At 57.9% G+C, this 55,944-nt stretch carries 59 protein-coding genes, 1 tRNA gene and 1 pseudogene (1 of these 61 running past the window's edge); 39 read left to right on the forward strand and 22 right to left on the reverse strand.

Features of this window, described 5'->3' with window-relative positions; genetic code table 11:
- The 14 genes from ACIPL2_RS16940 to ACIPL2_RS17005 form a co-directional block, all read left to right on the forward strand.
- On the forward strand, positions 1–153 hold the 3' portion of the coding sequence (locus ACIPL2_RS16940) for a DUF4145 domain-containing protein (RefSeq protein WP_401358047.1). Its footprint begins 567 nt before the window's first position; only the last 153 of its 720 coding nucleotides appear in the window; the start codon falls outside the window, past its left edge; the stop codon is at positions 151–153.
- A gap of 72 nt (positions 154–225) precedes the next feature.
- Positions 226–798 carry a phage baseplate assembly protein V gene (locus ACIPL2_RS16945; protein ID WP_401358049.1) on the forward strand — a complete coding sequence of 191 codons (573 nt, stop codon included), beginning with the start codon at positions 226–228 and terminating at the stop codon, positions 796–798.
- Positions 795–1,139, forward strand: coding sequence for a GPW/gp25 family protein (locus ACIPL2_RS16950; protein WP_401358051.1), 345 nt, complete (start codon positions 795–797; stop codon positions 1,137–1,139). Before ACIPL2_RS16945 ends, ACIPL2_RS16950 begins: the two co-directional genes overlap by 4 nt.
- Entirely contained in the window at positions 1,136–2,053 is a 918-nt protein-coding gene (locus ACIPL2_RS16955) for a baseplate J/gp47 family protein (RefSeq protein WP_401358052.1), read from the forward strand. Before ACIPL2_RS16950 ends, ACIPL2_RS16955 begins: the two co-directional genes overlap by 4 nt.
- Positions 2,050–2,682, forward strand: coding sequence for a phage tail protein I (locus ACIPL2_RS16960; protein ID WP_401358053.1), 633 nt, complete (start codon positions 2,050–2,052; stop codon positions 2,680–2,682). Before ACIPL2_RS16955 ends, ACIPL2_RS16960 begins: the two co-directional genes overlap by 4 nt.
- Complete coding sequence (locus ACIPL2_RS16965; RefSeq protein ID WP_401358054.1) at positions 2,675–6,124, forward strand: hypothetical protein; 3,450 nt, start codon at positions 2,675–2,677, stop codon at positions 6,122–6,124. Before ACIPL2_RS16960 ends, ACIPL2_RS16965 begins: the two co-directional genes overlap by 8 nt.
- An 80-nt stretch (positions 6,125–6,204) precedes the next feature.
- Entirely contained in the window at positions 6,205–7,473 is a 1,269-nt protein-coding gene (locus ACIPL2_RS16970) for a phage tail protein (RefSeq protein WP_401358056.1), read from the forward strand.
- Between the two features lie 119 nt (positions 7,474–7,592).
- Positions 7,593–8,762: a phage tail sheath protein gene (locus ACIPL2_RS16975; RefSeq protein ID WP_401358057.1), complete on the forward strand. Its 1,170-nt coding sequence runs from the start codon at positions 7,593–7,595 to the stop codon at positions 8,760–8,762.
- A gap of 57 nt (positions 8,763–8,819) precedes the next feature.
- Positions 8,820–9,335, forward strand: a complete 516-nt coding sequence (locus ACIPL2_RS16980; protein WP_401358059.1) for a phage major tail tube protein — start codon at positions 8,820–8,822, stop codon at positions 9,333–9,335.
- A gap of 54 nt (positions 9,336–9,389) precedes the next feature.
- Positions 9,390–9,719, forward strand: a complete 330-nt coding sequence (locus ACIPL2_RS16985; protein WP_401358060.1) for a phage tail assembly protein — start codon at positions 9,390–9,392, stop codon at positions 9,717–9,719.
- A gap of 8 nt (positions 9,720–9,727) precedes the next feature.
- Positions 9,728–9,847, forward strand: coding sequence for a GpE family phage tail protein (locus tag ACIPL2_RS16990; RefSeq protein WP_041752072.1), 120 nt, complete (start codon positions 9,728–9,730; stop codon positions 9,845–9,847).
- Entirely contained in the window at positions 9,837–12,509 is a 2,673-nt protein-coding gene (locus ACIPL2_RS16995) for a phage tail tape measure protein (RefSeq protein ID WP_401358061.1), read from the forward strand. Before ACIPL2_RS16990 ends, ACIPL2_RS16995 begins: the two co-directional genes overlap by 11 nt.
- Before the next feature lie 5 nt (positions 12,510–12,514).
- On the forward strand, positions 12,515–12,955 hold the full coding sequence (locus ACIPL2_RS17000) for a phage tail protein (protein ID WP_401358063.1): 441 nt from the start codon (positions 12,515–12,517) through the stop codon (positions 12,953–12,955).
- The gene (locus ACIPL2_RS17005; RefSeq protein ID WP_401358065.1) at positions 12,952–14,220 is read left to right on the forward strand and encodes a phage late control D family protein; all 1,269 of its coding nucleotides are present in this window, start codon (positions 12,952–12,954) and stop codon (positions 14,218–14,220) included. The genes ACIPL2_RS17000 and ACIPL2_RS17005 overlap by 4 nt, the downstream gene beginning before the upstream one ends.
- 36 nt (positions 14,221–14,256) lie before the next feature.
- Here ACIPL2_RS17005 and ACIPL2_RS17010 read toward each other — a convergent pair whose 3' ends face one another.
- The 3 genes from ACIPL2_RS17010 to ACIPL2_RS17020 form a co-directional block, all read right to left on the reverse strand.
- The gene (locus ACIPL2_RS17010; protein WP_401358066.1) at positions 14,257–15,432 is read right to left on the reverse strand and encodes a hypothetical protein; all 1,176 of its coding nucleotides are present in this window, start codon (positions 15,430–15,432) and stop codon (positions 14,257–14,259) included.
- Positions 15,422–16,501, reverse strand: a complete 1,080-nt coding sequence (locus ACIPL2_RS17015; protein ID WP_401358067.1) for a nucleoid-associated protein — start codon at positions 16,499–16,501, stop codon at positions 15,422–15,424. The genes ACIPL2_RS17010 and ACIPL2_RS17015 overlap by 11 nt, the downstream gene beginning before the upstream one ends.
- Positions 16,502–16,841: 340 nt before the next feature.
- The gene (locus tag ACIPL2_RS17020) at positions 16,842–17,249 is read right to left on the reverse strand and encodes a helix-turn-helix domain-containing protein (RefSeq protein ID WP_401358068.1); all 408 of its coding nucleotides are present in this window, start codon (positions 17,247–17,249) and stop codon (positions 16,842–16,844) included.
- A gap of 101 nt (positions 17,250–17,350) precedes the next feature.
- Here ACIPL2_RS17020 and ACIPL2_RS17025 point away from each other — a divergent pair, with 101 nt between their 5' ends.
- The 10 genes from ACIPL2_RS17025 (at position 17,351) to ACIPL2_RS17070 (ending at position 25,809) form a co-directional block, all read left to right on the forward strand.
- Positions 17,351–17,602, forward strand: coding sequence for a hypothetical protein (locus ACIPL2_RS17025; RefSeq protein ID WP_401358228.1), 252 nt, complete (start codon positions 17,351–17,353; stop codon positions 17,600–17,602).
- 40 nt (positions 17,603–17,642) lie between these two features.
- The gene (locus ACIPL2_RS17030) at positions 17,643–18,116 is read left to right on the forward strand and encodes a YmfL family putative regulatory protein (RefSeq protein WP_401358070.1); all 474 of its coding nucleotides are present in this window, start codon (positions 17,643–17,645) and stop codon (positions 18,114–18,116) included.
- Entirely contained in the window at positions 18,113–18,403 is a 291-nt protein-coding gene (locus ACIPL2_RS17035) for an ogr/Delta-like zinc finger family protein (RefSeq protein ID WP_401358072.1), read from the forward strand. The genes ACIPL2_RS17030 and ACIPL2_RS17035 overlap by 4 nt, the downstream gene beginning before the upstream one ends.
- Complete coding sequence (locus ACIPL2_RS17040; protein ID WP_401358073.1) at positions 18,400–18,771, forward strand: hypothetical protein; 372 nt, start codon at positions 18,400–18,402, stop codon at positions 18,769–18,771. Before ACIPL2_RS17035 ends, ACIPL2_RS17040 begins: the two co-directional genes overlap by 4 nt.
- Positions 18,772–18,846: 75 nt before the next feature.
- Entirely contained in the window at positions 18,847–19,080 is a 234-nt protein-coding gene (locus tag ACIPL2_RS17045) for a hypothetical protein (RefSeq protein WP_401358074.1), read from the forward strand.
- Positions 19,081–19,086: 6 nt separating this feature from the next.
- Positions 19,087–21,801: a toprim domain-containing protein gene (locus tag ACIPL2_RS17050; RefSeq protein WP_401358076.1), complete on the forward strand. Its 2,715-nt coding sequence runs from the start codon at positions 19,087–19,089 to the stop codon at positions 21,799–21,801.
- A 26-nt stretch (positions 21,802–21,827) separates the two neighbouring features.
- Entirely contained in the window at positions 21,828–22,124 is a 297-nt protein-coding gene (locus tag ACIPL2_RS17055; protein ID WP_401358077.1) for a hypothetical protein, read from the forward strand.
- Positions 22,125–22,203: 79 nt separating this feature from the next.
- Positions 22,204–22,470, forward strand: a complete 267-nt coding sequence (locus ACIPL2_RS17060; RefSeq protein ID WP_401358078.1) for a hypothetical protein — start codon at positions 22,204–22,206, stop codon at positions 22,468–22,470.
- Between the two features lie 295 nt (positions 22,471–22,765).
- Positions 22,766–23,932, forward strand: coding sequence for an Arm DNA-binding domain-containing protein (locus ACIPL2_RS17065; RefSeq protein ID WP_401358079.1), 1,167 nt, complete (start codon positions 22,766–22,768; stop codon positions 23,930–23,932).
- 581 nt (positions 23,933–24,513) lie between these two features.
- Positions 24,514–25,809: a hypothetical protein gene (locus tag ACIPL2_RS17070; protein WP_401358081.1), complete on the forward strand. Its 1,296-nt coding sequence runs from the start codon at positions 24,514–24,516 to the stop codon at positions 25,807–25,809.
- 322 nt (positions 25,810–26,131) lie between these two features.
- Here ACIPL2_RS17070 and ACIPL2_RS17075 read toward each other — a convergent pair whose 3' ends face one another.
- Both ACIPL2_RS17075 and ACIPL2_RS17080 read right to left on the reverse strand, forming a co-directional pair.
- Complete coding sequence (locus ACIPL2_RS17075; protein WP_401358083.1) at positions 26,132–26,341, reverse strand: hypothetical protein; 210 nt, start codon at positions 26,339–26,341, stop codon at positions 26,132–26,134.
- A gap of 179 nt (positions 26,342–26,520) precedes the next feature.
- Positions 26,521–26,610, reverse strand: a tRNA-Ser gene (locus ACIPL2_RS17080).
- Positions 26,611–26,918: 308 nt separating this feature from the next.
- Here ACIPL2_RS17080 and ACIPL2_RS17085 point away from each other — a divergent pair.
- The 3 genes from ACIPL2_RS17085 (at position 26,919) to ACIPL2_RS17095 (ending at position 29,646) form a co-directional block, all read left to right on the forward strand.
- Positions 26,919–27,608, forward strand: a complete 690-nt coding sequence (locus ACIPL2_RS17085; protein WP_401358084.1) for a crotonase/enoyl-CoA hydratase family protein — start codon at positions 26,919–26,921, stop codon at positions 27,606–27,608.
- Positions 27,609–27,823: 215 nt separating this feature from the next.
- Positions 27,824–28,546 (forward strand): lysophospholipid acyltransferase family protein, encoded by a 723-nt coding sequence (locus tag ACIPL2_RS17090; RefSeq protein WP_401358086.1) that lies wholly within the window; start codon positions 27,824–27,826, stop codon positions 28,544–28,546.
- Positions 28,547–28,674: 128 nt separating this feature from the next.
- Positions 28,675–29,646 carry a magnesium and cobalt transport protein CorA gene (locus ACIPL2_RS17095; protein WP_401358087.1) on the forward strand — a complete coding sequence of 324 codons (972 nt, stop codon included), beginning with the start codon at positions 28,675–28,677 and terminating at the stop codon, positions 29,644–29,646.
- Positions 29,647–29,759: 113 nt separating this feature from the next.
- On the opposite strand, the gene ACIPL2_RS17100 is transcribed toward ACIPL2_RS17095, so the two are convergent.
- The 3 genes from ACIPL2_RS17100 to ACIPL2_RS17110 form a co-directional block, all read right to left on the reverse strand.
- Positions 29,760–30,482 carry an amidotransferase gene (locus tag ACIPL2_RS17100; protein WP_401358088.1) on the reverse strand — a complete coding sequence of 241 codons (723 nt, stop codon included), beginning with the start codon at positions 30,480–30,482 and terminating at the stop codon, positions 29,760–29,762.
- 95 nt (positions 30,483–30,577) lie between these two features.
- On the reverse strand, positions 30,578–32,722 hold the full coding sequence (locus tag ACIPL2_RS17105; protein ID WP_401358089.1) for a 3-hydroxyacyl-CoA dehydrogenase NAD-binding domain-containing protein: 2,145 nt from the start codon (positions 32,720–32,722) through the stop codon (positions 30,578–30,580).
- 25 nt (positions 32,723–32,747) lie between these two features.
- Positions 32,748–33,953: an acetyl-CoA C-acetyltransferase gene (locus ACIPL2_RS17110; RefSeq protein ID WP_401358090.1), complete on the reverse strand. Its 1,206-nt coding sequence runs from the start codon at positions 33,951–33,953 to the stop codon at positions 32,748–32,750.
- Positions 33,954–34,247: 294 nt separating this feature from the next.
- Here ACIPL2_RS17110 and ACIPL2_RS17115 point away from each other — a divergent pair, with 294 nt between their 5' ends.
- Complete coding sequence (locus ACIPL2_RS17115) at positions 34,248–34,466, forward strand: hypothetical protein (RefSeq protein WP_401358234.1); 219 nt, start codon at positions 34,248–34,250, stop codon at positions 34,464–34,466.
- A gap of 113 nt (positions 34,467–34,579) precedes the next feature.
- Positions 34,580–35,401 (forward strand): c-type cytochrome, encoded by an 822-nt coding sequence (locus ACIPL2_RS17120; RefSeq protein WP_401358230.1) that lies wholly within the window; start codon positions 34,580–34,582, stop codon positions 35,399–35,401.
- A gap of 133 nt (positions 35,402–35,534) precedes the next feature.
- Here ACIPL2_RS17120 and ACIPL2_RS17125 read toward each other — a convergent pair whose 3' ends face one another.
- The 9 genes from ACIPL2_RS17125 to ACIPL2_RS17165 all read right to left on the reverse strand — a co-directional run bounded on the left by ACIPL2_RS17125 (position 35,535) and on the right by ACIPL2_RS17165 (position 43,572).
- Entirely contained in the window at positions 35,535–36,350 is an 816-nt protein-coding gene (locus ACIPL2_RS17125; RefSeq protein WP_401358092.1) for a transglutaminase domain-containing protein, read from the reverse strand.
- Positions 36,347–37,297, reverse strand: coding sequence for an alpha-E domain-containing protein (locus tag ACIPL2_RS17130; protein WP_059404668.1), 951 nt, complete (start codon positions 37,295–37,297; stop codon positions 36,347–36,349). The genes ACIPL2_RS17125 and ACIPL2_RS17130 overlap by 4 nt, the downstream gene beginning before the upstream one ends.
- A 12-nt stretch (positions 37,298–37,309) precedes the next feature.
- On the reverse strand, positions 37,310–38,719 hold the full coding sequence (locus ACIPL2_RS17135) for a circularly permuted type 2 ATP-grasp protein (protein WP_059404669.1): 1,410 nt from the start codon (positions 38,717–38,719) through the stop codon (positions 37,310–37,312).
- Between the two features lie 470 nt (positions 38,720–39,189).
- A complete protein-coding gene (locus tag ACIPL2_RS17140) occupies positions 39,190–39,531 on the reverse strand; it encodes a ribonuclease E inhibitor RraB (RefSeq protein WP_059404670.1) in 342 nt (113 codons plus the stop codon).
- A gap of 213 nt (positions 39,532–39,744) precedes the next feature.
- The gene (locus ACIPL2_RS17145) at positions 39,745–39,978 is read right to left on the reverse strand and encodes a hypothetical protein (protein ID WP_401358094.1); all 234 of its coding nucleotides are present in this window, start codon (positions 39,976–39,978) and stop codon (positions 39,745–39,747) included.
- 194 nt (positions 39,979–40,172) lie between these two features.
- The gene (locus ACIPL2_RS17150; RefSeq protein ID WP_253438614.1) at positions 40,173–40,364 is read right to left on the reverse strand and encodes a PLDc N-terminal domain-containing protein; all 192 of its coding nucleotides are present in this window, start codon (positions 40,362–40,364) and stop codon (positions 40,173–40,175) included.
- Positions 40,365–40,434: 70 nt separating this feature from the next.
- Positions 40,435–40,965, reverse strand: a complete 531-nt coding sequence (locus tag ACIPL2_RS17155) for a hypothetical protein (protein WP_401358095.1) — start codon at positions 40,963–40,965, stop codon at positions 40,435–40,437.
- A 152-nt stretch (positions 40,966–41,117) separates the two neighbouring features.
- The gene (locus ACIPL2_RS17160; RefSeq protein ID WP_401358097.1) at positions 41,118–41,636 is read right to left on the reverse strand and encodes an ankyrin repeat domain-containing protein; all 519 of its coding nucleotides are present in this window, start codon (positions 41,634–41,636) and stop codon (positions 41,118–41,120) included.
- Between the two features lie 97 nt (positions 41,637–41,733).
- Positions 41,734–43,572 (reverse strand): long-chain-acyl-CoA synthetase, encoded by a 1,839-nt coding sequence (locus tag ACIPL2_RS17165; protein ID WP_401358099.1) that lies wholly within the window; start codon positions 43,570–43,572, stop codon positions 41,734–41,736.
- A gap of 343 nt (positions 43,573–43,915) precedes the next feature.
- On the opposite strand from ACIPL2_RS17165, the gene ACIPL2_RS17170 reads away from it, so the two are divergent.
- On the forward strand, positions 43,916–44,194 hold the full coding sequence (locus ACIPL2_RS17170) for a DUF3509 domain-containing protein (protein WP_401358101.1): 279 nt from the start codon (positions 43,916–43,918) through the stop codon (positions 44,192–44,194).
- Between the two features lie 200 nt (positions 44,195–44,394).
- On the opposite strand, the gene ACIPL2_RS17175 is transcribed toward ACIPL2_RS17170, so the two are convergent.
- The 4 genes and pseudogenes from ACIPL2_RS17175 to aroC form a co-directional block, all read right to left on the reverse strand.
- Positions 44,395–44,940, reverse strand: a complete 546-nt coding sequence (locus ACIPL2_RS17175) for a 1,2-dihydroxy-3-keto-5-methylthiopentene dioxygenase (RefSeq protein WP_401358102.1) — start codon at positions 44,938–44,940, stop codon at positions 44,395–44,397.
- Between the two features lie 12 nt (positions 44,941–44,952).
- Positions 44,953–45,057 (reverse strand): annotated as a pseudogene (locus tag ACIPL2_RS17180) (methylthioribulose-1-phosphate dehydratase); the annotation flags it as partial.
- Positions 45,033–46,178 (reverse strand): MFS transporter, encoded by a 1,146-nt coding sequence (locus ACIPL2_RS17185; RefSeq protein WP_401358104.1) that lies wholly within the window; start codon positions 46,176–46,178, stop codon positions 45,033–45,035. The gene ACIPL2_RS17185 and the pseudogene ACIPL2_RS17180, both read right to left, overlap by 25 nt.
- A gap of 33 nt (positions 46,179–46,211) precedes the next feature.
- A complete protein-coding gene (aroC, locus tag ACIPL2_RS17190; protein ID WP_401358106.1) occupies positions 46,212–47,303 on the reverse strand; it encodes a chorismate synthase in 1,092 nt (363 codons plus the stop codon).
- An 83-nt stretch (positions 47,304–47,386) separates the two neighbouring features.
- Between aroC and ACIPL2_RS17195 the strand changes: the two genes are divergently transcribed.
- Positions 47,387–48,385: an alpha/beta hydrolase gene (locus ACIPL2_RS17195; protein ID WP_401358108.1), complete on the forward strand. Its 999-nt coding sequence runs from the start codon at positions 47,387–47,389 to the stop codon at positions 48,383–48,385.
- A 99-nt stretch (positions 48,386–48,484) separates the two neighbouring features.
- Complete coding sequence (locus ACIPL2_RS17200; protein WP_401358109.1) at positions 48,485–49,276, forward strand: hypothetical protein; 792 nt, start codon at positions 48,485–48,487, stop codon at positions 49,274–49,276.
- 110 nt (positions 49,277–49,386) lie between these two features.
- Here the strand turns inward: ACIPL2_RS17200 and prmB are convergent, their stop codons facing one another.
- Complete coding sequence (gene prmB, locus ACIPL2_RS17205; RefSeq protein ID WP_401358110.1) at positions 49,387–50,295, reverse strand: 50S ribosomal protein L3 N(5)-glutamine methyltransferase; 909 nt, start codon at positions 50,293–50,295, stop codon at positions 49,387–49,389.
- Positions 50,296–50,535: 240 nt separating this feature from the next.
- Here prmB and ACIPL2_RS17210 point away from each other — a divergent pair, with 240 nt between their 5' ends.
- The 7 genes from ACIPL2_RS17210 (at position 50,536) to ACIPL2_RS17240 (ending at position 55,840) form a co-directional block, all read left to right on the forward strand.
- Positions 50,536–51,126: a cysteine hydrolase family protein gene (locus ACIPL2_RS17210; RefSeq protein WP_401358111.1), complete on the forward strand. Its 591-nt coding sequence runs from the start codon at positions 50,536–50,538 to the stop codon at positions 51,124–51,126.
- Positions 51,127–51,257: 131 nt separating this feature from the next.
- On the forward strand, positions 51,258–51,578 hold the full coding sequence (locus ACIPL2_RS17215) for a hypothetical protein (RefSeq protein WP_401358112.1): 321 nt from the start codon (positions 51,258–51,260) through the stop codon (positions 51,576–51,578).
- Positions 51,579–51,653: 75 nt separating this feature from the next.
- Positions 51,654–52,211, forward strand: a complete 558-nt coding sequence (locus ACIPL2_RS17220; protein ID WP_401358113.1) for a Smr/MutS family protein — start codon at positions 51,654–51,656, stop codon at positions 52,209–52,211.
- Positions 52,212–52,288: 77 nt separating this feature from the next.
- Complete coding sequence (folE, locus tag ACIPL2_RS17225) at positions 52,289–52,834, forward strand: GTP cyclohydrolase I FolE (RefSeq protein ID WP_003204506.1); 546 nt, start codon at positions 52,289–52,291, stop codon at positions 52,832–52,834.
- A 100-nt stretch (positions 52,835–52,934) separates the two neighbouring features.
- Positions 52,935–53,306 carry a glutathione S-transferase N-terminal domain-containing protein gene (locus ACIPL2_RS17230; RefSeq protein ID WP_401358115.1) on the forward strand — a complete coding sequence of 124 codons (372 nt, stop codon included), beginning with the start codon at positions 52,935–52,937 and terminating at the stop codon, positions 53,304–53,306.
- A 491-nt stretch (positions 53,307–53,797) separates the two neighbouring features.
- Positions 53,798–55,147 (forward strand): NCS2 family permease, encoded by a 1,350-nt coding sequence (locus tag ACIPL2_RS17235; RefSeq protein WP_401358116.1) that lies wholly within the window; start codon positions 53,798–53,800, stop codon positions 55,145–55,147.
- A gap of 66 nt (positions 55,148–55,213) precedes the next feature.
- Positions 55,214–55,840: a LysE family translocator gene (locus ACIPL2_RS17240; protein ID WP_401358118.1), complete on the forward strand. Its 627-nt coding sequence runs from the start codon at positions 55,214–55,216 to the stop codon at positions 55,838–55,840.
- The last annotated feature ends 104 nt before the right edge of the window (positions 55,841–55,944 follow it).

A 55,944-nucleotide genomic window follows, 5' to 3' on the forward strand; every position in this document is an offset into this window, starting at 1 on the left:
GCACCTGATCGAGAAACGTTTAAAACTCTAATTACGACCCTTGAGCATTTTATATATCGAGTGGTCGTAACGGGCAAAGCAGCGCTTAAGCTTACTAAAAGTATTCCGGCTCGCCAGCCTAGGCCCAAAAAGCAGCCCATCCAACCTACGTAGCAAAGTTGTATAGCCCCGTTTTACAACCCTTCTAAGCTGCACTCGCGTGCGCGTGGCGCCACCATCGGCGCCATGAACGACTTAGCCACCCTTGCCCGCCTAATCGAAAACCTCATCCGCTTCGGTGTAATCGCCGCCGTGCAGATGAAGCCACCGCGCGTGCAGGTCAAAACCGGAAAACTTACCACTGCCTGGTTGCCGTGGATCGCCTTGCGCGCCGGTGCCGATCAGGAATGGAATCCGCCGACCGTTGATGAACAGGTGATTCTGTTCAGCCCATCCGGGCAACTCGCCAACGGTGTAGTGCTGACTGGCATCTTCAGTGACCACATCCCCGCCAATGGCGACCGCGCTGGCCTGCACCGTCGCACTTACCGAGACGGTGCGGTCATCGAGTACGACAGCATTGCACATCGTTTGAGCGCCGTTCTGCCCGAAGCCGGCATCACAAACCTGGTCAGCCAGGGCGGCATCAAGATCGTCGGGCCGATCACCCATGAGGGCGACTACATCCAGACCGGCAACCAAAACGTCACCGGCATGGTCACGGTCAGTGAAGACGTGGTCGCCGCAGGCATCAGCCTCGTCACACACCCACACGGTGATGTGAAGTCTGGTCCCGACTTGTCAGGCCCGCCGCAATGAACAAAGAAACCGGCGGCACCATCAGCTTGCTCGATCACATCCGCCAATCCGTGGACGATATTCTCACCACCCCTATCGGCTCGCGCACCATGCGCCGCGAGTACGGCAGCCAACTGCCCGATCTTATCGATCAGCCTTTCAACAACACCACCCGCCTGCTGGCCTACGCCGCCATTACCGTGGCGCTGATGCGCTGGGAAGTGCGTATTCGCCTTAGCCGTGTGCAGTTGTCCGGCGCGACCTTCTCGGGGCAGGTCGAGCTGACCATTGAAGGCACTCTGGTCGACGACAACGAGCCGTTCAACTTGCAGGTGCCGATCACTATGGGAGCCAGCATATGAGCACCTGGACACCAATCGACCTTTCACAACTGCCAGAACCCTCTGTCGTCGAAACCCTGGACTACGAAATCATCCTGGCCGAGCGCAAGGCATATCTCGTCAGCCTGTGGCCCGCCGAAGAACAGGCCGACATTGCGCGACGCGTCGAACTGGAGTCGGAGCCGCTGGCCAAGCTGGTGCAAGAGAACGCTTACCGCGAACTCATCTGGCGGCAGCGAGTCAATCAGGCAGCTCTGGCCAACCTGCTGGCCTACGCAACCGGCAGCGATCTGGAACAACTGGCAGCCAACTTCAACGTCAAGCGCCTGCTCGTCACTCCAGCCAACCCAACCAGCTCGCCGCCCACTGCCGCAGTCTGGGAAAAAGATGACGCCCTGCGTGAGCGCACCCAGATGGCCATGGAAGGTCTCAGCACCGCCGGCCCGCGCAATGCGTACATTCTCCACGCACGCAGTGCCTCCGGCCGCGTCGCCGATGCCAGCGCGATCAGTCCGTCACCCGCATGCGTCACCATCAGCGTGCTGGCAGTGGACGGCGATGGCACTCCGGACCAGGCCCTGCTGGATGTGGTGAGCGCAGCCTTAAATGACGAGGACGTGCGGCCACTTGCCGACCGTCTCACTGTCCAGCCTGCTCAGATACTGCCCTTCAGTATTACCGGCACCATTCACTTGGGCAGCCTCACCGCCGAAGCCGAATTGATCGAGGCTCAAGCTCTCCAGCGGCTCACCAAGCTGGTGACGCAGCGTCACCGCCTGGGTTTGGACGTACGCCGCTCCGCACTCGACGCAGCAATGCACGTCGATGGTGTGCGTTTTGTCGAGCTGCCGGGCTGGGTAGACATCGTGCCGAACGAAACGCAGGCGCCGTGGTGCACCGCAATCAACCTCACCGTAGTTGAGGTCGGCGTATGACCAGCTATCAGTCGCTGCTGCCTAACAATGCCAGCAAGCTGGAGCAACGTGCCGCCGAGGCCTTGGCCGAGATCCGCCGCGTACCGATCCCGCTGCGCGACCTGCTCAGCCCCGAACGCTGCCCTGAGCCACTGCTGCCCTACCTGGCCTGGGCTTTCAGTGTCGACCGATGGCACGCGAATTGGCCCGTCGAGACTAAACGTAAGGCTATCAAGGACGCCTACTTCGTCCATGCCCACAAGGGCACCATCGGTGCACTGCGTCGTGTTGTTGAGCCGTTGGGGTATGCCCTGGAAGTACATGAATGGTGGCAACAGGAACCCGCCGGCACACCGGGCACATTCTCCGTTGGAATCGATCAGGGCGATCTGCCCATGCCGAATGAGACCCAGAACGAGCTGGTGCGCCTCATCGATGACGCCAAACCCGTAAGCCGTCAGTTCGACCACATCACAATCAATGGCCGCCTGTTCGGCCCATACAGCGTCGCCGCGGGTATCACTAGCAGCGATACAGCCGACCTGATTTATCCAAAGCGTTTTGTTACGGGCTTGGTACCGCGTGAGCGCCAGATCGGTCGATTGAACGCTTTCGTGAACCAAACATTACCTGAGGTATTCAATGGCTAATAACGAGACTATTGCCGAACGAGAGGAGGCCATGGTCTCCATGGCAGAAGCGGCCACTGAGAAGCTGCATCAGGTAATTCATGGTGATGATCTAACCGATGTGACCATGGAATCCGGGCTGGTGCCTACGCTGGCTAAGCAAGCGCGCCTATTTGCGGAGGCGATCCCTGACGCGGTGAGCGAGCTGAGCGCACAAATGGCCGATGGTCGCGTCCATGCCACGGTTGAGGCAGGCCTGTCGGTTGCCGCCAACGGCCAGTCGTTCTACGTAGAAAACACCGACCCTCTGGTCAGCCGCAGCCTGTATGTGCGGGTCGATGCGGCCAACGCCCGACATGTGTCGGATGATCCCAATCTTGAAGCGTTCAAAGCTCTGATCGCGGCGTCTGCGGGCTTCCCCGAGATGTTCGACGCACCAAACCAGTGGCCCGACCATGACTACACGCTATCGGCTGCAGCGGCCAACGTGCCAACCCCGGATGGCCGCTTTGCCAAGCTCGCAAATACCACGCTGACCAAAGGCATCACCAGCGCGGGGCGGCCGCAACTGATCGTGGGCAACACCGATGGTCAAGAAGGCGCCTTCACCTGGAACCAGACCCTGACCTTGCTGGGACTGTCGGTGGGCGACGCATTCTCGGTGGCCGTTCGTGCCTTCAGCCGCATCGGCGCTCAGCAGGCGCGTGTGCTGGTTCGCCAGATGGACGGAGCCGGGGCCGAAATCACAGCAGTGCGCCAGTCGTATGTCTTCCCCGGCACTCTGACGACCGAGGTAGTGGCCAAGTTCGGCGGTATTGTCGTGGCGGCAGGGACGGCCTCGATCAGCGTTTTGGTCGGTGTCGCGGGGGCTGGAGGTCGATTGGCGGTTGGCGATCTGCTGATTGCCAAAGGCAGTCTGGCGGAATACCGCCCCAACGTGTACAAGCCGCTCAATGCTGCAATCGCAGCGGCCGTATCGGGTTTTCAAACCCAGATCAGCAGCAACACGCAGAACCTCAACCTGCTTAATGACCGCGTTGAGGGGATTACCGAGGTCTTCGACAATCCCAATCTGTTCACCGATAAGGACTTCACCAAGTCGGTGGCGGCGGCTGGGCTGGACACTGGCGGCAGCGGCTCATACTCCAAGTCGGCCAGCGCGGTCCTCAACCAAATCACCACCAACGACGGCCGCAAGGGTTTTGCTTTTACCACCACGGTGGCCAGCACCCAAAACTTCCGCTGGATGCAAACGCTGGCCTTGCTGGGGCTGGTGGCCGGCGACAAGTTCTCGGCATCTCTGCGGGTGCTGGGCGGCACAGCGGCGGGCCTGACGCGGGTGTTGATCCGCCAGTTCGATGCATCCTCAGCGGAAATCACCGCGTCGCGCCAGCAGTTCATCTTCACCAACGGCGTGCTGGCAGAATCGGTCATTAAGTTCTCCGGCGTGACGGTGGCTGCCCTGGCGGTATCGATCGACATCTACATCGATACCAACAACACCTCAGCCGTTTTACAGCTGACCGACTACATGCTGGCCAAGGGTTCGGTTGCGGAATACCGCCCGGCCACCAAGGGCCGGCTGGCGACCAGCGAGGATCTGTCATCGATCGCGTCCATCGATGCCAATCGGGAAAAGTGGCGTTGGACTCCAAACGTGTTTCCCGATCCGCGCTTCAGCAACAGCGGCACCAGTTACTCCTGGGCGACCGGGGCGGCGACGCCGATCGTGGTCAAGAACGGGCAGGGTTGCATTGAGACGCCATCGAGCGTCACGGCGACCAACCGCCGTACCGCCAAGATCAGCGTCGCGAACTTCAAAAGCGGCAAACTCTCGGCGTCTCTGGTGATGCAGGAGAAGGTGGGTGATCAGGGTGCTAACGGCCTGCAGCTGCGCCTGGTCGCCTACAACGCGGCGGGCGCTCAGCTGACTTGGACCTCGGTGGGCAGCGATGGCACGGACACCGGCTATTACACCCGCTACTTGCCCCAGGCTGATGTCACTGCGGCCACCACCCTGCTGATCGCCGATAACGTCTCATTGCCAGCGGGCACGACCGATATCGCCTTCGATATCCGTATCCAAACAACGGTGCAGGCATACCTCAGTATGGTCTGCCTCCGCGAGGGTGCGGACTCCAGCTTCAAGGACGCACTGGCCATCGGTTCGACCACTAAGCCTGCGATCGTGACGCCGGCCGGTAGCGATGTTACGGGCAATGTGGCTGGGGGACTGGCCTTCGCTTCCCTGGGCGCAGCGATCACCGCCTTGGGCGGCAATGGAATTGTCCTGGTGCGTGGAGCCGAGTTTGGCAAGGGGTTGCAGTTCTCTCCGGCGTTGGTGACCGGACAGGTGGTGATCATCGGCGAATGGACAGGGACCGCCAACCCGATCGTGCGTATGAGCGACAAGCTGACCGGGATCAGCAAGACCGCTGGCCAGATCAAGGTCTACCAGGTGACCACGGCCGCTGTCAGTGCGACGCCGAACTGGATCTATCAAGACGGTGTTGCCGACGCCAGGACGCTGATCGAGGCGGGGCGGCATCAGCCGGAACACAATGGTCGAGCTAACCGTCTGCCGTTCACCAAAATCGTCAAGGCGACGGCTACCACCCTGGCAGCGGCATTGACCGAGTTGGACGTGGCCAGCGACCCGCGCTGCTTCTATGACGCGGGTGTCCTGTACTTCACCGTCGATTCCGGCGCCGATGCCACAACAGCCAACATCTACATCGACGCCCCGACCGGGCTGATCGCAGCCGGCACGCTGGAGGCGAATGGTCAACTCACCCTACAGAACCTGGAGGTGCGTTATGGCGGGATCAACACCCGGCCCTTCAAGCGGACGCACCTGGACGGGGTAGTCATTCATGGGTCACGGAATAACTGCTGGGACTATGCCGGTAGTTCGACGCTGAACCTGATCGAAGCGTCTTGTGCCGGCTCAACTACGACAGACGGCACCGGCGATGGGGTCAGCGGCCATAACCATGCCCACCTGTCGGGGATGGGTCTGTATGCCCATGACTGCATGGATGACGGCGAGTCGTGTCACGAATGGGGTCGCGTGCGGCTTCGCGACTTTTATTGCGAGTACAACGGCGGCACTGCCGTGGCGCCAGCGTATGGCTGTGATGCGATCTACACCAACGGTCGCAGCTTCCGCAATCAGCGGATCACGGGGCGTAAGCCGTCGGCGTTTTGCGTTGTGGGTGCGCCACAGGATGGAGGTGATCGGACGTTGGCGATCTTCCGCAGCTGCCGCTCGGAAGAGGACATCGTGAGCTTCTCGGACAGCTCCACCGGCACGGCCTCTTACGCTCTATGCGAAGACTGCGAGTCGATCAACCCGACCACCGTCGGCTATGACGTCTACAAAATCCGCAACAGCCGTCACTCCGGAACCGGCGCGCCGAAGACGGCGAAAGTCATCGTCGAGAATACAACCCTGGTGACCTGAGCCCTACCCGTTTCGGCGCGCTTTTTTAAGCATGGAAAAAGCCATGGCCAGTAACAAGACCTGATTCCGAGAGAATAAATATGCCCGATTATTACTGCACCTTGACCATGGTAGGGGCCGGAAAACTGGCCCAAGCTGGGTTGCTTGGCCAGCCGCTAACGATCACTCATGCTGCGGTCGGCGATGGAAACCCTACCAGTGCTGAGCCCAGCCCAGAAACTGTTCTGGTTTCTGAGAAGTACCGGAGCGCGGTCAATACGGTTTACTCGCCAGAGGAGGATCCGAGCGTGGTCATCGTAGAAATGGCAGTGCCGGTAGAAGATGGAGATTGGGAGGTAAACGAGGTCGGGCTGTTCGACAGCGTTGGCGACTTGGTGGCGATCGCTAATTATCCCAAAACATGGAAGCCAAAAGTCTCAAGCGGGACAGGTCGGGTTCTGCTGATCCGCATTATGGTTGATGTTGGGAACGTAGAGCATGTGACGCTGCTAGTAGACCCGGCCATGGTCATGGCTACGCGGCAATATGTCGACACGCTTGCCGCCGGCATGATTCGGCATTACGACACCATCCCGGCGCAGAACCGTGGCACGATTATTTATGTCTGGCCGCTGGGCATCATGCGCTGGTTTGGCGATTGGTATCGGTCAGTGGAATGCGGCCAGATTCGCCTGATTGGTCGGCCGACGCCGGAGCCTGGAACGATCAAGGCAAATGGCGCCATTCTGAACAAGCTCGCCGCAGCGGGTCTGTGGTCATGGGCACAAGAGGCCGGCGTAGTGGTGCCTTTGGTTTCCTGGCAGCCCGGTACGCCATTTTATGCCGAGATCTCGGCAACCGAATTTATGGTCCCTGATCTGCGCGCCGAGCATTTGCGCGCCTGGGATGACACGCGCGGCGCGGACAGTGGTCGAGGGTTTGGTAGCTGGCAGGATTCGGCAAACAAGCAGCACGCGCACGCCGCAAGCAGTGACGCTAAAGGTGGTCACGCGCACGCGGCTTCCTCTGTCCCAGCAGGTATGCACGCGCACGCGGCGTCGTCTGATTCTGGCGGCGCGCACACACACAACGTCCATTTTGGTGACGTTACCCCGGAAGGTTCTGACCTTGGCACACCGAACGAACCGCGGAACCCAATAAACGGGGTCGACAACCCTACTGTTGCAGTCTCCACCACTACGGCAGGAGCGCACGCGCACAACATCACCGTCAACGGTACGCCCGATCACAGCCACGCAATTACGGTCGATGCCGTCGCCAATCACAGTCACGCAATTACTGTCGACGCGAACGGTGGTGCCGAGAGTCGAGGTCGTAACGTCGCCCTGCTGGCCGTCATTCACCTGTAAGACTTGCTCCGCTCGTGGTCTCTTGTAGCAGGCGGATCTACACGCCCGGCTGCTCGCCGGAACCACGCGCGCGCGGCAGCCTGTGCACTGTCATCCCATACACTGCGCAGGCAAATCCCATGGCCGATTATCTTCATGGTGTGCGGGTGCTCGAACTCAACGACGGCACCCGCCCCATTCGTACCATTCCCACCGCTGTCATCGGCCTGGTCTGCACTGCCGACGACGCCGATGCCACCGTTTTCCCTCTGGATACACCGGTTCTTCTGACCAACGTACAGACTGCAGTTGGCAAGGCTGGTACCGAAGGTACCCTTGCCTCATCGCTGCAGGCCATTGCCGACCAGACCAAGCCCTATGTCATCGTCGTTCGCGTCAAGAAAGGCGAAACCGAGGCCGCAACGACTACTGCTCTGATCGGCACCACTACAGCCGACGGCAAATACACCGGCATGAAAGCCCTGCTGGCCGCGAAGGCTCGCGTCGGTATGGTGCCGCGTATTCTGGGTGTGCCAGGTCTGGACACTTTGCCAGTGGCCACTGCCCTGGTCGCAATTTCCCAACAGCTGCGCGCGTTCTCCTATGTCAGCGCCTGGGACTGCAAAACCAAGGAAGAGGCTATCGCGTACCGGGACAATTTCGGTGCCCGTGAAGCGATGGTGATCTGGCCGGACTTCCAGAACTGGGACACCGTCACCAGCGCGACCGTCAAAGCGTCCGCCGTAGCCCGCGCTTTGGGTCTGCGTGCCAAAATCGACCAGGAAGTGGGCTGGCACAAGACGCTGTCCAACGTTGCAGTCAACGGCGTCACCGGCATCAGCGCCGACGTGTTCTGGGATCTACAAAACCCTGCCACCGACGCCAACCTCCTCAACAGCAACGAAGTAACCACCCTCATCAACCAGAACGGTTTCCGCTTCTGGGGCAGTCGCACAACCAGCGATGACCCTTTGTTTGCTTTCGAAAACTACGCGCGCACCGCGCAGATTCTCGCCGACACCATGGCCGAGGCTCAGATGTGGGCTATGGACCTGCCTATGCACGCGTCACTGGTGCGGGACATCATCGAAAGCATCAACGCCAAGTTCCGCGAGCTGGTTACAGCGGGCTACCTGATCGGCGCTAGCTGCTGGTACGAGGAAGACGCCAACGACAAAGACACCCTCAAAGCCGGCAAGCTGTTCATCGACTACGACTACACGCCGGTACCACCGCTGGAAGACCTCACGCTGCGGCAGCGAATCACTGACCGCTACCTGATCGAATTCGCCAGCAAGATCAACAGCTAAACCGGGCCTCCCTGAAAGGGGATCTGACCCCGAGTCACAGCAACGGAGAACACTGCTATGGCAATGCCTCGCAAACTCAAAAACCTCAACCTCTTCAACGAAGGCAACAGCTATGTGGGGGTGGTGAAGTCGGTCACCTTGCCCGCCCTCGGTCGCAAGATGGAAGCCTATCGCGGCGGCGGTATGAATGGTCCGGTCAAGGCTGACCTCGGATTCTCCGACGACGGTATTCAGTTCGAATGGAAGACTGGCGGCCTGGATCTGATTTCCTTGAAACAGTTCGGGGCAGTCAACGCGGCCGGCGTCTTGCTGCGTTTTTCCGGCGCATTCCAGCAAGACGACACAGGTGAAATCAGTACCGTTGAGGTCGTGTTACGCGGTCGTCACGAAACCATTGAAATGGGTGATGCGCAGCCTGGTGAAGACACCGAGCACAGCATCACGACCACCTGCAGCTACTACAAGTTGGTCGTCGATAACGAAGAAATTATCGAAATCGACCTGCTCAACTTTATCGAAAAGGTCAACGGCGTAGACATGCTGGAAAAACAGCGCGCTGCCCTGGGCATCTAACCCTTTTGCTGCCCTTCCCCGAGGGCGGCAATTCCCCGCAACTTGGAGCCACACATGAAACTTGAAGACACCGTCGAAGCATTGCCACCTATCGATGACAACACCGTCACCCTCGACACGCCGATCCAACGCGGAAGGTCGACCATCGACACCCTCACCCTTCGCAAACCAGCGTCAGGCGAGCTGCGCGGCGTCCAACTGGTTGAACTGCTGAACATGGACGTGGCAACCCTGATCAAGATCCTGCCACGCATCACCAACCCAGGGATTACCGCCCCAGAAGCGGCCGGCATGGACCCGGCCGACCTGCTCGCCTGTGGCAGCAAGATTTCCGGTTTTTTGTTGCAGAGGTCGGTGAAGACGGACGCATCCCTCGTTGCGTAGAGGACGCCATGGCCGACCTGGCCGTGGTCTTTCACTGGGCGCCGGCTGATATGGATCAGTTGGGCCTGCAAGAACTGATGGACTGGCGCGAGCGCGCCAGGGTGCGGAGTTCCACCGATGGCGAATGATCTAAAACTTCAGGTATTGCTCAACGCCATCGACCGTGCGAGCGGTCCACTGAAGGCCATCAACAACGGCAGCATCGGCGCCGCTCGGGCTCTGAAAGAAGCCCACGATCGCCTCAAGGAACTCAACGCACAGCAGAAAGACGTCAGCTCCTGGCGCACCCAGCGCGCGGCGGCTGAACAGACCGAGCAAGCCCTCGGCGCCGCCCGTGACAAGGTTCGGGCACTCAGTCAGCAATTCGCCGCCATCGGTGTGCCGACCAAGGCCATGGCCAAGGACTTCCGCACCGCCGTGCGTGAGGCGCAGAAACTTAAGGAGCAGCACCAGCAGCAGAGTGAACAGCTCCAGACCCTACGCACGAAGCTCTACGGGGCCGGTATCAGCACCAAAGACCTCAGCAGTCACGAGCGCCAGCTGCGCGAGCAGATCGGAGCCACCAACGCTAGTATCAGCGAACAGGGCAAGCGCCTGGTCGCCCTGAACGCGCAACAGAAACGCCTGGCAATCGAACGCAGCAAAATGGAAAAGACCCAGAACCTGGCCGGCAATCTGGCCGTCAATGGCGCCGCCGGTCTGGGTTCTGGTTATGCGGCAAGCCGCCCGATTGCCAAAGCCATTGGTGCATTTGCGCCGAACGAAGACTCCGCCACACAACTGAAAGTGTCGATGATGGACGGCACGGGCAAGGTCGCTGAGGACTTCCAGAAAATCACTGACCTTGCCACCAAACTGGGCGACCGATTGCCCGGTACCACGGCCGATTTTCAGGAAATGATGACCATGCTGCGGCGCCAAGGTCTCAGCGCCCAGAGCATTCTCGGCGGTACCGGTGAAGCAGCGGCGTACCTGGGCGTGCAATTGCAAATGCCAGTGGCCGAAGCCGCCGAATTCGCGGCCAAGATGCAAGATGCCACCCGCACTTCCGAGAAGGACATGATGGCGTTGATGGATACCATCCAGCGCGGTTTTTACTCGGGCGTTGACCCGACCAACATGCTCCAGGGCTTCAGCAAAATTTCACCGGTATTGGACACCATCAAAAAATCAGGCATCGATGCGGCCAACGAGCTGGCACCGCTGCTGGTCATGATGGATCAAACAAGTATGGAAGGCGGCGCCGCCGGCAACGCCTTCCGGAAAATCTTCCAGGCTGGGTTGGATAAGGATGGTGTAAAGGACGTCAACAAAATCCTGGAGATCGAAGGCAAAAAAATCCGCTTCAAGTTCACCGACGACAAGGGCAACTTCGCCGGCCTGGAAAACCTGTTTGCCCAGGTCGAAAAGCTTAATACGCTGAACGATGAAGACCGGACCGCGACCATGAAATCGCTGTTCGGCGATGACTCTGAAACAATTACCACCCTGAACACCATGATGAACAAGGGGCTGGCAGGATACAGGGAGATTCAGCAGAAGCTTCAGAACCAGGCCGACCTGCGCAAGCGCGTCAACGAACAGCTCAGCACCCTCACCAATGTCATGGAAGCCGCCGAAGGTAGCTTTACCAATGCCATGGCCGAATTCGGCGCCGCCGTTGCGCCCGATCTGAAAGAGCTGATCAACACCCTGGGCGAAATCGCCAACAAGGTCGGCGCCTGGGCTCGAGAGAATCCGCAATTGGCCGGCGGCTTGGTCAAAGTCGTGGCGTTGGTGGCCGGTCTGTCGATTGTGTTCGGTGGTCTGGCATTGACCTTGGCGAGCCTGCTCGGTCCTTTCGCCGTGGTTCGCTACGGCATGGCCATGTTCGGTGTGCAGGGTGGTGGCACGCTGAAGATCATGCAGAAGCTGGCCCCCACCTTGACTGGCCTGGCGCGCAACGCTTTCCCCATGCTTGCGCAAGGGATTCGGGTGGTCGCCAGTACCCTGGGCGGCGTCCTGCTGACCGCTTTGCGCACTGTGAGCATCGCGCTTTGGGGGCTCGCCGCGAACCCGGTGGTGCTCGCCATCGCCGCAGTTGTTGCAACTCTCGCAGGTGCGGCTTACCTGATCTACAAAAACTGGGACGCGGTGAAGCTCTATTTCACTAACGCCTGGACCGAGATCAAGGCTGGCTTCAGCGGTGGCATCGGCAGCATTCTCAACACCCTGGCCAACTTCAGCCCGGTCGGCTTGATCTACCAGGCGTTTGCCGGCGTGCTGAGCTACCTGGGCGTGGATTTGCCAAGTCGCTTCACCGAGTTCGGCAACATGATCGTCAACGGCCTGGTCAACGGCTTGTTTGCCGGTATGGGCCAAATCAAAGGTGCCATTACCTCGATCGGCGATTCGACCATTGGCTGGTTCAAGGAGAGGCTCGGCATCCACAGCCCATCGCGAGTGTTTGCGGAATTGGGTGGCTTCACCATGGCCGGACTCACCCAAGGCCTGGAAGGCGGTCAGAACGGCCCGCTGGGTGCGATGGTCGACATGAGCAAGCAACTCACCACTGCGGGCTCCATGGCGTTGGGCACAGCCTCACTGCCTGGGTTAACGATCGATACCCGTGCCCCTATCAGCAACGCGGGCAGCTCCGTTTACGACAGCCACGACACCTACGAAATCCACATCCCGGCAACGCCTGGCATGGACCCGCAAGCAATCGCCCGTGCTGTGCGCGCGGAGCTGGCCCGCATCGAAAGTGAAAAAGGCGCTCGCAAGCGCAGCAAACTATCCGATCTGGAGTAATTCTCATGATGCTTGCCTTGGGCATGTTCGTGTTCAGCTTGTCGACAGCGGCCTATCAAGAGCTGCAACGCCAGACCGAATGGCGCCACGCCAGCAACAACCGCTTCGGCGCTGCTCCAGCACGGCAGTTTGTCGGGCGCGGTGACGACTCGATCACCCTCCCAGGTGTCATCCTCCCCGAGTTGGCCGGTAGCACCCTCAGCCTCGACGCCGTGCGCCTGATGGCCAACACCGGCAAGGCATGGCCCGTTGTTGAAGGCAGCGGTCGTATCTACGGGTTGTGGATCATCGAGAGCCTGAGCGAAACCAAGACCATTTTCTTTCGTGACGGTACACCACGGCGTATCGAATTCTCCATCAGCCTCAAACGCATCGACGATGACCGGATAGACCTGCTCGGTGCCGGTACCAGCGTTGGTGTCAACATCATGAGGTCGTTGCTGTGACTAACTCCGCCCTCTCCAGTGTCACTGGCTTTCTGGATGATGCCGCCGAACGCTACCGTCGTGAGGCCGCATACCCGGTGCCGGCGTTTCGCATCACGGTGGACGGTAACGATATCGCCAAGCTGATCAGCCCGCGGTTGATGAGCCTGGACCTGACCGACAATCGCGGCATCGAGGCAGATCAGTTGAGCATCACACTCAGCGATCACGACGGGCTGCTGGCGATCCCGCCGAAGGGGGCAGTGATCCGCCTTTGGCTCGGCTGGAGTGACACCGGCCTGGTCGATAAGGGCACCTATACCGTCGATGAAATCGAACACAGCGGCGCCCCGGACGTGCTGAGCATCCGCGCTCGCTCGGCGGACTTACGCAAAGGCCTGAAGACCAAACGCGAACGCAGCTGGAGCAACACCACACTTGGCGACGTTCTGGGTGATATTGCTCTGGGCAACGGCCTGACTTCGACCATTGCCGGGGCACTGGATGGATTGCCCATCCTGCAACTCGACCAGGCGAATGAATCCGACGCCAACCTGATCAGTCGTATAGGGGAAGAATTTGACGCGGTGGTCACTGTAAAAGCAGGCTGCCTGCTGTGCATACCGGCCGGCGGCGGTAAGACCGCCAGTGGCATGGATTTGCCTCACATCAACCTCACCCGCGCTGACGGCGACCAGCATCGCTATTTACAAGCAGACCGCGACAGCTACGACGGCGTGCGGGCCTATTTCTACGACGTGAACAGCGCCAAGAAACAGGAAGCCATTGCCGGCGGTGGCGAAAATCTCAAAGACTTGCGCCACACCTACAGCGACCGCCAGTCTGCCCTGCGTGCCGCCCGTGCCGAGTTCAACCGGCTACAACGCGGCAGCGCCACCCTCAGTTATACCCTGGCCATGGGCCGGCCGGATCTGATCCCAGAATTGACCTACACGCTCCAGGGCGTGAAACAGGAGATCGACGAGATCATTTGGTACGGCGGCAACGTTCAGCACACCCTCAGTGCTGACAGTGGCTATACCGTGAGTCTTGAGCTGGAGAGCAAACTACCCGAAGACACGGTCGAGGATCTGGCGGAAGAGAGCAAGGGTGACTTCACGGGGATCATCGCGTACTACCGCGACAAGAAAACAGGGAAGGAAAAAACCATTACGGCTGGGGATCAGAGCAATCCCAGGCGACTGCGGTGGTTGTACGCCACCGAGAAGACGGCAAAACGGGCGGTAGACAGGGAGTGGGAACGGATGAAATCAGAAAACAGATAAAGGGTAAAGAATTCATAACGAAGGGCCATATTACATTTATGAGAAAAAAGCATCAAACACAGGACGCGTATGTACAACATAAAAAACAAACGACACTGCAACAACTAATACAGTCAATACAGAGATCAAAAAAATCGCACCAAACTGAAAGGTTAGCCGAGAAAAAATTCCTTTGAATACTCCATCGTAAGCATCTGGGGTCGTCTCAAAACGCTTTTTGAAAATATCACGCTGCCGCTTTACATCAGCCTCGATGGTATTTAACGTAAGCTTTTGATTTACTAACAAGCCACCCAACAAAAGGCAAAAAATTATAGCACCACACAAAATAACTGTATTAATAGCAAATTGTGCGTCCAAACCATTGGTTCTCTTTATTTGACTCAAAGCCACAAACGTAGCTATGGGAATACCGAGCAGCTGCGTTTGAATTTCAGAAATAACCTTGTGAAGCCTTGAGGTTGTCTCCAGTTTAAATGTGTGGACTTCTTCCTTAGCTTTTTCGTAGGTAAAGTCAGTTGAAAACAAGTTATACCCAACTTGAGCCTTCTGATAAAGCTCATCAGCATTTTTGACTAAGTATGCAAACCTTTCACTTGGTGGCAAAGGTTGAGTAAGCTCAATAACTGTCTCCGCTAAAAGCGATTTTTTCTGATCTTCATGGAGCTTCCCACTCATTAAGACATGCAACTTCTCTAAAGCCAAACTATCAAAGTCGACGACATCTTGACATGTATACTTAACAGGAACCTCAAATCTTCCGTCCTTATAAAAAATCAACGCCTCTGCTTTTTCGTCAAGATAATAAGCACTTCCCTCCAATACACCAATGAAGCGCAACACGGCTCTATAACTCTCAACAACAGGAGGAACCACCTTGTCCTTGGAATAAAAAGATGTGTCTTTTAGAAAAAAATGATTTTTCTCTTTTAATGCAACGCCTGTTTTCGATAAATAATCAGAAAAAGTGTTGGCCAATACTCCCAGACCCAGCCTGGGAGAGTTGACTCGCATTTCAATAGTGCCCCCCTCAACTATCGTATTACAATCGCCAGCATATGAAAAACCAGAGTCAGGGAGTGCGTCATCATCGTCAAGTATCAGAATTAAATTCTGCTTGATTTCTTGAGTTACGCACACAGAATATATTGAGCCTTGCAGCGGCTGCATAGCTTTATATATTGGCAACAAGTGTGCAAAATCAAGCCTCATCTTCTTCGTCGTCTCTGTGCTCTTTCATCATGCGTTCAAGCAGTTCAGCAGGCAACTGCGTAATCGTCAAGGTACCATTATCTTTGTCAAACTGTATTTCTTTTGATTCCAATGCCAGTCTATCAAAGTCCAGCCGCCAATGCTTCGACTTACCACTGAACTTTACTAATCTATTTAATGATCGCTTATCGGGAACAAAGCCGTCTGAAATATTCGCATCAGAATCCGATATAGCAGAAATCAACTCCTCCGGCGCCTCGGGCCACAGCTCATTTGAAAATGGCTCGAGCTCGAATGGACGGTCGGTATCAGCGTACCCCTTACAAATAGTATACGCCTTACGAAGAAACTCACTCTTAACTTCATCTGGCATTTCTTTGGATTCGGCAAACTGCTCTAAAACCTGAGTAAGATTTTTCGTCTCAGCAGCGGCGGCAACAGAATTATTACACCCTAAAAACGCTTTAAAAAATCCAGAAATCTTGTCCTGACCTTTCCCTTTGAGAAAGCTAAGATACGTTTCAGATTTCGCCTGCCACTTCGTCAAATTTATACGGCCAGCCAGACGAAACCCTTTAATATCCAAATGCGTCGCATCTACTACCTCTTTATCCTTTAATGCGGTCCCAAGCTCATCATTAAGAATTGCAACAATAAAATAATCATCATTATCACTAGGAGTAATCCTAGTAAAGTGTGCAAAAAAAACATGCCCACCAGGAGATGCAGTGCGCTGTGCTTCCCGGATTAACGTCCCAGACATATTCAAGGAAGCATCAAGCAAATCACGGGCAGGTGAATTATAATACTCCCTCAAAAACTTACTTACGGGATAATTCTCTTCATCTGCTTCGAATCGACCGTGCTCCTTCCCTGCTTTCGTAGCATAAAGATGTGCTAATTGATCGATGAGGCGCTGAACAGTTTTGCCGACCTCTAGCGTCTTGTCTCTGGGATCTAATTCAAACTTTCCATCTTTCTTCACAACAGTATGAACGATAACCTTGTGGATTTTATTCTCAAAGATTGGCTTCGCAGCCTCTGCCATAACATCGTTAACCATATTCATACTGTTACCTTTCTTACTCTCTCAGCCCTAGCCGAAAAGCCGATAAACACGGCCCTCTGTTTTATGTCAGCAACCTCGTCTTTCAGCTCACCATCAACCTGTTTACAGAACGAGCAGATTTAGCGATTGGCACGTCGAATCGACAGAGATCTGCAATGACGGGGAAACAGGTCTGTAGAAATGGAGATGCAAGTGAAAAGCAATGCTTTGAGCATGGATCACGTCCCTATGTCGATTTGCGGTAGCGCCGGCCGGCAACCTCACCAGCCCTGTAACCGGGCTTTGGCGGGGTGGATCATCGGCGTCCCTGTCTGACTGATCCGTTCTTAATGGGTACAGATTATGCTGGCCGTTTGGTATCGGCAAGAGCTTCAGTCAAATCCTTGAGGCGCTGCTCGACATCCATTAAGCGTTTCTTTTCCTCAGCAGCGCTTTGTATCTCCCGCTTGCCCGCGTCGCCCAGCGAGCGAAACAGCTCAAGCATGGCCTCCTCCTGCCTATTCACGGCTTGCGCTTCAACGTCTTCGGTCGAGACGCCATGAAACATTGAGCCTTCCCCAGTCAAAAGCCAGTCGACACTTATACCCAAATGAGTATGCAAAGCAGACATTGCTTTCGCATTTGGTTCTCGCTCATTCAGAAGGTAGTTCTGAAGCGTTCTGTAAGGGATGCCAACGATTTCGGCTGCCTGCTTTATGGACAGGTCTTTGGCGTCGAGAACATCGCGAAGACGCGTTGCTATACTCATTTTTTCATATGATCCGGTTGACGCACTCGTTTGGGTGCGTATACTGCGAACAAACAGGTACATCTTAACCAACTAGGAACACATCAACCATGAGCCAAGCCATGGAAAAGCGCCAGATCCAAGCGCGACTGATCGAGAACGGCAGCAACTTCCGCCAGTTCGCCATCAGTCACGGCTACGAACCGCGCACGGTGACTCAAGTAGTGCAACGCTGGGCCGGTCACGACACGCTGCCCCGTGGTCGATTGTCTTTTCGCATTCTTAGGGACATCTCCAGGTTGATTGGGAAAGAAGTACTGCCTGGCATCCTCGCTGATTCGATCGAACTGCCGAGCGCGTTTGAGACTGTATGAAACAACTGTAGGGGCGATGACTCCAGGGAGAAACCAGAAGATGAAACGCCCAGTTCTAGCCAACAGAAAGGATGTCGTTAGTGCAGTAATTTGCGCTTACCCAGGCGGGCGCCTATACGCCGCAGCCGAACTCGGCATGTCTATCAAAAAATTCGACAACCAGGCATATGAAAACGCTGGCAGCCGCCCGTTGATTGATGACCACGTCCACCGCTTGGAACAAGTCGCGGGGACCACATTCTTGCCTGATTACATCAGCGGACTGTATGGCGGAATGTTTGTGCCTCTGACCATACCGGGGACACTGGATAACATCGATCTGTACAGTCGCTCAGTCAAAGCGGCAGCCAAGCGCGGCTTGGTCGACCAGATCATTTCTAAGGCCCTGGACGATGGTGTCATTGAGAAGAGCGAAGCAGACGCCATCATCGCGGCCTTGATTCACTACATGTCTGCCCGGCACGCCGAAGTACTTGCCACCATCCAACTGTACGGGCGGGGGGTGACTTTTTGAGTACTTACAAGCTGGTTTGCCCCCACTGCCACGGCCGCATGCGTATCCGCACCAGCGAAGGAACACACATTTTTCTACGTGTGGCCTACCTGCAATGCACCAACGAAGCCTGCGGTTGGTCAGTCCGAGCCGAGTTCGAAATGACTCACGAAATGAGCCCCAGTGGCATGGCCAATCCGACCGTAAAACTTCCGATTGCCGACATCGCCTTGCGCCGAGCAGCGATGAAAAGCGCCGATGATCAACCCGACCTGCTCGACCAAATGGAAATGGAGTGTGCGCAATGAACCATGAACAGCTGGAACACGATTACCGCAGCAGCATGCAACGAGCAGCATCCGCCTACCTACAACGGCACGAAGCGCAGCACTTGGTGGACTCCGACCTACTCTACGAAAACTGCGTCCGACATATGACCACCGCCCTGGAAGTTCCGGTGTTCATGGCGCAGCAGCTGGTTCACAACGCCTGGACCGAATTGCAGGTCATCAATCAGCGCAAGTGGATCGGCGTTGATTGGGGCTCCAGTCCGAGCAGCACCGTCGTCCATCTGATCGACAAGCGGGCCGACCTGCGTTACCCGGTTCCGGCGCGGCTGCTCCCGCAGACTTTACTCGCTGAGCGCGATTCCGCGCACAAGCACCACCCTCAGTAGCTCCTTTTTAAACACTCCGCCCTGCCCCGCTTCCCGTGGGTTTGGGTGAGCTTTGCCCGAAATCCGAGGTGGACCATGGAAATCGACGTCGCCATCACAGCAAAACTGCCACGCGAGCAGGCCGAAGCCTTGCTCCAGGCACTACGCACCCAGTACTCGATGCAGTTCAACGAGTACTGGTACGACGATCGTTTTCGCCTGATCCCCGAGGGTTTGCGGCACGGCTCGCTGCTCGCGGCCTTCCCGGTGATGGCCGCGCAAAAACGCCTGATTGGCGCCCTCAAACACAGTCTCGGCGAAGTGAAGTAAGCCCCGATGAACATGAAATACGATCTACGCGCCGACATCCTGCAACGCCTTCAGTCCGATTACGGCCTCAAGCACAAAGCGGGAAAATACATGCGCGAAGGCGAATGCCCAGCGTGCAAGAAAAAGGAGCTGTACGCCTTCCACGATGACCCGTGGATGATCCGTTGTGGCCGGGGCAAATGCGGCCAGACCTGGCACGTGAAAGAGATCTACGAGGACCTGTTCGACGACTGGAGCAAACGTGCTCCGGCCACCGAGCAATATCCCAACGCAACGGCCCGTGCCTACCTGGAGTTTGCTCGCGGCTTTCGTCTAGATCTGATTCAAGGCTGGTTCACCCAGGAAACGTATTTCTCTGGCGAGTTGAATGCCGGCAGCGCGACGGTGCGTTTCACCCTGGATAAGGGCGGCTACTGGGAACGGCTGATCGACCGGCCGCACCGTTTTGGCAAGATGAAAGCGCGCTTCAAACCCGGCGACAGTCCGCGTGGCGTGTGGTGGTGCCCGCCCTGCGTCGAGCTGTTGGACGTCACCGAAATATGGATCGTCGAGGGCATCTTCGATGCCATTGCTCTGGTGCACAACGGTATCGCAGCAGTATCGGCGATGTCGTCCGGAGCCTACCCCGAAGAGTCATTGAAAGAGCTGTCACGGCAGCGTGGCGGCAAGTTGCCAAAACTGGTGTGGGCACTGGACAACGAGCCCGGTGCGCACAAATACACCAAGCGCTGGGTCCGTCAGGCCCGCGCCTTGGGCTATGAGTGCGAAGCGGCGCAGATTCCACAGCCCGACAGCCGCAAGGTTGACTGGAATGACCTGCATCAGCGTTGGACCTTTATTGATGACGAAACCCAGCGTGCCGAGCGGATCGAAAAAGACCTGGCCACGGCTCGCTATCACGGGTCCCTTCTAATTGCTGAAAGTGCATCAGAGAAAGGCGTGTTGATGTACGACTGGCGCGAGCGGCATGAATTTCACTTTGGCTTCGACAGCCGTTTGTACTGGTTCAAACTGGACCTGGAGAAGTTCAGCAAAGTCATGCACGCGCTGGATACCTCTACCAAGCACGAAGACCAGCTTCTCAATGACAAACAACGTCGCGATAGGGCCTTGCGCCAATGCGGCGGCGTGGTCGAAATCGCCAACTGCTACCCGCAGGCGCTGTATTTCCAGCGCAATGAAGTCACTGACGAGTCCTGGTACTACTTCCGCGTTGACTTTCCTCACGATAGCGGCAGCGTAAAAAACACCTTCACTGGTGGTCAGGTCGCTGCCGCCAGCGAGTTCAAGAAACGCCTGCTCAGCATGGCCGCTGGCGCCGTGTTTACGGGCAGCGGCCAGCAGCTCGACAAAATCATGAAAGACCAGCTCTTCGGCTTGAAAACCGTGGAGACCATCGACTTCATTGGCTACAGCAAGCAGCACAGCTGCTACGTGTTCGGTGATATAGCGGTGCGCAACGGCATCATCAGCGTGGTGAACAAAGAGGACTTTTTCGAGTTCGGCAAGCTGCGGCTCAAAACGTTGCAGAAGTCGATTGCCATGCACATTCAGCGCGATAGCAAGGTGTATCGTAGCGACTGGCTGCCGATGCTGTGGCTGTGCTTCGGCGCCAAGGGCATCGTTGCCCTCGCCTTCTGGTTCGGTTCATTGTTCGCCGAGCAGATCCGTGCTCAGTACAAATCGTTTCCGTTCCTAGAGGTCACGGGCGAAGCCGGTGCCGGCAAGACCACGCTGCTGACATTCCTGTGGAAACTGCTCGGACGCGAGCACGAAGGCTTCGACCCATCGAAGTCGACCCGCGCCGGCCGTCAGCGAGCCATGGGTCAGGTTTCAAACATGCCGGTGGTTTTGATCGAGGGCGACCGCAACGAACCGGACAAAGCGCATGCCAAGGGGTTCGACTGGGACGAGCTCAAAGACTTCTACGGTGGCGGCACGCTCGGCACCAAAGGTATGAAAACCAGCGGTAACGAAACCTACGAGCCGCCGTTTCGGGGCGCTATCGCTATTAGTCAAAACGCCGATGTCAGCGCGTCCGAAGCGATCCTGACCCGAATTATCAAATCGCACTTTGCGCGCCCAGAAGTCACCACCGAGAGCCGTGCGGCAGCTGACAACCTGAACCTAATCCCGGTCGAGCACCTGAGCCACTTTCTGCTGCTCGCGGTGCGCGCAGAAGCGCAGGTCATGGCGACCTTCGCCGAGCGTTTGCTTGTCCACGAACAACGTCTGCGCAAGCTCAACGAAATCCGCGTCGAGCGAATCATTAAAAACCACAGCCAGTTGATGGCCTTGGTCGATTGCTTATGCCTGGTCTGCGCACTCGATGAAAACCAAGTGGTGACGACCCATCAAGCCCTGACAGCCATGGCCCTGGAACGTCAGGCCGCGATCAGCGCCGACCACCCGTTGGTGGCTGAATTCTGGGAGGTCTACGAGTACCTGGAAAGCTTGGGCGAAGGCCCGCAGGTCAATCACAGCACCGACCCCAAATTGATCGCCATCAACCTCAACGAGTTCGCCGAGCTGGCCAGCGTGCACCGTCAGAACCTTGCCGACTTGAAGACCTTGCGCACGCTGCTGACGGAGAGTCGCAGCCACAAATTGGTGGAAACCAACAAACCCACGTACAGCGCCGTGCGCGCTTCACAGAGCGCCCGCAACGCGATGTTCAACAAACCCTTAACCGTGCGCTGCTGGGTGTTTCAGAGCGCATGAACCGCAGCAACCACAGGAGCAGCACCATGCAAATCCAAGTGATCACCGGCGATGTGGCCACCGGCAAAACAACCAAGTTGCGAACGATTGAAGCGACGCTTTTAGGCGAAGGAAAGGATGCCAGCATCATCCATGCGGAATCTTACGCGGCATCCGGATTGCTTCGAATTATGGAAGTGCGGGTTCACAAAGGGCAACGAACGCTACTGGTTGACGACTGCACCCGCCAACAGATCGATGCGGTTCTGGAATGGCAATCAGCCGTTGAGGAGGACAAGCAATACGACGACCTGATTGTTCATCTGGTGCGAAAAGCCAACTGATCAGAATCGCCTGAGATTGAAAAAGTGATGTCGAGGAGTTGCACCTCCCCGACACCAACCACCACCAAGGAGCAACACCATGCAAGCACAACGCCCAAGCAGTAGCGGCACAGAGGCTATCACGAACGTCTTGAAAGTCGGGGATGACGTTACCTATGTCGTTGGTCGCAGTACCGGGCATAGCGTCAGCTTCAGCGTTCACGAAGGAAAAATCGCCGTGATCAGTGGCCGTGTGGCCACCGTAAAATCCCGTAACGGTAGCAGCAGTGTGCAGCCGTTGAATAAGCTCACTCGTAAAGGCCAACGAAATGCCCTGACCCGTGCGCTGTTGGGGGATGCGGAATGAACAACGGGAAATCCTTCCCCTGGAACCTCGACCTGACAGGCATCTGCGACCAATGCGGCAAATCTCGCGCCCATGGTAACCACAGGAAATGCAGCAAAGTACGCCAGGCGATCAATGCACGACGCCGAGCAGAGGAAGAACAGACCGGAAAAGCTCTAAGACCTAGAAAAAGCGCCGGATTGTTCTGGTTACTTCGCCAGGAATGATCGGCAACACTAGAACTCGAAAGGCCCGGTAACGGGCCTTTCTTATTTCAGAGGCGTGGTCAGTTTTTCAACATCGTGTGGGGACGCACATGGCAGATGGTGTAGAAGCCCGAGGCAATTCAGTACGGGTCTATTTTCGTTTCAATGGCGAGTTGTGCCGGGAGCTTGTACCCGGCGGCAACACAGCGGCCAACCGGGAGCATGCCGCACGCCTGGTGAACATCATCGAATACGAGATACAGGTCGGCACTTTCGAGTACAGCCGGCACTTTCCCAACTCTCCGAAATTGGTCGAAAACACCTTCGGCCATTACCTGGATTTGTGGCTGAAGATTAAGAGCAATAGCGTTGCCGCCACTTCCTACCGAGGCTACTCAAATAAGGCGGAGGTCCATGTGCGGCCGCGCTGGGGCAAGGTTCAGATCGACCAAATCGATCACCTGGATTTACAGGAGTGGGTACAGGACACGCTGTCGAAGAGGCTCAAGAACAAGACCATTCGCGACATCATCAGCAATGTGCGTCAGGTCTTTAGGCTATATCGCACCCGCAAGAAGGTCGCTCATGACCCAACTGAAGGGCTGTTTGTCCGTCTGCCCGACCCCGAAGCCCCAGACCCGTTCACCAGGGCAGAAATCAAACAGATCCTCGAAACGCCAACTAGCCGCACGCAAGAGTTGTTGATGGTGCAGTTCATGATTTGGGCTGGACCTCGAGTATCAGAAACCATTGCCCTAGCGTGGGAGGATGTCGACCTAGAGCTAGGTACTGTGACGTTCCGTCGATCGAAGGTGCGCGGAGCATATCGGGTAACGAAAACTCGGCGCTCGACGCGAAAGGTGCGGCTGCTGGAACCCGCGTGGGATGCATTGCGCAAGATCGATGCAATTAATCAGAAAAAGACGGCGGATACAGTCGAGATTGTTGAGCGGGACAACAAAACGGTGCGGCAGCACAAATTGCATTTTGTTTTCTTGAACAGCAAAAGCGGCCTGCCGCATGTGAGCGACTTCGTTGTAAGGGATCGGTTCTTCAAGGCGCACTTACTTAAGGCTGGTGTTCGCTATCGCGGGCCAGGGCAATGTCGCCACACCTACGCCAGCCAATTGCTGACTACGGGCGTCGCTTCAATCGATTGGATTGCTGAGCAGATGGGGCATACCAATGGGAACATGATTCGGCAGCACTACGGGACCTGGATCAACGATGATGGTCCGGATGTCGTTGCCATCCTGCAACACGCTCTGAAACTGTAAACCACTGGATATACAACGCGAGGCCAATTCCGGCGCAACGAAGTAACAACAACCGGTTGAATCCACAACCCATTCCGGACGTTCTAAATCAAAAGCAGGGATTGGGTGTTATGAACTACGATTGATTGCACGTAGCATTAAATTAACTAGGAGAAATGGTGTGTCCAACATTGACGTGTATTTGCCAGCGGTTGATGGATCGGCGTATTGGCCAGTAGCGAAAGGAGATTCGTGCAAGGAGGCTGTACACGTCCTCTTCACTGACGACTTCGCAGCGCCACCTCACCGTCTAGTAATTAAAGTCACAACGGAAACGGGAAAGGTGGTCGAGGTGAGCATTCCGTACGATGACACTGGAAAGGCCGCAGTGCGAATCGACGGCGCGTTGGTATGAACCACCACTGATTTCCTGGGTACATTCAACCGGCAGCATGGGCCGATCACTGCCTGTCGCGAAGGACTGCAATCGACCCAGACCTGCAGGTCTAGCTTTTTCGAAGCAGCCATTCGCACTGATGATGACGATGGCGCGTCGATTTGTTATCTCTGCCCAGGTTCAGCACCGTGTGCGAAGGAGGGATATGAAGGTGCTCCCCGTCCTTAAGACTCAGGCTAAGAAAACGTCGATCCGGATTGCGTTCGTGTTGACGGTGCTTCTTTGTCTAGGATGGTTTTTCTCCGGATTGATCTCGCTGCTCATGCACGACGTCTTTCAATGGTGGCGGGGCGTTCTTCGTTTGGAGCGCTATTTGCCGCACATTGCCTCCCATGTCTCGGTGCACGCATTGTTTGGCTTGCTCGTGCTCGTCGAGCTGATACTTTTTGCTTGCTTAGCTTGGAAGATGAAGAAGAAGCATGCGACAACAGGTTTGTGCCTGATGATTGTTGGAATCCCATTGCTCTCCGTCGGCCTAGTCGCTCACATCGATGCCAGGCTGACTGATCTTCTTGCTCCTACTGTGCCCTTCCCCGGATGGGAAGCCGTTTGCTTCATTTTGGGGACAACGTTGACTCTGCACGGCATCTTTTGGGAGCGTATGGTGGCTTGGCGAAGACTTTCGCGCGCCATCGACTATCTTTGGTATGGCGGCGGCATATTCGCCGTAGTTCTCGGTACTACAAGCTACTACAAAGCCCAGGAACTCACATTCTTCCAAGCCACCCTAGTCGACTATTATCTTGCCAAGGATCGCATAATCCCTGCACTTGAAACCTTGAAATCGTATTGTGCAGACGCGCCACTGATTGAGCACGATTCCGTGTACTCAAAGAGCGCGCATTCAAGACCCTCTTCGCAGCTCTGCGAAATGATCCAACTGGAACGGGAGCTGTGGGCGGCCGACAACTTACTTACGCTCGGGGGGACGTTCGACTTCCACTTGCTTAATCCCAGCTTTCGTCATTCCACAGGGAGCACTGCTGCGGATCTCGCATACACCTCCGCGATTGTTTGGTATCGGGACTCCGATCAGGCGAAGAATGGCGAGCGAATGTGTAAGCTTGCGCAAGAAGAATGGGACAGAAGTGGATGGGCGCGCCTGGAAAATGAGGCCTTGGAGAATCACGCGAAGGCAACGCCGCTGCCTTCATATGCGATGCCCATAGAGCAAGAACTTGCCCCAATCGGAGAGCGCACCGTGACGTTGGTCATTAGTCTACCCTTCGGACCGCCGCACCGCTTTGGTACCGACATCTGTGAAATACGGGCAGAGATTGTTCACCGGCTTGACGTCCATGCTGGACGTTCCTTCGTTATCATTCCGAAGACGATGAACGCTCTCGCGACATCTTGGTCCATGGTCCTGGGGCTATTCATAGCGATACGGCTGCTGAAGACGACAGTAGAATTTCGCAACGATGGAAATAAAAAAAAATAGAACGGAAGGATTATTGGGCGCCGAACGTCATCAGACGGTACATATCGCCGTAAGCGATGTACGAGTGCTCTAGATTAATGGGGGGGCTTGACGGCATTCAGAAATCGCTAGTTGGACCACTGAGTTCGATGCCAAGACGACGTGCATACTCCCACAGGGCAGGAATAACGTCGCAGATTACTATTCCGGTTGAACCAGCAGCCGCAACGACCGAGCTCACAATGCCTCGCTGACGGCGCAGTTTTTACCTTTGACACTATCCCACCGCACGGAACTCGCGCCTGCAAGGCGCCAAAGGGCCGCATTTGGCGGTCGGCGTGTTTCACTCCGGCGTCATCAACACTGCTAGGGTCATCTTGATGAACTCCTCATTCTTGTCGATGGTGGCCAGGGCACCGCGAACGTTCTCGGCAACATCGGCTGAACCGCGCGCTTCGACCCAGATCGACAGTTCCATGATGGCCGCTTCGAGGGCAAGTTGATTTTCGTTGATCTTGTATAGCAGGGAAGGCAGCAGGTCTGAATTTGGCATCGTGACTCTTCCGTGGAAAGAAGCAGCGTAGGCCAATTTAGGTTATTAAGGCGCGCGCTAACAAACTCAAAATGCAGGCCGTGTTCCCATATTGTTCCCATATGGCCGTTTTTTAGTCGCCAAAAACCACAAACCCCCGACTTTCTCTAGGAAAATCAGGGGTTTGTGTTTGCAGAATGTGGCGGTGAAGGAGAGATTCGAACTCTCGATACAATTTCTTGTATACACACTTTCCAGGCGTGCTCCTTAAGCCACTCGGACACTTCACCGTATCTCGTCAAACAAGTTCTGTCTGTCGAGGCGCGCTAATGTAGTCGAAAGCTTTTCCGATGGCAAATATTTTTTTCAGAATTTTCATGCGCTTAGCGATTTAGTGGTTCCGGCGCATTTACGGCGATGGCAAACCTGCCAATCTTCGGCTCCGCATCCTCCTCTATAGAGAGAGGAATGCGCGGCGGGTGTGGCGGGTCGGGCTTGCCGGGCGAGGAAAGGGTGACTGGTGGGTCAGTCACGGCGCTTTACCTGGCCTGTGGTGGTGGGTAACGTCTGCCTCATCTTTCATACAAGGAATAGCGTCATGAGTGAGTTGATTTCCTACCATCTCGAAGACGGTATCGCGACCCTGACCTTGAGCAATGGCAAGGTCAATGCCATCTCGCCGGATGTGATTGCTGCGTTTAACGCTGCGCTGGATCAGGCGGTCACTGATCGTGCGGTGGTGATCATTACCGGTACGCCGGGGATTCTGTCGGGCGGTTATGATTTGAAGGTGATGACGGCCGGTCCTAAAGAAGCCGTGGCGCTGGTCACTGCCGGTTCGACCCTGGCGCGTCGCCTGTTGTCGCACCCCTTCCCGGTCATTGTTGCGTGCCCTGGGCATGCGGTAGCCAAGGGTGCGTTCCTGCTGTTGTCGGTGGATTACCGCATTGGTGTCGACGGCCCGTTCAGCATTGGCCTGAACGAAGTGCAGATCGGCATGACCATGCACCACGCCGGTATCGAACTGGCGCGTGATCGCCTGCGCAAGTCGGCGTTCCACCGCTCGGTGATCAACGGCGAGATGTTCAATCCGCAGAGCGCCGTGGATGCGGGTTTCCTCGACGTCGTGGTGTCGGCCGAGGAACTGCAAGGCGCGGCGCTGGCAGCGGCTCGTCAGTTGAAGAAGATCAACATGACCGCGCACAAGAACACCAAGCTCAAAGTGCGCAAAGCGCTGCTGGACACCCTGGATAACGCGATCATTCTGGATCAGGAGCATATGGGTTAAAACCCGCACACGTAGCACCGAAAAGCCCGACCGTCGTGTCGGGCTTTTTCTTACGCGCATTGTTTAAAAGCCTACAACCGCTCTAGATCGCGTCTGACGCATAAGTCGGAAACATGCGCTCAAACATCGGCTATCTCCGACCTCTAGAGCGGCAATTGCCGAAAACAGTGCACATCCGTACACTGCGCCACCTTTTGTCCCGGTGGGGCCTGTACATGCTGTTCTTGTTTCGTATGTTATTGATGGGCCTGCATTTTATTCTTGCCGGTGTGCTTGGGGTGCTTCTGGGCGTGTGCCGTCCGTTCAACCCGGATAACAGCCGTTTGTGTGCCCGCTTGTATGCGTGGCCGGCGATGTGCATTTTGCGTCTGCGGGTGAAGGCTGAAGTCGGACCGTTGATGGATAAACCCGACAGCTGTGTGATCATCGCCAACCATCAGTCCAACTACGATCTGTTTGTGTTCGGCAACGTGGTGCCCCGCCGCACCGTCTGCATCGGCAAAAAGAGCCTGAAATGGGTGCCGCTGTTCGGGCAGTTGTTCTGGCTGGCGGGCAATGTGTTGATCGATCGCGGCAATGCGCAGAAGGCGCGCCAGTCGATGTTGACCACGACCCACACCCTGCAAAACGAAGACACGTCGATCTGGGTTTTCCCGGAAGGCACGCGCAACCTGGGCGAAGAGTTGCTGCCGTTCAAGAAAGGTGCGTTCCAGATGGCCATCGCCGCTGGGGTGCCGATCGTTCCGGTGTGCGTCAGCAGTTACGTCAAACACATGCGATTGAACCGCTGGCGCAGTGGGAAAATTCTGATTCGCTCATTGCCGGCAATTCCTACCGCTGGATTGAGCCTGGATGACATGCCGCTGTTGATCGCCCAGTGCCGCGAGCAGATGCGCGAGTGCATCGCCTCGATGGATCGGCAGCTGCAAGCTACCTGATAAACAAACCCGCCCTGGTTTCTTTTGCCTACGAACTCTGCAGATTTCACTGACTCTCAAGTAGCAGACAAGGCTAAGCTGAACGCTGCCTGCCATTGCCATTTGCTAATAAGAAGTGAACCACCATCATGGGTAGAGTTGTTGCTGCTGCGGTTTACAGCGCCGGTAAGAAAGTCACCAATATCACCCTCGACGAAGGCGCTGCCTGGGCTGCAAAACCCGGCCACTTTGTCTGGATCGGCCTCGAAGAGCCGAACGCCCAAGAGTTGTTCAATCTGCAACGCCAGTTCAACCTGCACGAACTGGCCATCGAAGACGCCCTGGAAAAACACAGCCGGCCTAAGCTGGAAACCTTTGGCGACGCGCTGTTCATCGTGACGTACTCGCCGATCCGGCATGAAGGCAAACTGGAGTTCATCGAGACGCATATCTTTGCCGGCAACGGTTACATCATTACCGCACGCAACGGCCACTCGGCGTCCTACGCCTATGTCCGCCAGCGCTGTGAGGCGCGTCCGCTGTTGCTTGAGCACGGAGAGGATTTCGTACTCTATGCCATCCTCGATTTTGTGATTGAAAACTACCAGCCAATGGGCGAAGCGATCCACGCAGAGATCGATGAGTTGGAACGCAACGTCATGTGCGGCTCTTTGAACGAGCGCGACATTCAAAAACTCCACAGCCTGCGCCGCGACGTGCTGCGCTTACGCCGTTATGCAGCGCCGATGGTGGAGATCGGCGAGGAGCTGCAAAAGCTCAGCTTTCCGTTCATCGACAAGAACATGCGTCCGTACTTTCGCGACGTACAAATCCACGTGACGCGGCAGATGGAAGACCTGACGACCCTGGCCGATATTGCCAGTCAGACCATCGAGGTCGGGGTGTTGCTGGAAGCGTCACGGCAGAGCGTGGTGCAGCGCAAGTTTGCCGCGTGGGCGGCGATTTTGGCGTTCCCGACGGCGGTGGCCGGGATCTACGGGATGAACTTCCAGAACATGCCGGAGTTGAGTTGGCATTACGGCTATTTCGGAGTTCTGGGGTTTATTGCGGTGGGGTGTGTGGGGTTGTGGGCGAGTTTCAAGAGGTCTGGGTGGTTGTAGCCGACACCGAGTCGTTTGTGAGATTCGCGGGCAAGTCGGATCGCCGCACCGCTCGCTCCTACAAGGTTTCGGTGTACCTGTAGGAGCGAGGCTTGCCCGCGAAGCTTTTCGGGTTAAACCGTTTCAGGCTTGTGCGCCACAAACCGCATCATCCATTCGGCAACCGTCGTGCCATGGTGTTGATGCTCCAGGCTCGCCACACCTTTCTGATAAATCTGCTCGCCCAGCGCTTGCTGACGAATATCCAGCAGCGCCCGTGAGTAATCGTGAATAAACTCCGGATGCCCCTGGAAGCACAGCACCTGGTCGTTGATGTGATACGCGGCAAACGGGCAGAAGTCGCTCGATGCAATGACCGTGGCGTTTTCCGGCAGCGCGGTGACCTGATCCTGGTGACTGATCAACAAGGTCAGTTCTTCGCGCACCGGGCTCATCCACGGCGCCTTGGCGGCGAGTTTGTAGCTGTGGGTGCCGACGCCCCAGCCCTGGGTCGCCCGTTCGCTCTTGCCGCCCAGCAACAGCGCTAACAACTGATGGCCGAAGCACACGCCCAGCAATTTGTCGCCGCGCTCGTAGCGGGTCAGCAGGTAAGCCCTGAGGGTTTCGATCCATGGATCGGTGCCGAAGGAATCGGCTTTGCTGCCGGTGACCAGGTAAGCGTCGAAGACCAGATCATCGCTCGGGTACTCGCCTTGTATCACGTTGTACACGGTGAACTCGGCAGCGATGGGTTGCTGCGAAAACAGACGCTGGAACATCTGCCCGTAACCCTGATATTCATCGACCAGTTCTGGACGCAGGATGTCGGTTTCCAGAATGCAGATGCGTAACGACATAAAAAATACCTGACACGTGATGGGAATAATGCACACCTCAGAGCCTGCCTCGAAACATGGTGGCAAGGCAAGCCCCGGAGTGCGTCATCCGTCCCTTAAAACACCTCCCCTTTGGCGGCTTTTTCCAGCAGCAGCGCAGGTGGCGCGAATCGCTCGCCATACTGCTCGGCCAGATACTGGGCGCGGGCGACAAAGTCTTTCACGCCGTACTGGTTGATGAACTGCAGCGCACCGCCGGTCCAGGCGGCGAAACCGATACCGAAGATCGAGCCGACGTTGGCGTCCGCCGTCGAGGTCAACACGCCCTCCTCCACACAGCGCACGGTTTCGATGGCTTGCACGAACAGCAGCCGATCACGCACGTCCTTCGGCGAAATCTGCCCATCGGCTTTTTCGAAACGTTTTTTCAGCTCCGGCCACAGGTGCTTCTGGCCACCGGCCGGGTAATCATAAAAACCAGCGCCAGCGGCCTTGCCCGGACGCTTGTATTCGTTGAGCAGCAAGTCAATCACGGCGAACGCCGGGTGCTCAATCAGCGGTTTCCCTTCTGCCTGCAAGTCTTTGGCGGTTTGCTGGCGGATATGGCTCATGAGGCTGAGGGAAACTTCATCGGAGATGGCCAGAGGCCCGATCGGCATCCCGGCCTTGCGCGCTTCGGTCTCGATCATCGGCGCGCTCACGCCTTCGCCGAGCATGGCGATGCCTTCGTTGGTGAACGTGCCGAACACCCGCGAGGTGAAGAAGCCGCGACTGTCGTTGACCACAATCGGGGTTTTCTTGATTTGCAGGACGAAATCGAACCCGCGAGCCAGGGTTTCGTCGCTGGTGTTGGCGCCTTTGATGATTTCCACCAGCGGCATTTTCTCCACGGGGCTGAAGAAATGCAGACCGATGAACTTAGATTGATCCGACACGGCGGTGGCCAGACCGCTGATCGGCAACGTCGACGTGTTGGAGGCGATCACCGCGTCCGCGCCGACGACTTTTTGCGCGGCAGAGGAGACTTTGGCTTTCAGCTCGCGGTCTTCGAACACCGCTTCAATGATCAAGTCGCAACCGGCCAGGTCGGCATCGCTTTCGGTGGGATGAATCCGCGCCAGTGTCGCTTCGCGCTGTTCGACGCTTAATTGACCGCGCGCAACTTTCTTGTCCAGCAACGCCGCCGAGTGGGCCTTTCCCTTCTCCGCTGCGGCGAGGTTGATGTCCTTGAGCACCACCTCGATACCCGCCGATGCACTCACAAAGGCGATGCCCGCCCCCATCATCCCGGCGCCAAGCACTCCCACGCGACGCGTCACGTAAGGCGCAAAACCTTGAGGCCGCGAGCCCCCGGCATTGATCTCGTTGAGTTGGAACCAGAACGTGCCGATCAGGTTTTTCGACACCTGGCCGGTGGTCAATTCCGTGAAGTAGCGGGTTTCGATCAAGTGCGCCGTGTCGAAATCCACCTGCGCGCCTTCCACGGCGGCGCAGAGGATTTTCTCCGGCGCGGGCATGCAGCCCTGGGTTTTGCTGCGCAGGATCGACGGCGCGATGGCCAGCATCTGCGCGACTTTCGGGTTCGATGGCGTGCCACCGGGAATCTGATAACCCTTCACATCCCAACGCTGGGTAACCGAAGGGTTGGCGATAATCCAGGCGCGCGCCTTGCTCATCAGTTCATCGCGATCCGCCGCCAGTTGATCGATCAAACCCGCCTGCAGTGCCTGCTGCGGCCGGACTTTTTTGCCTTCGAGCAGATAGGGCAAGGCTTTTTCGATGCCCAACATCCGCACCATGCGCACTACCCCGCCGCCGCCCGGCAGCAGGCCGAGGGTGACTTCCGGCAAGCCGAGTTGCACCGCCGGGTTGTCCAGCGCCACGCGGTGATGGCAGGCCAGGCAGATTTCCCAGCCACCACCCAACGCCGCGCCATTGATCGCCGCGACCACCGGTTTGCCGAGGGTTTCCAGGGTGCGCAACTGACCCTTGAGGGTCAGCACCATGTCGTAAAAGGCCTTGGCCTCGGGCTTTCCGACCTTGATCAGTTCGTTGAGGTCGCCGCCGGCGAAGAACGTTTTCTTGGCCGAGGTGATAATCACGCCGGCAATACTGTCCTTGTCAGCCACCAGTCGGGCGACGCAGGCGGCCATGGCCTCGCGGTAGACCGCATTCATGGTATTGGCGCTCTGGCCCGGCATATCGATGGTCAGGACGACGATCTGGTCCTGGCCTTTTTCGTAACGAATGGCGTCGGTCATTAAGGTATTTCCTTGAAGTCGGGGCTCAGAGTCGTTCGATGATGGTGGCAATGCCCATGCCGCCGCCGACACACAGGGTCGCGAGGCCAAAGCGCAGGCGCCGGGTTTCCAGTTCATCGAGCAGCGTGCCGAGAATGGCGCAGCCGGTAGCGCCCAACGGGTGGCCCATGGCGATGGAGCCGCCATTGACGTTGACTTTGTCCGGGTCGATGGCCATGTCCTTGATAAATTTCAGCACCACCGAGGCAAAGGCTTCGTTGACCTCGAACAAGTCGATGTCTTCGACACGCAGCCCGGCCTTGGCCAGTGCCTTGCGGGTAGCCGGCGCGGGGCCGGTGAGCATGATGGTCGGATCGGTGCTGGTCACTGCCGTGGCGACAATGCGCGCCCGTGGCTGCAAGCCCAGCGCCCGACCCTTGGCTTCGGAGCCGATCAGCATCAGCGCCGCGCCATCGACGATCCCGGAACTGTTGCCCGGCGTGTGGACGTGGTTGATCCGCTCCACATGGCTGTAGACCCGCAGCGCGGTGGCGTCGAAGCCCATTTGCCCGATCATCTCGAAGCTCGGCTTGAGCTTGCCCAGGCCTTCCAGGGTCGACTCGGCGCGGATGAACTCATCGTGATCGAGCAGGATGATGCCGTTCTGGTCCTGCACCGGCACCAGCGACTTGTTAAACGAACCGTCCGCCCGCGCCCGCGCAGCCTTTTGCTGGGAATGCAGCGCGTAGGCATCGACGTCCTGACGGCTGAAGCCTTCAATCGTGGCAATCAGGTCGGCGCCGACGCCTTGGGGGGTGAAATGGCTGTGCAGATTGGTTTCCGGGTCCAGCGCCCAAGGCCCGCCGTCGCTGCCCATGGGCACGCGGGACATGGATTCGACGCCGCCGACCACCACCAGGTCTTCGAAACCGGAACGCACTTTCATCGCACCGAGGTTCACCGCTTCCAGCCCGGAGGCGCAGAAACGATTGATCTGCACGCCGGAAACGCTGATGTCCCAATCGGCGACCTGGACTGCGGTTTTCGCGATATCCGAGCCTTGATCGCCGATCGGCGTCACACAGCCAAGCACCACGTCATCGACCTGGCTCGTGTCCAGGGACGTGCGCTGCTGCAACGCCGTGAGCAGCCCGGCCACCAGGTTCACCGGTTTGACGCTGTGCAAGGCGCCATCGGCCTTGCCTTTGCCACGGGGTGTGCGTAACGCGTCGAAAATCAAAGCTTGGGTCATGACATCCTCGTTTTTATTGTTGTCCATCAAACGATCGCGGCGATCTTTTGATCTTTTAAGGAGCCTCCACCTTATTCCGCGCCGCCGCCAATTCAATGACCGCAGCGCTCACCGGCATTGACGGACACGCTCAGACGGACGGTCGTCGACGATCGGGTTTACCGTTTCAGGAGACGAAGCTGTCTAGCAAAAGGCCGCCCAAGAAGCTGGCAATAGGCCTCATGCCTTTTTAAGAGCTTTTTGTGGCACGTCCATATGAAATGGATCTAAACCGCGAGTGACGCGGGCTCTAAGGTGAACAGTACGAAGTTGTCGTCGGGTTTTGCCGAGGCGCTCGTACAACAGGAAGTGCAACGCTCTGCCGTCATGGAGAAATGCAGGCAGGCATCAGGAAATAACAAAAAAAGGCAGACAGCCATGTTCAAGCATTCGAAAGTACGTCAAGCCGGGCTCATTCTATTCGCCACCACGCTGTTATTGATTTTGCCGAACCTGACCAAGGTGATCGGCTGACCAGACACCAGCCAATCCGGTATTCATAAAGAGTTGTTCGCCTCATTAAAAATGTGACTGGCTCGCTACCCGGGCCAGCGTCGGTGTGCCAACCTGTGTGGCACTTCCACGACATGGACGGCGAACGCTTGAAAACGCTCATTCTTTTCGGGGCCTTGCTCCTCAGCACGCCCCTTTTAGCCGCACAGCTGAACCTGGAGCTGGGCGCGGGCAGTCGCACCTGGCAGACCGAGGAGTTGCTCAAGCATCCTCAGGTCCAGACCGTCACGATTACCAACGATGTGTCCTACAAGCGCGACATGAATTATCGCGCCGTGCCAATGGCTGCGTTGTTGACCGGTATCAAACCTGAAGATCACCTGCAAGCGGTGGCGCTGGACGGTTTTGCCGCTGAAATGGCGGCAGCGCCGTTGCTCAATGCCAAGGGTTCGCGAGCCTGGCTGGCCATTGAAGACCCGGCTAAACCATGGCCGCCCCTGGCCGAAGGCAAGCCGAGTGCCGGTCCGTTTTATCTGGTCTGGACCGATCCACAGGCGGGGAATATCAGCCCGGAGCAATGGCCGTTTCAAGTGGCCGCCATTAAGCGTTTGGCGCCGGTCGCCGAGCGCTTCCCTGCCCTGCTGCCGGATCCGGCATTGAAGGCGGATGATCCGGTCAACAAGGGTTTTGCGCTGTTTCAGAAGAATTGTCTGGCGTGTCATCGATTGAACGGCGCGGGGGATGCGCAGTTCGGGCCGGACCTGAATATCCCGTTTAGCCCGACCGAGTACTTCGGCGCGGACTTCCTCAAGCGCTACATTCGTGATCCGCAGAGTTTGCGGCAGTGGCCGCAGGCGAAGATGCCCGGGTTTACCGCGCAGGTATTGCCGGATGGGGATCTGGAGATGTTGGTGGGGTATTTGAAGCACATGGCCGGGCGCAAGGTTAAGCCGTAGCCTGGTGTTGCCTGGGCTGGCCTCTTCGCGAGCAAGCCCGCTCCCACATTAGGTCTCCTGCGGACACAGAATGTGTGACCGGCAAAGATCAAATGTGGGAGCGGGCTTGCTCGCGAAGCGGTATCCCCCGATTCTACTGTTGTTGCACCAAAATCACTGGCGCAGGCATCGGCGTCGGCGAAACAAACACCTTCGCATGCATCTGCTCGCACCCACCGCCCCGGCGCATGCCGCGCACCGGGCAGGCGTCCAGGTAATCCAGGCCCACCGCCAGTTTCAAATGCCGCTCGGGCCGCGCCAGTTCGTTGGTCACGTCAAAGCTGTACCAGGCGTCGTCGAGCCAGGCTTCGGCCCAGGCGTGACTGGCCAGGTGTTCGCTGTTTTCACTGTACAAATAACCCGACACATAGCGTGCCGGAATCCCCAGGCTGCGGGCGCAGGCGAGGAACGCATGGGTGTGGTCCTGGCACACGCCCGAACGCCCGGCGAAGGCCTGGGCGGCGCTGGTGTCGACTTCGGTGGAGCCCGGCGTGTAGGTCATGTGCTGGTTGAGGCCATGCATCAAATCGATCAACGCCGTGCGATCCCGGCGTTGCTTGCATTCCTTGCTAGCGAACGCGCGCAAGGCCTCATCGGCCTCGGTCAAACGGGTGAAACGCAGGAATGGCAGCGACGACTGGCTCTCGTGCTCGGCTTCGCGCAATTCATCGATGTCGACCTGGCCACGGGCGCCGATGATGATCGCCTCGTGCGGCTCGTCCATGGTCAGCACGTGCAGGATGTTGCCGAACGGATCGAGCTGCGCGCGCACCGGGCGCGGCAGGTCGAGCTGCCAGCTCAGCACATGCTGGCGCTCGCTGTCGTGAGGGGTCAGTCGCAGGTACTGGATGCTCGCCCGCACCTGATCTTCATAGTGATAGGTGGTCTCGTGGCTAATGGAAAGTCTCATGCAGCCTCCAGGTAGGAACTGTGAATGGCGTTACCCAACTGGCGCACCAGCGGGATGAACTCGGTCAGCCAGGCGTGCAGGCCTTCGTCGAGAATTTCGGTGATGCCGGTGTAGCGCAGGCGCGCGTCCATTTCCGCGGCCAGGCGTTGCGCGGGGCGGCCGTTGGCTCCCGGCAGCTGGGCGAGGATCTGATCGATTTCTTCGGTGCAGGCCCGCAAGGAGCGCGGAACGTCAGCGCGCAGCAATAGCAATTCGGCCACATGCCGGGCGCCGGGCGCATCGCGGTAAATCTCGGTGTAGGCCTCAAAGGACGACAACGCCCTTAATAAAGCGCTCCACTGGTAATACGCGTGGGCCGTTCCATCGCTGACCGCTTCGGCCTGATCGCCCGCCATTTCGTAGCGGGCATCGAGCAGGCGCAGCGTGTTGTCAGCCCGTTCGATAAACGTCCCCAGCCGAATGAAGCGGAACGCATCGTTACGCATGATCGTGCCGTAGGACGCGCCGCGAAACAGGTGGGAACGTTCCTTGATCCACTCGCAGAAACGGCTCATGCCGTAACGACTCAAGCCCTGGTTGGCGATCCCGCGAATTTCCAGCCAGGTGGCGTTGATGTTTTCCCACATGTCGGCGGTAATTCGCCCACGTACCGCATGGGCGCTGGCCCGTGCGGCGCCGAGGCAGCTGTAAATGCTCGCCGGGTTGGCCGCATCGAGGGCGAAGAAGTGCAGCAGCCGTTCGGCATGCAGTTCGCCGTGGCGCTCCAGGTAATCGTCCAGGGTGCCGGTAATCAGCAACGGCATGGCGAGTTCGTGCAAACCATCACCACGGCCATCCTGTGGCATCAGCGACAGCGAATAACTGATGTCGAGCATCCGTGCGAGGTTTTCCGCCCGCTCCAGGTAACGCGACATCCAATACAAATCCGAGGCAGTTCTACTTAACATGACAGGCTTCCTTCAATCCTCGACCACCCAGGTGTCCTTGGTTCCGCCACCCTGGGAAGAATTCACCACCAGGGAGCCTTCGCGCAGGGCGACACGGGTCAAACCGCCGGGCACAACCCGGGTTTCGCGGCCAGACAATACAAACGGACGCAAGTCGATGTGGCGTGGCGCAATGCCGTTTTCGACAAAGGTCGGACAGGTCGACAAAGACAACGTCGGTTGCGCGATGTACGCATGCGGCTTGGCTTTGATCCGTGCGCGAAAGGCTTCGATTTCCGCCGCCGTCGCCGCCGGCCCCACCAGCATTCCGTAACCTCCCGAGCCCTGGGTTTCCTTGACCACCAGGTCTGGAAGGTTGGCCAGCACGTGGGAAAGTTCGGAGGGATTACGACACTGGAACGTCGGAACATTCTTCAGGATCGGCTCTTCGTCCAGGTAGAAACGGATCATGTCGGTGACGAAGGGATACACCGACTTGTCGTCCGCAACCCCGGTGCCGATGGCGTTCGCCAGCACCACGTTGCCGGAGCGGTACGATGACAACAGGCCTGGAACGCCGAGCATCGAATCCGGGTTGAACGCCAGCGGGTCGAGGAACGCATCGTCGAGGCGGCGGTAGATCACGTCGACGGCTTTCGGCCCGTCGGTGGTGCGCATGAACACCTTGTCGTCACGCACAAACAAATCCGCGCCTTCCACCAGCTCGACGCCCATTTCCCGAGCGAGAAAGGCATGCTCGAAAAACGCGCTGTTGAAGCGCCCCGGCGTCAGCACCACCACGCTCGGGTTATCGATCGGGCTGGAGCTTTTGAGGGTGTCGAGCAGCAGGTTCGGGTAGTGGTCGATGGGCGCGATGCGTTGCGCCGCGAACAGCTCGGGAAACAGGCGCATCATCATCTTGCGGTCTTCGAGCATGTAGCTCACGCCGCTGGGTGTACGAAGGTTGTCTTCGAGCACGTAGTACGTGCCGTCGCCATCGCGCACCAGGTCGACACCGGAGATGTGGGAATAGATATCGCGGTGCAGATCCAGCCCTTGCATCGCCAACTGGTATTGCTCGTTGGCCAGCACCTGCTCGGCCGGAATGATGCCGGCCTTGATGATGCGTTGCTCGTGATAGAGGTCGGCGAGGAACATGTTCAGCGCCTTGACCCGCTGGATGCAGCCACGTTCGACGATCCGCCACTCGCTGGCGGGAATGCTGCGGGGAATGGTGTCGAAGGGAATCAGGCGCTCTGTCCCTTGCTCATCACCGTAGAGCGTGAACGTTATCCCGGCGCGATGAAACAACAGATCGGCCTCGCGTCGCCGTTGTGCCAAAAGCTCGTCAGGCGTTTCGGCCAGCCAACGGGCAAACTCCCGATAATGCGGGCGGACCTGGCCGCCGGCATCGTACATCTCATCAAAATAGGTGCGGATCATGCCGTACTCCTTGTCACCCGGACATGCAGGCCTTCGCAAGGCCCGTGCCATCGGCATAAACGCTTTGATATCAATCAGTTGGATAATCGCTGCGCACACACCGCACCAATCCTGTGCGGCAAATGCCCCAACCTGATCGCCCCCGCTTCATTGCGACGCAATGGTGTCGCCTATCACCAGCATAGCCAGAGTTGATTTCACTGCTCGGGGGACGATGCGGATAATTGGGGCATTCGCTGGAAAACGTACCGAACTTCCCTTTTAGCCACCCGCTCAGGTGGCTTTTTTTTTGTTTTCTTGAAACAGGATCAAAAGATCGCAGCCTCGTTGCACTCGACAGCTCCTACAGAAAAACACGGCCTCCCTGTAGGAGCTGTCGAGTGCAACGAGGCTGCGATCTTTTCGCTGCACAAACGAAAACGGCCAACCCGAAGGTCAGCCGTTGCTGAGCGTTGTCACTGTTCATAAGGTTATGCGAGTAGCCCTCGTACCTCCTGCTTGACGCCCCATCCTTCGATGATGCCGCCCAAAGGCTCGACCACTGCCTCGAAGTCCTGCTCAAAGTCGCCGATGCCGTCGTAGGTGGCGTACATCACTTTGCTCAGTTCCAGGTACCACGCGCCGTCGTCGCGCACGCTGATTTGTGCATTCAAGGATTCACCACAGTAATGCCCTGCCGCCCTGCGCGCCCGCTCCTCGTCCGGGAAAATGGCGTAGAACTCGATGGGATGGAATCGTGAAAAGTCAAAACCGCCTTCTTTCATGCGGCGCAGCACGCTGCTGCTGATGTCTTCTTGATAGGCTGTGCTCATGAAACGTCCTCCTCAAACCGATGGATAGACTTTCCGTACTCCCGACGCCCGCAACCTGACGCTGCGCGCGATGCGGCAAGCAAATTGCCATTGGGACACAAGCATGTAGCTGACAAGACCAGACCTTAGCGATCCGTTCGCTGATCTCGATTGCAGAGTAGCCCCAAGATAGAGGCGCTGCCAAGGTCTGGTTGAGAATGCGACAGGAGATATTCAGATTGGCGTGATGCCGAGGATTTCTATGCTGTTCTGGGTCTTGAGACTTTTAACGCTCGCATCAGCGGTTCGCCCTTCCAGATCGTTCAGATCCAGTTCGGCAGCGACAGGCAGGAGCCGGGCCTTGATGAGTTTGGCGGCGTGCTCGTTATCCGGGCACTCATCGCACTCAAAGACTTCTTCGACCGTTTCGCCGTGATCATCCACGAAAGTGATTTTCCACTTTTGCATCAGTGCCTCCTCGATCAAACCCGCAAATGGGCTTACAACTATCTGGACTTTTACACTGACTGTTCGTTCAACCGGATTGCCGGTATTACGTGTAGGAGCAAGGCTTGCCCGCGAAGAACGATAATGCGGTTTAACAGGAAGACCGCGTCATCGTTCTTCGCGGGCAAGCCTCGCTCCTACAGGTATGCCCGGAATCAGATACGTACGTTGCCTCGTGGCCCGGCGATGGCCCAGATGATCAGGCCGAGGACTGGCAGCAACAGGATCAGCAGCACCCAGACGATTTTCATCCCGGTGTCGGCGCCACTTTTCAGCACGTTGATGATTGCCCAGATGTCCAGGGCAAGAATGATCAGGCCAATCAGGCCGTTGAACGTGGAACCCATGGTGACGCTCCCTAAGAGTGGTTTGCCCTTTTAGGATAGCCGGCCATGGCAAGGGTTCCGTTTTATTCCATCAAACGTGGGTCGCCACTTTCAAGGCTTCCAGGGACGGCGCGGCGGCGATGCCGACTTCGGCGCACAACTCGAGCACGCGCGGTACGTCGTTGCCGAAGACCAGGACCACTTGCAGTTCATCGTCGAGCAGTTGGCTGAAGTTCATCAGCACGTAGCCGCCGTTTTCCTTGTTCATGCTGCTCATCTGCACCTGAATGCGATTGAGCGCGGTCAAGGCTTCGGTCTTGGCCAGTTGCTTGGGTTTGATATTGAAATCGACACCGGGGCCGAACGAGGCGACGATCTGCGCGAACAAGTCCATGTAGGTGTCGGCCTGGAACAGCACGGTCTCGGGCAGGCTACCCACCACGACCCATTCACCCAAGGGCATCGGGAAGGTGTCGTCGTAGTTGATGTCTGGATTGGCCGTCAGAAAAGCCTCTGGATCGGCGTAGGCCTGGGCCGCTTCGTCAGCGACTTTGAGGATTTCGTCGTCGCTCATGCACCCGGAGCTGATTTTGCTGATGAGTTCGATGAGTGCGGCTTTCATGAGGGGCAGATCCTGTAGCGAGGGAAATTTGAGGGCGCGAAGGATACCCCCAATCGTATTGTAGGAGCGAGGCTTGCCCGCGAAGAACGATTACTCGGTTTTACTGTTAAACCGCATCATCGTTCTTCGCGGGCAAGCCTCGCTCCTACAGATTACGCGAGCAGTTTTTCTAGCTGCGCGGTGGTATCGACGGCGCCCATGGTCTTGGCTGCATCCAGCGCCGAGACGCCGTTGGCATCCTTGGCTTTCGGGTCGGCGCCCTTGCTGATCAGGTAGTCGACGATTTCGACGCGGTTGAACATCGCCGCCATCATCAGCGCCGTACGGCCGTCGAACGACGAGCCTTCCACTTGCGCGCCCCCTTCGACCAGCGCCTTGACCACCGCCAGGTCGCCCTTGAACGCCGCGCCGGCAATCGGGCTTTGGCCGTTGTCGTTGCGGATTTCCGGGTCGGCCTTGTGTTCGAGCAGGACTTTCACAGTCTCGACATGGCCGTGGTACGCGGCCAGCATCAGCAAGGTGTCGCCCTTGTGATTGCGCAGGTTCGGCGGCAGGCCCTTGGTCAGCAGCGCAGCCATCATGGCCGCATCGCCCTCGCGCGCTTTGTTGAATACCTGTTCGGCAAATTCAGCAGCTTCTTCGGGGGTCATCTGGCGGCTTTGGTCTGACATGAGGGACTCCATCATTCGGTCAATCGGAAAGCCGACAGTTTCCCGAGCAGCTCCAAGACTGTCACTCCTTTTTTCTCATGGACGGCCATAGGCACCTTCAATAACGGTGCTTGCCGCTTTGAATGTCCGCCAGCAACTGCTCGGTCACCTGCACATACGTCTGGGTCCCCGGCAGCCAGGCATAGATCGGATCGTCACCGGTTTTAGTCGGGTCGAAGGCTTCGTCCTTGAGGCGGGTCTTCTGGTATTTGAAGGTTCCGGTGGTCTCCATTTTTACCTTCACCCGCAGGAACAACGGCACTGCGTAGGCAGGCATTTGCTGACGGGCGAAGGCCAGCAGTTCACTGAAATCCAGAGTCGCGAGGGATTCGGCAGGCGTGATCGCGGCCATCCCGGCGCGGCCGTTGGTGTTGTGGATTTCCACCCCGTAAGCCACGGCTTCGGAAATATTCGGGTGCTGCAGGAGGATGTTCTCGACCTCAGTGGTCGAGACGTTTTCGCCCTTCCAACGGTAGGTGTCGCCCAAGCGGTCGACGAACTGCGCGTGACCAAAACCGATATTGCGCAGCAGGTCACCGGTGTTGAAGTAACGGTCGCCCTTCTCGAACACGTCGTGGAGCACAACCTTTTCGGTCTTCTGCGGATCGGTGTAGCCGTCCAGCGGCGCCTTGTCGTCGATTTTCGCCAGCAATAGCCCCTGCTCGCCCTTCGCGACTTTGCGCATGAAACCCTCGGCATCGCGAATCGGTGCGCCGCTGTCGTGGTCGTACGCCGCCAACTCCCAGGACATCAGGGAAAAACCGACGGTGTTGTCAAAATTGAGAATGTTGGTGAAGCCGATGTTGCCGTCACTGGCGGCATACAGCTCGCAGATGTGGTTCACCCCGAACCGCGTCTTGAACTCGCTCCATGCGCCGGGGCGCAGGCCGTTGCCGATCATTTTTGTCACGCCGTGTTTGCTGTCGTCGGCACTGGCCGGTTGATCCACCAGGTAGCGGCATAATTCGCCGACGTAACCGAGGGTGGTCGCGCGGTATTTGCGCACGTCGTTCCAGAACTGACTGGCGCTGAACTTGCGACGGATGGCAAACCCCGAGGCGCCGCTGATCGCCGAGCCCCAGCACACGCACAGCCCGGTGGCGTGATAAAGCGGCAAGGTGCAATAAACGATGTCCTCGGGACGCATGTCCAGCGCGATCATGCCGAAGCTTGCGGAGCTGCGCATCCAGCGGCCGTGCTTGAAGATACCGGCCTTGGGCAACCCGGTGGTGCCCGAGGTGTAGATATAGAAGCAAGGATCGTCGAAGAAAATCTGCCGGCTGCTGGCGGGATTGTCACTAGGCTCGTCGACACTGGCAGTCATCAGGTTGATGAAACCGTCGGGCGCAATACCCGGATGGCTGTAGGTGTCTTGATCGGCAACAAACCAGGTGCGCGACGCCTCGATCGACACTCGATCGCGAACCGCAGTAAACGCCGGGACCAGCTCTTCGCCGACAATGATCGCCGCTGGCGCCACCAGGTTCAGGCTGTGCACCAGGGTATCGCGAGTCTGCGAGGTATTGAGCAAGGCACTGATCGCACCGACCTTGGCTACCGCCAAAATCGTCACCAGCAGTTCCGGGCGGTTCTCGATGAACACCGCGACCCCATCGCCCTTGCCAATGCCTTGGGCGATCAAGTGATGAGCGATGCGGTTGGCCCACTGGTTGACCTGTGCATAAGTCAGCAACACGTCGCCGTGCAGCAGCGCCGGGCCGTCGGGATTGCGCGAGGTGGCTTGCTCGAAGCTCCAGCCGAGGCCGCACGGTTGGGTCGGGTCCTTGATGTTGGCGACTTTCATGCCCTTCACCACTCGGGGAATGGTTTTGGCAATGGAAGGCAGCTTGCGGAGCATCATGCCCCAGGTAATCGTGTGGTTCGGCGTGCGGCTCATGTGGCTCCCGTTCGATGTTCTTATTGTCGGGCGGCGGTGATTGATCCCGAAAATACGTCAGCGGTTCTTGAGCTGTACACGCGGTTTTTGAAATGTTTTGTATCCGCGGCCGAGGCGGCGGATAACGTGAACCGCGGCCCGGCCGATTGGTTCCATCCAATCTTCACCGACCACGCAAAATGCAGGATGCACGATGGCCTTTCATGCAGATTGCACGAAAGTAAAAAAACAGTGAAAAACTATCTTGTTGATTTATAAGGACTTTTAAAAAATCTGGTGCTGGCACAATCACTGCAACTACCTCTGCATGCTTGCCATTCAAGAGCTAACGGAGCTGACAGACATGAGCCTGATCCAAGAAAAATTTTCGTCCTTGTTCTCCAACTTCGACGTGACCACCCAGGCACGACCTGACGGTGGCATTCTGCTGACCCTGCGCAGTACCGAAGGTAAAGTCTTCAAACGCTCGATTTCCTACCAGCAATTGCATGCTGGCGATCAGCTGTCGTGGGTGATCAGCGCGATTCGCCGTGACCTTGCCGAACAGGCCAGCGAACTGCCTCAGATCTCGATGCTGCAAAGCCAGCAGCGGTTTGCTTTGCCGACCTACCACTCGGCATAAACCGTTGTGCGCTGCAAACAAACAGGCCGTGCAAGCTTTCGCTTCACGGCCTGAGTTGTTTCTGTAATCCCGCAAATCTGTACCTATAACCTGTAGGAGCGAGGCTTGCCCGCGAAGGCGGTTTGCTATTCAACATTGATGTTGCCTGACATACCGCTTTCGCGAGCAAGCTCTGCTCCTACAGGTCCGGTGTCGTGATCTCAGTCTTCGAGCAGCGGGAAGCGGCTGGCGATGTCATCGCCGGTGAAGTTGGCCTCGCCGCCTTCCGGGCTTTTGCACAGACGGATCGTTATAAAGTGCGGGTGTTCGCCCATGTCGAACCAGTACTTCGTACCGGCCGGTACGATGATCAGGTCATTTTTTTCGCAGAGCACGGCATAGACGTAATCGTCGATGTGCAGGCTGAACAACCCACGACCGGCGACGAAAAATCGTGCTGCGTCTTCGCCATGGCAGTGTTCGTCGAGGAACTTGGCACGCATCTCGGCTGTTTGCGGGTCATCGCTGTTGAGGCTGACCACGTCGATGCTGAGGTAACCGCGCTCGGTCATCAGCTTGTCGATTGGCGCCTGATAAGCGGCAATCATGTCTTCCTGGCTGGCACCCGGCTGGATCTTCGCGGCGGCTTGCCAGCGGTCGAAGCGCACGCCCTGCTCGGCCAGCGTCGAGGCGATGTCTTCGAAATGGGTCAGCACCTTGTTCGGCAGTTCAGGGCTGGAGAGGTGATAAACGGACAGGCTGCTCATGGCGGCAACTCCTTAACGGTTCAACAAGGAGCGCGTCTTCAACTCGCACTCGAACAAAAATTCAAAGGCCTCGATCTGGCGCAGCGCACTGCTCATGCCCTGTCCTCTTGCATACAGGTCGCAATGATAACGGCTGCCGCGAACGCTGCGAGGCTTGCAATACTAAAGGTCAATGTCGCGCCGAGCGCGTTCCAGCTGTAGCCGGAATACAACGCCCCCAAGGCGCCGCCGATGCCGGCCAGCGCCGCGTAAAGCGCCTGGCCCTGCCCTTGCTGGCGCGCGCCAAAACTACGTTGCACGAACTGGATGGCCGCCGCATGAAAGCTGCCGAACGTCGCCGCGTGCAACACTTGGGCAAACAACAGCGCCCAGAGAAACTCGGCGAACGAACCGAGCAGCAACCAGCGCAGCGCCGCCAGCAGGAAACTCGCCAGCAGCACCCGACGCACCGAGAAACGCGCGAGGATCTTGCTCATGGCCAGGAACATCAACACTTCGGCAACTACGCCGACCGCCCAAAGCATGCCGATCAATCCACGGCTGTAACCGAGTCGCTCAAGGTGCAGGGTCAGGAAGGTGTAATACGGACCGTGGCTCATCTGCATCAATGCCACGCAGGCGTAAAACGCCAACACACCGGGGCTGAGCAATTGTTTGAGAAAACCTTCTCCCGTCACTCGATCGCTCTGTGGCGGTTGAGCATTCGGCACCCACAGACTGCTGACCACGATTCCGGCCATGACCAGCACCAGCGCCACCGGATAAATGTTGAGGCTGAGCCATTCAAACAACCGGCCCAGCGCAACCACGGTGATGATGAAACCGATCGAACCCCAGAGCCGGATTTGACTGTAGCGCGACGTCTGCCCCTTCAAATGCGCCAGGGTAATGACTTCGAATTGCGGCAGTACCGCGTGCCAGAAGAAGGCATGCAGGGCCATGACCATTGCCAGCCAGGCGTAGGTCTTGCTGACGAAAATCAGCGAAAACGTCAACAACGTACAGACCGCGCCGAAACGCACGATGGCCAGGCGCCGGCCGGTGTAGTCACCGAGCCAGCCCCAGAGGTTCGGCGCCACGCAGCGCATCAGCATCGGGATCGCCACCAGCTCGCCGATGCGCGCGCTGGAAAAGCCCAGGTGATCGAAGTACAGCGCCAGGAACGGCGCTGTCGAACCGAGCAAGGCGAAATAGAACAGATAGAAACTGGAGAGCCGCCAGTACGGGAGCTCCGCCACGGTGTCAGACCGCAGTGGCCGAAAGGTCAGCCATTAAAGCTGACCCAACACCGGAGTGCTCACGCGCACGTCAAGGTTTTGCCCACGGTGGCGCAGCAGGTGATCCATCAGCACGATGGCCATCATCGCTTCGGCGATCGGCGTGGCGCGGATGCCGACGCACGGGTCATGACGGCCCTTGGTGACGACTTCCACCGGGTTGCCGTGGATGTCGATCGAACGGCCCGGCGTGGTGATGCTCGACGTTGGCTTCAATGCCAGGTGCGCAACGATCGGCTGACCCGACGAAATGCCGCCGAGAATGCCGCCCGCGTTGTTGCTGAGGAAACCTTCCGGGGTCATTTCATCGCGGTGCTCGGTGCCACGCTGGGCAACGCTGGCGAAACCGGCGCCGATTTCCACGCCCTTGACCGCGTTGATGCTCATCAGCGCATGGGCCAGTTCGGCGTCGAGACGGTCGAAAATCGGCTCGCCGAGGCCGGGCATTACGCCTTCAGCGACGACCGTAATTTTCGCGCCGACCGAATCCTGGTCGCGACGAAGCTGGTCCATATAGGCTTCCAGCTCCGGCACCTTGTCCGGATCAGGGCTGAAGAAGGCGTTTTCTTCCACCGAATCCCAAGTCTTGAACGGGATTTCGATCGGGCCAAGCTGGCTCATGTAGCCACGAATGACGATGCCCTGGGTGGCCAGGTATTTCTTCGCAATCGCCCCGGCGGCCACGCGCATCGCGGTTTCACGGGCCGAACTGCGACCGCCACCGCGGTAATCGCGCTCGCCGTATTTGTGGTGGTAGGTGTAATCGGCGTGGGCCGGGCGGAACAGATCCTTGATCGCCGAGTAGTCCTTGGACTTCTGGTCGGTGTTGCGGATCAACAGGCCGATGGAGCAACCGGTGGTGCGACCTTCGAACACGCCGGAGAGGATTTCGACTTCGTCGGCTTCCTGGCGCTGGGTCGTATGGCGGCTGGTGCCGGGTTTGCGGCGATCGAGGTCGCGCTGCAAATCCTCCAGGGAAATCTCCAGACCCGGCGGGCAGCCGTCGACAATGGCGACCAACGCCGGACCATGGCTTTCGCCCGCGGTGGTGACAGTGAACAGCTTGCCGTAGGTATTGCCGGACATGCAGGACGCTCCGTGAAATGAACCTGAATACGTAATGCGCGCCAGTATACGCAGGCTACCCAAGTAGTTCATCCTCGAACCTTATGGGTGCCCGTGAGTCCAACCGGCATCTTGTTCATGATGGCGTGATGATGCTGCGAGTTCTAGCCTTGAGCCTTACCTTGTTTACCGGCTTTGTTCAGGCCACTGTCCTGCAACGGCCGATCAGTCTGGATACCGGCACCGGGGAGCTTTTCGGCTCGCTGTTGCTGCCAAAATCCGACCAGCCTGTGCCGGTTGTCCTGATCATTTCCGGTTCCGGTCCTACAGACCGTGACGGCAATAACCCCGACGGCGGGCGCAATGACAGTCTCAAACGACTGGCCTGGGTGCTGGCCAAACACAACATCGCCAGCGTGCGCTACGACAAGCGCGGCGTGGCGGCAAGCCTGGCGGCCACGCCGGACGAGCGTAATCTGTCGGTGGAGGCGTATGTCGCCGACGCAGAGGCTTGGGGTCAGAAACTCAAAGCCGACCCGCGCTTTGGCCAACTGATTCTGCTGGGGCACAGCGAAGGCGCCTTGATTGCCAGCCTGGCGGCGCCGAGTCTCGATGCTGCGGCGGTGATTTCGATGTCCGGCAGCGCCCGGCCGATCGATCAGGTGCTGCGTCAGCAACTGAGCAATCGCCTGCCACCGCCCCTGTTGCTGCGCAGCAATGAACTGCTCGACAGCCTCAAGGCCGGTCGCACTGACGACAACGTGCCGCCACAGTTACAGGTGATTTTCCGCCCAAGCGTGCAGCCGTACCTGATTTCGCTGTTCCGCCAGGACCCGGCAGCGGCGTTCGCCAAATTGAAAATGCCGGCGCTGATCATCCAGGGCAGCAATGACATCCAGGTCGGTGTCGGTGACGCCAAACTGCTCCAGGCGGCCAAACCGGACGCCGAACTGGCATTGATCGAAGGCATGAACCACGTCATGCGCATCGTGCCCAACGACGTCAAACGGCAGCTGGCTTCTTATAAGGACCCACAATTGCCGCTGGCGGCCGAACTGGGTGCGCGAATCCTCGGGTTTATTGACGGACTTCGTCCCAGTTAAGAAGGGTTTGCCCTCCAGTCCTGAAAAAAACGGCCGATAAGCCTTTGTCGCCAGCGCTATGGCTGGCGGCAAGCAGCGCTTGGACAGGACCTCGCCGTTATGACCGATACCCAGACTTCACCCGACACCACCGCTGAAAAAGAGGCACCGCCAGCGGTCGAGCTGCCGTGGGCGGACGTCCACGCCGAGCACCACAAGATGCTCCGCCTGGCGCCGTTGCAGACCGACCGCAACACCGGGGGGCGGCCACTGCGTTTTGTCGAGTTCGGCTACGCCGAGCGCAACGACAAAGAGCACAGCCTGTTGCGCATGAGCATCACGCTGCCCGGCCAGCGCGTGCGCAAGGAACAGAATCATCTGGACGTGTGGGTCGACCACGCTGAAAAACGCGTGCGTTTCGGTCCCGACAGCGGTTTGCAGATCGAACCGATGAACCGTGGCATCGGGCGGTACATGGCGGCTCAAGGGGTGACCTGGGCGAAGAAGAAATGGCCCGGCTACACCGTCGACGGCAGCGACCTGAACAACAAGGACGCGCTGAACGAAGACACGCGCCTGCGCCGCGATCACTTTCTGCGGATGCACGGTTTCGACGTGGTCTACGCCGACGCCCAGCATTTGAAGGGCAGCGTCAAAGAGGTACAGGTCAGCGACCTGCTGGGTGACTGGAACAGCGAAAAACTGCAGGTGGTGGAAATCCTCGAGGCGGCGCAGATGCTCCAGCAGGCCGAGCAGAATCTGCTCGAGCAGGAGGTGAAGCTGAAGAAACACGAGGAAAAAGTCAGCAAGTACAAGCGCGAAGACGCGGGGTTGCGCTTCACCATTACCTGTCTGGTGGCGTTTGCGGTGTTTCAGGCGGGGTTGTTGATCTGGATTGCAACGCACCGGTAACGGTTTGAGAGCGTGGCGCGGCCTTCGCGGGCAAGCCTCGCTCCTACAGATTATTTGGGCACGCCACAAAACCTGTAGGAGCGAGGCTTGCCCGCGAAGGCGTCCCAAGGTCAGACGCGGGAAGCGAACAATGCCTGGTGATTGCGGCACTGTTCCGCCGTCAGCATGAACACGCCATGCCCGCCGCGCTCGAAATCCAGCCAGGCGAAGTCGACTTCCGGGTACAGCGCTTCAACGTGAACCTGGCTGTTGCCCACCTCGACAATCAACAAGCCCTTCTCGGTCAGGTGATCCGCCGCTTCGGCGAGCATCCGCCGCACCAGGTTCAAGCCATCATCACCGCAGGCCAGGCCCAACTCCGGCTCGTGCTGGTATTCGTCCGGCATGTCGGCGAAATCTTCGGCATCGACGTAAGGCGGGTTCGACACGATCAGGTCGAAACGCTGCCCCGGCAAACCGTCGAAACCATCGCCCTGCACCGTGTACACCCGCTCATCGACGCCATGGCGCTCAATGTTCTGATTGGCCACTTCCAGCGCCTCGAACGACAGATCGGCCAGCACCACTTCGGCGTTCTGGAATTCGTAGGCACAGGCAATGCCGATGCAACCGGACCCGGTGCACAGGTCGAGAATTCGCGCAGGCTCGTTGGCCAGCCACGGCGTAAAACGATTTTCGATCAGCTCGCCAATCGGCGATCGCGGGATCAGCACGCGGTCATCGACGATAAACGACATGCCGCAGAACCACGCTTCACCCAACAGGTAAGCCGTAGGAATGCGCTCTTCGATGCGACGTTTGAGCAGGCGTTGCAGATTGACCAGCTCGTCGTCCTCCAGGTTGCAGTCGAGGTAGCTGTCGGCGATTTCCCACGGCAAGTGCAAGGCACCCAACACCAGTTGACGGGCTTCGTCCCAGGCGTTGTCGGTCCCATGGCCGAAAAACAGATCCTCCCCATGGAAGCGGCTGACGGCCCAACGAATATGGTCGCGCAGGGTACGAAGGCGGGAAGTGATCACGGCAGGCAAACTCCAGAAAAAACGACTGGCGATTCTAACAGCCAAAACGCGCCGCGACGACGCGGGAAACACGCCGAGGCAAATGTAGGACTATTCTATTTTATCGACTGGCCATTGAACAAAACGGACCTATTGACAAGGCTACGGGCCAGCAATGACGGCGCCTACGATAGTAGCGATTCACAGAAGCGCTCAGCCAGAGGACAATGTCGCAAAAGCCCCACCCGAAGGAGCCCCAGAATGTCCGTTCCACAAACGATGTTTCAACTCAGCGGCCGCGGTTATGCAGCAGCCAAACTGGGTCACGCGACCCTTGTCATCATCGATGCCCAGAAAGAATACCTTAGCGGCCCCCTGGCCCTGAGCGGCATGGATGCTGCCGTCGCGAACATCAAGCAACTGGTGGCCGCTGCCCGTGCCGCCCACCGGCCGATTGTGCATGTCAGCCATCTCGGCACAGTCGGCGGGTTGTTCGACCCACGTGGCGAGCGCGGGCAATTCATTCCCGGGCTGGAGCCGCTGGACGGTGAAATCAGAATTGAAAAAATCCTGCCCAGTGCATTCCATGGCACGGACCTGAAAAAGCGCCTGGAAGAACTGGGCTCGGTGGACCTGGTCGTGTGCGGTTTCATGAGCCACTCCAGTGTCAGTACCACCGTGCGTGCGGCGAAAAACCTGGGTTTTCGCTGCACCCTTGTTGAAGACGCCTGCGCTACCCGCGACTTGCCCTACAAAGGCAAGGTCCTCAGCGCCGAGCACGTTCAACAGACCGAAATGGCAATCATGGCGGACAATTTTGCAGTCGTTGCCCTGACGCAAGAGTTGATCTGATCGACCTTCGGTGAGCGGTGCCTGCCGCCGCTCATCCGTAAAAGCCTATCATTTGCTGTAATTGTCTTAGCCTCAGGAACATCCCGGTCAACTCCCGGTCGAAGGGCCGATACCCATTGAGGAAGGTCGGAATGAAGTTATCCGATGGTTTTGACGCTCGCCGCTTGCGGCCCAAAGGCCAACGCAACTGGCGTTTTCGAATCGGCGCAGCGATTGCGGCGTTGCTGGCAATGTGCGGCGTATTGCTCGCCATGGCCGGTGCTGCCAGCCTGCTCGGCCACGCACCCGCCCTGGGTGAGTTGAACACCAACCGGACCGGTTCGGCGGTGATTCTGGCGATCGGCCTGTTCGTGCTGTACATCGGCGTGTGGCTGTGGCGTCGTTGCCGGCGCCGTTCGCGTCAATCGCGCGAGCTGAACATTTCCCCGCACCTGATGAAAAAACACGACTGAGCCGAACGCTTCGCGTTTTCTCGCGCCTCATTCGTCTCGAGTTGGGTAAACTGGCCGCCCTTCGCGGAGGCTGACATGCAAGACGACGATTTTTCCCTGTTCAAAAGCGCGATCCAAGGCGTCAAGCCGATCAAGCACGATCGCGCCGAAACCGGCAAACCCAAAGCTGACCGCGCGCAGATCGCCAAACTGCGTCAGGCCGCCACCGTACGCACCGATGCCACCACCGTTGACGGCCTGTCCGATCAATTCGTGATCGACGTCGGCCCGGAAGACGAGCTGATGTGGGCACGCGACGGTGTTCAGGAAAGCCAGATGCGCAAGCTCAAGATCGGACAGATTCCGTTCGAAGGCAGCCTGGACCTGCATGGCATGAACATGGAAAAGGCCCGGGAAACCCTCTGGGCCTTTCTGGCCGAAGCGACCAAATTCGAAATCCGCTGCGTGCGCGTCACCCACGGCAAAGCCGTGCGTCTGGACGGCAAGCGCCCGATGATCAAAAGCCACGTCAACACCTGGCTGCGCCAGCATTCCCAAGTGCTCGGCTTCACTTCGTGCCAGGCCAGACACGGCGGCGCCGGCGCTGTTTATGTGATGCTTAAACGAACCATGATGGAAGGCCGCGACGAGTAAAGCTGTCGCTTCACGCTTGCAGCGCCGTGTCCGCCACCGTACCCTTGCCCTTTGCGTAAAATCCCACAGGTAGTTTCATGTCCCTGGAACAGAATTACACCGCGATTCTCGGCCAACTGGGCGAGGACGTCTCCCGCGAGGGCCTGCTCGACACGCCAAAACGTGCCGCCAAAGCCATGCAGTACCTCTGCCGCGGTTATGAACAGACGCTGGAAGAAGTCACCAACGGTGCCTTGTTCAGCTCCGATAACAGCGAAATGGTGCTGGTGAAGGACATCGAGCTCTACTCGCTGTGCGAACACCACCTGTTGCCGTTCATCGGCAAGGCCCACGTCGCCTACATCCCGAGCGGCAAGGTGTTGGGGCTGTCGAAAGTCGCGCGGATCGTCGATATGTACGCCCGTCGCCTGCAGATCCAGGAAAACCTCAGCCGCCAGATCGCCGATGCGGTCCAGCAAGTCACCGGCGCCCTGGGCGTTGCGGTGGTGATCGAGGCCAAGCACATGTGCATGATGATGCGCGGTGTCGAGAAACAGAATTCGTCGATGATCACCTCGGTGATGCTCGGTGAGTTCCGCGAAAACGCGGCGACCCGCAGCGAGTTTCTCAGCCTGATCAAGTAAAATGCGCCACGAAGAAAACCGGCACTCATCGCCGGTTTTTTTTCGTCGGTGAAAAATCAGGTAAGCTGCGCGCCTTCTTTCGCCCCGTGAGGCTTATACCGTGTTCGTAAAAGCGCTTCGTGTCGGCCTTGGCCAACTGATCATCTTCATCGACTTCATCACCCGCCCCGGCAAGAAGCAGCGCCCGGCCGAGGCTCAGGCCAAGGTCAATACGGCCGCCAAGGACCTGACCCTGTATCAGTTTCACGCCTGCCCGTTCTGCGTGAAAACCCGCCGCACCCTGCGCCGTTTGAACGTGCCGGTGGCGTTGTGCGATGCGAAGAACAACGAGCAGGACCGCCAGGCGCTGCTGGAACAGGGTGGCAAGATCAAGGTGCCGTGCCTGCGCATCGAAGAGAATGGGCAGACCACGTGGATGTATGAGTCCAAGGTGATTATTGATTACCTGGATAAGCGGTTTGCGGCGGCCTGATGGTTTTGTGGTGTGATTGAGGGCCCCTTCGCGGGCAAGCCTCGCTCCTACAAGGATAGCGAATACCTGTAGGAGCGAGGCTTGCCCGCGAAGACGTCCGCCCAGACACCACAAATCCCAGACAAAAATAAACCGGCCCTTGCGCCGGTTTTTTTGTTTCTGCTCTCAGGCCGCCAATCTTGTTCTGGGGGAGAACCAACAGACTCTGTGACCTTGAGTCAGTCTTCGCGGGCAAGCCTCGCTCCTACAGGGTAATGCGCGACTCTTGTAGGAGCGAGGCTTGCCCGCGAAGGCGATATATCCCTATTGCCAAACTTTTCGTCTACAAAATCAAAAACATTATTTGCTTTATTTGTATACAAAAGCATAATCCACTTCGTGCGAGTTCCTGACCAAGCGGTCAACAAATTCGCAAGTGCCTCAAAGGGCCGCTGCCACCCTCATGGGTCCGGCCCTGGAAATAACAATAAAACTCTTGAGGAGTACTCGCTGTGGAAAGCCGCAAATCCGAAGCCCCGACGCTGGAACTCTCGCCGCCGATACGCAATGGCTGGCTGGAGCGCATCTTCAAACTCACCTTGCATGGCACCACGGTGAAGACCGAGCTGATTGCCGGTCTGACAACCTTTATCACCATGGCCTACATCATCTTCGTCAACCCCAACATCATGGCCGACGCCGGGATCGATCACGGTGCCGCGTTCGTCGCCACCTGCATCGCCGCCGCGCTGGGTTGCCTGTTGATGGGCCTGTACGCCAACTGGCCGGTCGGCCTGGCGCCGGGCATGGGCTTGAACGCTTTCTTCACTTACACCGTGGTCGGCACCATGGGCTACAACTGGGAAACCGCCCTCGGTGCGGTATTTGTGTCCGGTGTGTTGTTCATGATCCTGACGTTCTCGCGGATCCGTGAATGGCTGCTCAACAGTATTCCGGTAAGTCTGCGCTTCGCCATGGGCGCCGGCGTGGGCCTGTTCCTCGGGCTGATCGGCTTGAAAACCGCGGGCATCGTCGTCGATAGCCCGGCCACCTTGATCAAACTCGGTTCCCTGCGCGAGCCTGGCCCATTGCTCGCAGCCATCTGCTTCCTGATGATCGCCGTGCTCAGCTACCACAAAGTGTTCGGTGCGATCCTCATCAGCATCATCACCGTGACCCTCGCCGGCTGGGGCCTGGGCCTCGTCCACTACGAGGGCATCATGTCGGCCCCGCCGAGCCTGGCACCGACCTGGATGGCGATGAACATCGCCGGTGTGTTCAACGTCAGCATGATCAGCGTGGTATTGGCCTTCCTCTTTGTGCACATGTTCGACACCGCGGGCACCCTGATGGGCGTCGCCCAGCGCGCCAACCTGGTGAACGCTGACGGGCGGATCGAAAACCTTTCCCGCGCCATGAAAGCCGACAGTGCTTCCAGCGTATTCGGGGCGATGGTCGGTGTTCCGCCGGTGACCAGCTACGTGGAAAGTGCCGCCGGTGTCGCCGCGGGTGGTCGGACTGGTCTTACCGCAGTGACCGTAGGTGTGCTATTTATTGCAGCCATGTTTTTCGCACCGCTGGCGGGCATGATCCCCGCTTACGCAACCGCCGGTGCGCTGATTTATGTGGCGATGCTGATGATGGGCGGCATGAAGCACATCGAATGGGACGAAGCCACCGACAGCATTCCGGCCATCGTGACCGCGATCATGATGCCCCTGACCTTCTCGGTCGCCGACGGCATCGCGCTGGGCTTTATCACTTACGTGGTGCTGAAGGCCTTCACCGGTAAGCACAAGGAAATTTCCGTCAGTCTGTGGGTGCTCTGCGCGATCTTCATTGCCAAGTTCATTTTCTTGTAAGCGGTAGACGTTTCAAAACAGCCTCACCCCTGTCGGGTGGGGCTTTTGCACAAATGGAGGAAAGTGATGAGTCTGGAAACCTGGCTGCTGTTCAGCGGCGCTGCGCTGGTGGTGATCCTGATCCCGGGGCCCCTGTCTTTGCTGATGATCAGCAACAGTCTGAATTACGGTTTGCGCCGTTCTTATCCGGCGTTTCTGGGGGGCGTGATTGCCTCGATCTGCTTGCTCAGTGCCTCGGCGCTGGGCTTGGGCGCGTTGTTGCTGGCGTCGGAACAGCTGTTCAGCGCGCTGAAAATCGTCGGTGCGCTGTACCTGTTCTACCTCGCCTGGCAGAGCTGGCAGCAATCGCGCCTGCCTTCGGTGGGCGCCGAAGTGCCCCAGGCTGCGCCGGTGCCGCGCTTTCGCGCACTGTTTGGACGCGCCTTTGTGTTGGGCGCGAGTAACCCGAAAGACATCTTGTTCTTCGCCGCGTTTCTGCCGCAGTTCTTGAGCGCCGAGCAGCCGTTCCTGCCGCAATTGCTGGTGATGATCGCGACCTGGACGGTGCTCGATTTGCTGTGCAAGTTGGCGTATGGGCTGGGCGCGCATGGTGCGGCGCGGTATCTGCGCAGTGGCAAGGGGCAGAGTTGGTTTAACCGGGTGAGTGCGGGGTTGTTCAGTGGTGCGGGCGCGGCATCATTGCTGAGCCGTTAAGAGCTTCGCGGGCAAGCCTCGCTCCTACAGGTTTTGAGTCGCTCCGGCGGCATAAATCCTGTAGGAGCGAGGCTTGCCCGCGAAGGGGCCCTCCCGGACACCAC

The sequence above is a fragment of the Pseudomonas sp. NPDC086251 genome (assembly GCF_044746405.1).
In the GTDB taxonomy this organism is placed as follows: domain Bacteria; phylum Pseudomonadota; class Gammaproteobacteria; order Pseudomonadales; family Pseudomonadaceae; genus Aquipseudomonas.

Coding starts and splice junctions, on each gene's coding strand:
- ACIPL2_RS16945 (WP_401358049.1), top strand. CDS start 226: ATGAACGACTTAGCCACCCTTGCCCGCCTAATCGAAAACCTCATCCGC.
- ACIPL2_RS16950 (WP_401358051.1), top strand. CDS start 795: ATGAACAAAGAAACCGGCGGCACCATCAGCTTGCTCGATCACATCCGC.
- ACIPL2_RS16955 (WP_401358052.1), top strand. CDS start 1,136: ATGAGCACCTGGACACCAATCGACCTTTCACAACTGCCAGAACCCTCT.
- ACIPL2_RS16960 (WP_401358053.1), top strand. CDS start 2,050: ATGACCAGCTATCAGTCGCTGCTGCCTAACAATGCCAGCAAGCTGGAG.
- ACIPL2_RS16965 (WP_401358054.1), top strand. CDS start 2,675: ATGGCTAATAACGAGACTATTGCCGAACGAGAGGAGGCCATGGTCTCC.
- ACIPL2_RS16970 (WP_401358056.1), top strand. CDS start 6,205: ATGCCCGATTATTACTGCACCTTGACCATGGTAGGGGCCGGAAAACTG.
- ACIPL2_RS16975 (WP_401358057.1), top strand. CDS start 7,593: ATGGCCGATTATCTTCATGGTGTGCGGGTGCTCGAACTCAACGACGGC.
- ACIPL2_RS16980 (WP_401358059.1), top strand. CDS start 8,820: ATGGCAATGCCTCGCAAACTCAAAAACCTCAACCTCTTCAACGAAGGC.
- ACIPL2_RS16985 (WP_401358060.1), top strand. CDS start 9,390: ATGAAACTTGAAGACACCGTCGAAGCATTGCCACCTATCGATGACAAC.
- ACIPL2_RS16990 (WP_041752072.1), top strand. CDS start 9,728: ATGGCCGACCTGGCCGTGGTCTTTCACTGGGCGCCGGCTGATATGGAT.
- ACIPL2_RS16995 (WP_401358061.1), top strand. CDS start 9,837: ATGGCGAATGATCTAAAACTTCAGGTATTGCTCAACGCCATCGACCGT.
- ACIPL2_RS17000 (WP_401358063.1), top strand. CDS start 12,515: ATGATGCTTGCCTTGGGCATGTTCGTGTTCAGCTTGTCGACAGCGGCC.
- ACIPL2_RS17010 (WP_401358066.1), bottom strand. CDS start 15,432: ATGAGGCTTGATTTTGCACACTTGTTGCCAATATATAAAGCTATGCAG.
- ACIPL2_RS17015 (WP_401358067.1), bottom strand. CDS start 16,501: ATGAATATGGTTAACGATGTTATGGCAGAGGCTGCGAAGCCAATCTTT.
- ACIPL2_RS17020 (WP_401358068.1), bottom strand. CDS start 17,249: ATGAGTATAGCAACGCGTCTTCGCGATGTTCTCGACGCCAAAGACCTG.
- ACIPL2_RS17025 (WP_401358228.1), top strand. CDS start 17,351: ATGGAAAAGCGCCAGATCCAAGCGCGACTGATCGAGAACGGCAGCAAC.
- ACIPL2_RS17030 (WP_401358070.1), top strand. CDS start 17,643: ATGAAACGCCCAGTTCTAGCCAACAGAAAGGATGTCGTTAGTGCAGTA.
- ACIPL2_RS17040 (WP_401358073.1), top strand. CDS start 18,400: ATGAACCATGAACAGCTGGAACACGATTACCGCAGCAGCATGCAACGA.
- ACIPL2_RS17045 (WP_401358074.1), top strand. CDS start 18,847: ATGGAAATCGACGTCGCCATCACAGCAAAACTGCCACGCGAGCAGGCC.
- ACIPL2_RS17050 (WP_401358076.1), top strand. CDS start 19,087: ATGAACATGAAATACGATCTACGCGCCGACATCCTGCAACGCCTTCAG.
- ACIPL2_RS17055 (WP_401358077.1), top strand. CDS start 21,828: ATGCAAATCCAAGTGATCACCGGCGATGTGGCCACCGGCAAAACAACC.
- ACIPL2_RS17060 (WP_401358078.1), top strand. CDS start 22,204: ATGCAAGCACAACGCCCAAGCAGTAGCGGCACAGAGGCTATCACGAAC.
- ACIPL2_RS17065 (WP_401358079.1), top strand. CDS start 22,766: ATGGCAGATGGTGTAGAAGCCCGAGGCAATTCAGTACGGGTCTATTTT.
- ACIPL2_RS17070 (WP_401358081.1), top strand. CDS start 24,514: ATGAAGGTGCTCCCCGTCCTTAAGACTCAGGCTAAGAAAACGTCGATC.
- ACIPL2_RS17075 (WP_401358083.1), bottom strand. CDS start 26,341: ATGCCAAATTCAGACCTGCTGCCTTCCCTGCTATACAAGATCAACGAA.
- ACIPL2_RS17085 (WP_401358084.1), top strand. CDS start 26,919: ATGAGTGAGTTGATTTCCTACCATCTCGAAGACGGTATCGCGACCCTG.
- ACIPL2_RS17090 (WP_401358086.1), top strand. CDS start 27,824: ATGCTGTTCTTGTTTCGTATGTTATTGATGGGCCTGCATTTTATTCTT.
- ACIPL2_RS17095 (WP_401358087.1), top strand. CDS start 28,675: ATGGGTAGAGTTGTTGCTGCTGCGGTTTACAGCGCCGGTAAGAAAGTC.
- ACIPL2_RS17100 (WP_401358088.1), bottom strand. CDS start 30,482: ATGTCGTTACGCATCTGCATTCTGGAAACCGACATCCTGCGTCCAGAA.
- ACIPL2_RS17105 (WP_401358089.1), bottom strand. CDS start 32,722: ATGACCGACGCCATTCGTTACGAAAAAGGCCAGGACCAGATCGTCGTC.
- ACIPL2_RS17110 (WP_401358090.1), bottom strand. CDS start 33,953: ATGACCCAAGCTTTGATTTTCGACGCGTTACGCACACCCCGTGGCAAA.
- ACIPL2_RS17120 (WP_401358230.1), top strand. CDS start 34,580: ATGGACGGCGAACGCTTGAAAACGCTCATTCTTTTCGGGGCCTTGCTC.
- ACIPL2_RS17125 (WP_401358092.1), bottom strand. CDS start 36,350: ATGAGACTTTCCATTAGCCACGAGACCACCTATCACTATGAAGATCAG.
- ACIPL2_RS17130 (WP_059404668.1), bottom strand. CDS start 37,297: ATGTTAAGTAGAACTGCCTCGGATTTGTATTGGATGTCGCGTTACCTG.
- ACIPL2_RS17135 (WP_059404669.1), bottom strand. CDS start 38,719: ATGATCCGCACCTATTTTGATGAGATGTACGATGCCGGCGGCCAGGTC.
- ACIPL2_RS17140 (WP_059404670.1), bottom strand. CDS start 39,531: ATGAGCACAGCCTATCAAGAAGACATCAGCAGCAGCGTGCTGCGCCGC.
- ACIPL2_RS17145 (WP_401358094.1), bottom strand. CDS start 39,978: ATGCAAAAGTGGAAAATCACTTTCGTGGATGATCACGGCGAAACGGTC.
- ACIPL2_RS17150 (WP_253438614.1), bottom strand. CDS start 40,364: ATGGGTTCCACGTTCAACGGCCTGATTGGCCTGATCATTCTTGCCCTG.
- ACIPL2_RS17155 (WP_401358095.1), bottom strand. CDS start 40,965: ATGAAAGCCGCACTCATCGAACTCATCAGCAAAATCAGCTCCGGGTGC.
- ACIPL2_RS17160 (WP_401358097.1), bottom strand. CDS start 41,636: ATGTCAGACCAAAGCCGCCAGATGACCCCCGAAGAAGCTGCTGAATTT.
- ACIPL2_RS17165 (WP_401358099.1), bottom strand. CDS start 43,572: ATGAGCCGCACGCCGAACCACACGATTACCTGGGGCATGATGCTCCGC.
- ACIPL2_RS17170 (WP_401358101.1), top strand. CDS start 43,916: ATGAGCCTGATCCAAGAAAAATTTTCGTCCTTGTTCTCCAACTTCGAC.
- ACIPL2_RS17175 (WP_401358102.1), bottom strand. CDS start 44,940: ATGAGCAGCCTGTCCGTTTATCACCTCTCCAGCCCTGAACTGCCGAAC.
- aroC (WP_401358106.1), bottom strand. CDS start 47,303: ATGTCCGGCAATACCTACGGCAAGCTGTTCACTGTCACCACCGCGGGC.
- ACIPL2_RS17195 (WP_401358108.1), top strand. CDS start 47,387: ATGGGTGCCCGTGAGTCCAACCGGCATCTTGTTCATGATGGCGTGATG.
- ACIPL2_RS17200 (WP_401358109.1), top strand. CDS start 48,485: ATGACCGATACCCAGACTTCACCCGACACCACCGCTGAAAAAGAGGCA.
- ACIPL2_RS17210 (WP_401358111.1), top strand. CDS start 50,536: ATGTCCGTTCCACAAACGATGTTTCAACTCAGCGGCCGCGGTTATGCA.
- ACIPL2_RS17215 (WP_401358112.1), top strand. CDS start 51,258: ATGAAGTTATCCGATGGTTTTGACGCTCGCCGCTTGCGGCCCAAAGGC.
- ACIPL2_RS17220 (WP_401358113.1), top strand. CDS start 51,654: ATGCAAGACGACGATTTTTCCCTGTTCAAAAGCGCGATCCAAGGCGTC.
- folE (WP_003204506.1), top strand. CDS start 52,289: ATGTCCCTGGAACAGAATTACACCGCGATTCTCGGCCAACTGGGCGAG.
- ACIPL2_RS17240 (WP_401358118.1), top strand. CDS start 55,214: ATGAGTCTGGAAACCTGGCTGCTGTTCAGCGGCGCTGCGCTGGTGGTG.